The organism is Variovorax sp. ISS6 (assembly GCF_056523145.1).
The window spans coordinates 6,350,599-6,404,945 of sequence record NZ_JAWRZC010000001.1; the positions used below are offsets into that span (position 1 = coordinate 6,350,599).

The window sequence follows — 54,347 nt, forward strand, 5'->3', positions numbered from 1 at the left end:
TGCGCACGTCCTCCAGGCTCAGGCCCAGCGCCGCGAGCTTGGCCGGATCGACCTGGATGCGCACCGCGGGCTTCTGCGCGCCGCCGATGTTGACCAGGCCCACGCCCGAGATCTGCGAGATCTGCTGCGCGAGGATGTTGTCGGCGTAGTCGTTGACCTCGGTCAGCGGCAGCGTCTTGGACTGCACCGACAGGATCAGGATCGGCGAGTCGGCCGGATTCACCTTGCGGAAGGTCGGCGGGCTCGGCAGGTTGGCCGGCAGCTGGCCGGTGGAGGCGTTGATGGCCGCCTGCACGTCGAGCGCGGCGGCGTCGATGCTGCGGTCGAGGTCGAACTGCAGCGTGATCTGGGTGCTGCCCAGGCCGCTGGTCGAGGTCATCTGCGTCAGCCCCGCGATCAGCGAGAACTGGCGCTCCAGCGGCTGCGCCACGTTCGAGGCCATGGTCTCGGGACTGGCGCCCGGCAGGTTGGCCGAGACCTGGATGGTCGGGAAGTCGACCTGCGGCAGCGGCGCCACCGGCAGCAGCGGAAACACCGCGGCGCCGACCAGCAGGATGGCCAGCGCGAGCAGCGTGGTGCCGATCGGGCGCTTGATGAAGGCGGCGGAAATGCTCAATTGCGCACCCCGCTCGCGTTGTTGCCGCCGGCCGCGGTCCTGTTCTCGGCCACCGTGGCGCCGGGCCGCAGCTTGTACTGGCCGTCGACCACCACGCGCTGGCCGGCGGCCACGCCCTGGTCGAGCACGGCCGTGCCGTCGGCGATCTGCACCACATGCACCGGCACCGAGCTGGCCTTGTTCTCGGCATCGACGGCCCAGACGTAGGTGCCGTCCTGGCTGCGCTGCACCGCGGCGGCCGGCACGGTCAGCGCGCCGGCGCGGCGGTCGAGCTGCAGCCGCACGTTGACGTACTGGCCGGGCCACATGGTGTGCTGCGGATTGGCGAAGCTGCCCTTGAGCTGCACCGTGCCGTTGGTGGTGTCGATCTGGTTGTTGAGCAGGATCAGCTTGCCCGTGCCCAGCTGCTGCGTGCCGGCGCGGTCGTAGGCCACCACCGCGAGCGGCGCGGCGCCCTTCTGTTGCAGCCGGTTGATGTCCTGCACCGCGTCCTCGGGCAGCGTGAACTGCACCGCGATCGGGTCGATCTGGTTGATGACCACCAGCCCGCCGGTGTCGGCCGCATGGACGATGTTGCCGGGGTCGACCAGCCGCGCGCCCACGCGGCCGTCGATCGGCGCGTCGATGCGCGTGAAGCTCAGCTGCACCTGGGCGTACTGCACCTGCGCGGCATCGGTCTGCACCGTGGCCTCGAGCTGGCCGACCAGCGCCTTCTGGGTGTCGAGCTGCTGCTTCGTGGCCGCGTCCTGCGCGATCAGCGTGGTGTAGCGCGCGAGGTCGGCGCGCGCATTCCCGAGCTGCGCCTGGTCGCGCGCCTGGGTGGCGCGGGCCTGCGCGAGCTGGGCCTGCAGGGTGCGCGGATCGAGCTGCGCGAGCATCTGGCCGGCCTTCACGTCCTGGCCCTCGACGAAGCCGACCTTGTCGAGCTGGCCGTCGATGCGCGCCTTGACGGTGACGGTGGCCATCGAGGCCACGGTGCCGATGCCGCTGCGGTAGACCTGCACGTCCTGCGCCCGCACCGGCGCGGTGGTCACCAGCACCGGCGGCACCCTGGCCTCGGGCGTGGCGGCCGAGGCCTTGCGGCCCAGGGTCCAGGCGCCGCCGCCGAGCACGGCGACGAGGGCGGCGACGGCGAACCAGGCGGCGCTGCGTCGCGCGCGGGGAACGGCGTCGTCGCTGGCGGGGCCGGTGTGGGAAGGGGCTGGATTCGTCATGGCATCAGGTTCCGGAAGTCGTTGCGGCGGCGGTGGTGGCGGCATCGGCGGCATCGGCATGCCAGCCGCCCCCGGTGGCCGCGATCAGCGCCACGCTGGCGGCGAGCTGGCGCGCCAGCAGTTGCGCGGCCGTGCGCTGGTTGGTCAGCGAGAGCTGCTGCGCGGTCACCACGCTCAGGTAGGTGGCGGTGCCGGCGCGGTACTGGGCCAGCGCGAGGCGCTCGGCTGTCTGCGCGGCCTGCACGGCCTGCGCCTGCAACTGCGATTCGTGGTCGAGCACGCGCAGGGTGGCGAGGTTGTCCTCGACCTGCTGGAAGCCGCCGAGCACGGTCTGCTTGTAGAGCGCGACCGAGGCGTCGTAGGCGGCCACGGCCTGCTCGCTGTGGGCCTTGCGCAGGCCGCCGTCGAACACGGTCTGCGCGAGCACCGCGCCCAGCGACCAGACGCGGCTCGGCGTGTCGAACAGCGAAGCCAGCCTGCCGGCGCTGAAGCCGCCGCTCGCGCTCAGCACGATCTGCGGGAAGTACGCGGCCTTGGCCACGCCGATCTGCGCATTGGCGGCCTGCACGCGGCGCTCGGCCGCGGCGATGTCGGGGCGGCGCTCGAGCAGTTCCGAAGGCAGGCCCGCGGGCGCGAGCGGCAGTCGGACGCCGAGCGTGCCGGCATTGGCGAGCGCGGGGTTCTCGCTGGCCGGCAGCGCGGCCAGCGAGAAGCGTGCCGGCGCCTGGCCCGTCAGCACCGCGATCGCATGCTCGAGCTGGGCGCGCTGCGCCTCGAGATCCACGCCCTGCGCCTGCGCGGTGCGCAGCTGGCTCTCGGCCAGTGCCACGTCGGAGCGCAGCACGGTGCCGGCCGCGTACTGGTGCTGCGTGAGCTCGAGCGCGCGCGCATAGGCGGCGGTGGTGGTGGCATAGAGCGCGCGCTGCAGGTCGATGGCGCGCAGCTGCAGGTAGTCCTGCGCCAGCGTGGTCTGGATGCTCAGGCGCGCGCCCGCGAGATCGTCGGCGCTGGCCTGCGTGCCGGCATCGCCGGCCTCGACCGAGCGGCGCACCGCGCCCCAGACGTCAGGCTCCCAGCTCGCGGCGAGGCCCAGGGTGTCGGTGGTGCGGCGCTCGATGCTCCCGGTGCTGTTGGTCTGCGCGCGGTTGGCGCCGGCGTTCAGGCCGAGGGTGGGATAGAAGCCGGCGCGCGCGGCCGAGGCCAGCGCGCGCGCCTCGCGGTACTGGGCCTCGGCCTGGCGGATGTTCTGGTTGGCGGCATTGGCCTGCACCACCAGCGCGTTGAGCGTGGTGTCGCCGAAGGCTTCCCACCAGGGGTGCGAGGGATCGATGGCCCGCGGCGTGGCGGTCTTCCACGGGCCGTCTTCCTTGTAGGCCGCGGGCAGTTCCATCGCCGGCCGCACGTAGTCGGGGCCGACCGCGCAGCCCGCGAGCAGCAGCGCGGCCAGCGCGGCCGCGGCGGGCGCGCGCAGGGCGCGGCGCGGGAGGTCGGAGAAGGGGGGAGCGGCGAAGCGAGCCATGGTGCGGCCACTCTAGGACCCGCCTTCCAACCGCTCGCTGTCGACTTCCTGACAAAGCTGTCAGTTGGCGCGCGCTAAGAAATCTTTACCGCCGCCGCGTCGGCTTCGGGACCGCCCGCGGCATTGAAGAAGCCGAAGTCTTCAACAACGCATTCTCAGGAGCGACCCATGAAACTCGCAGCGATTGCCGCGGCCCTTGCCGCGGCGGCCAGTCTCAGTGCCTGCGTGGTGGCACCGGTGGGGCCGGTGCACGGCGCGGCCGTGTATGCCGCGCCGATCGAACCGCCGGTGGGCGTGGCCATCGTCGGCCCGACCTACGTCTCGCCCGGCCCCGGCTGGGGCTGGCGCTACCACCCGCACTACGGCTGGGGCTGGTACAACCCGCACGCGGGCTGGCACCGCGGCTGGCGCTGAGGCGCAAGGCGGCGCCGGCCGCGTTCAGCGCGGCGCGTCGCCCTTGCGGTACTCGGCCGTCAGCTCGTCGAGCTTCTGCTTGAGCGCCGGGTCGAGCTGGTACTCGGCCGCCGCGAGCGTCGCGTCGAGCTGCTCGGGCCGGCTCGCGCCGAGCAGCGGCGCGGTGATCAGCGGGTTCGCCATCACCCAGGCCACGGCCAGCGTCGCGAGCGGCACGCCCGCCTCGTCGGCCAGCGCATGCAGCTGCGTCACGGTGTTGAAGCTGCGCTCGTTCCAGTAGCGGTCCTGGTACATGTTGCCGGCCGTGCCGAGCGTGAAGCGCGTGTTCGCCTCGGGGCTGGCGCCGGGCTTGTACTTGCCGGTGAGCAGGCCGCCGGCCAGCGGGTTGTAGGGGATCACGCCCAGCCCTTCCTCGCTCGCGAGCGGCAGCAGCTCGCGCTCGATCTCGCGGAACAGCAGGCTGTAGCGCGGCTGCACCGAGACGAAGCGCGTGAGCCGCAGCAGGTCGGCCTTGCCGAGCGCGCGCGCGAGCCGGTAGGCCAGGAAGTTCGACACGCCCACATAGCGCGCGCGGCCCGACTTCACGATGGTGTCGAGCGCCTCGATGCTTTCCTCGAGCGGCGTCTCGCGGTCGTCCATGTGCAGCTGATAGAGATCGACGTGATCGGTCTTCAGCCGCTTGAGCGAGAGGTCGATGGCATCGAGCAGGTGCTTGCGCGAAGCGCCCTGGTCCCAGGGATTGGGACCGACTTTGTTGACCGCCTTGGTCGCGACCACGAAGCGCCGGCGGCCCGCGGGGCCCTGCTTCTCGAGCCAGTTGCCGATGATCTCCTCGGTGCGGCCCGTGGTCTCGACCGTGCCGCCCAGCGGGTAGACGTCGGCGGTGTCGAGGAAGTTGATGCCGCCCTCGGCGGCCTTGTCGAGGATGCGGTGCGACACGGCCTCGTCGGTCTGCAGGCCGAAGGTCATGGTGCCGAGCGCGAGCCGCGAGACGGTCAGGCCGGTGCGGCCCAGGCGGGTGGTGGGAATGCTCATGGTGGATGGTTCCTGTGAAACGGCCGAACCGCGCAGGCGCGCGTGGCTGCACGACCATCATAGGCAGGCCGCCCGAGGCCTGCACGTCAGGGTGCAATCACCGTGACGCGCGCCGTCATGTAGGGATGCACCGAGCAGGCATAGTCGTAGACGCCGGGCTTGTCGAAGCTCTGCGTGAAGTCCTGGCCCGGCAGCATCAGGTCCATGCCCGCGGGGCCGCCCTTCCTGAACACCACGCCATGGGGCGCGCCGTCGTCGTTCTTCCAGCGCACGGGCTGGCCCACCTTCACGGTGATCTGCGCCGGCTCGAAGGCGAAGTTGCGGATCGCCACGTGCGCCGAGCCGCCCGCATGCCCGGCCGGCGCGCCGCGCTGCACCGCCACCTTGCGCGGCGCACTGCCGACCGCCACGGTGTGCGACGGCCCCCCGGCCAGATCGATCACGCTGACGTCGTTCGAGCCCTCGTTGCTGACCCACAGCTTCCCGCCGTCGGCCGAGATGTCGAGCCAGTGCGGCTGCTTGCCCACGGCGATGCTGCGGCCCGGCGTGCGCGTCGCGGGGTCGAACAGCATCACCTCGCCCGGCCCCTGCACCACGACCACGCCGCTCGCCATGCCCGCGAAGTGCTGCGCGATGTGGGGCGACACGCCCGTGGGAATCGGTGCCAGCCACTGGTTGGTGGCCGCATCCAGCACCTGCACCGCGGGCACGCCCGCGAGCGTCAGGTAGAGCGCCTTGCCGTCGGGGCCGAACTCGAGGTCGCGCGGCGGCTTGTCGAGCGCAATCTCCGAGACCGTCTTGCGCGTCGCCAGGTCGAGCACCACGAGCGCGAAATGGCCCGGCGCCTGCGAGGCCACGTAGGCCTGACGGCCATCGGGGCGCACGGCGATGGTGTGCGGCTTGGGCACGGCCACGCTCGCGGCCACGGCATGGGTCGCGGTGTCGATGAAGGCCACGCGGTCGTCGCCGTTGACGGCCACCAGCACCCAGCGGCCATCGGCCGTGGTGGCGAGGCCCTGCGGTCCCTGGCCGACCTCGATGGTGTGCGTCACGCGGTCGGTCGCGGCGTCGATCTCGCTCACCGCCGAGGCGCTGGAGCCGCTGACGAACACGCGCTGGCCGTTCGGGGAGATCACGATGCCGTCGGGCCCCGCGGCCACCGGCACGGTGGCGAGCACGCGCTCGCTGCCGGTGTCGATCACGCTGAGCGTGCTGTCCTTGAAGTTGCCGACGTAGGCCTTGGGGCCGGCGGCCAGCGCCGGGAAGGCCAGGGCGCCGGAGGCCGCGAGAACGGCGAGCAGGCGTGCGAATCCTGGAAAGGCGGTCATGGGGAAAGACTCCTGAAAGAAGAGAGGAAGAGAATCGGCACAGGGCATGACGCGCGGTGCCCTTCGTCTATTCCCCGAAATTTTTTCGCGCAGGGCTGGAATAAAACGCGCGCCCGCCGCGTCATGCCCCCAAAGCACGTCCCTTGACCGACCGCACCCGCCAGTTCGAAGCCGCCGCCCTGCCGCATCTCGATGCGGCCTGGAATCTCGCGCGCTGGCTGCTGCGCGACGACCGCCTGGCCGAGGACGCGGTGCAGGAGGCCTACCTGCGGGCCTTCCGTTTCTTCGACGGGCTGCGCGGCGAGAACGCGCGGCCCTGGCTGCTGGGCATCGTGCGCAACGCGTGCTACGACTGGATGCGGCAGAACCGGCAGCTGGCCGACCAGGTGGAGTTCGACGAGCTGCGCGACAGCGAGTCGGCCGACGCGACGACGCCGGAGGCCGGCGATCCCGCGCGGCTGTGGGAGCGGCGCGTGCAGGGCGAGCGCGTCAATGCAGCGATCGACGCCCTGCCCGCGGTCTACCGCGAAGCGATCGTGCTGCGCGAACTGGAGGAACTGCGCTATGAAGACATCGCACGCATCGCCGGCGTGCCGCTGGGCACCGTGATGTCGCGGCTGTCGCGCGCGCGGGCCCTGCTGCGCGAGAGCCTGCGCGACGAGCGCCCGGGCCCGACGCGGGAAAGGACACGGCATGCCAATTCCTGACGACGAGCTGGGAGCGCTGATGCGACAGCACGCCACGCGCCATGCGCCGCCTGCCGGCCTGGCCGAGCGCATCGCGCTGTCGGTGCGCGCCGAGGCCGGCGCACCCGCAACGCCGGCGCCGCGCCGTCACGGCTGGTGGCAGGGCCTGCTCGGGTTCGGAACCGGCGCGGCCGCGGCCTGGGGCCTGGCGCTGGTGCTGCTGGCATCGCCGGCGCCCGTGGAGCTGCTGGGCGCGCAGGTCACGGCCAACCACGTGCGCTCGCTGATGGCCTCGCACCTGGCCGACGTGGCCTCCACCGACCAGCACACGGTCAAGCCCTGGTTCGCCGGCAAGCTCGACTTCTCGCCACCGGTGGTGGACCTCGCCGCCGAGGGCTTCGCGCTGACGGGCGGGCGGCTCGACTACCTCGACGGCCGCACGGTGGCGGCGCTGGTCTATCGCTCGGGCCCGCACGTCATCAATGTCTTCGTCTGGCCCGCGGCCGATGCGAAGCCGCAGGCCCCGGCCTTCTCGACCCGGCAGGGCTACCAGCTCGCGCACTGGACCCAGTGCGGCATGCAGGCCTGGGCCGTGTCGGACCTCAACGCGGCCGAGCTGCGCCACTTCGCGGCGCTGCTGCACGCGAGGACGGCGGTGCGCCCTTAGCGGCTGGAGACGGGATCGGGCAGCCGATCCCGTCTTCGTTGCGGCACACCGCGCGCGGTCGTGGTCGGCGCGCGGGACTGCGTTTAAGCTCGGCGCCGATCCACGCGTTTCCCGAATGAGCCCCTCCCCCTCCCAAGCCATCACGCATTCCGCCTCCGGGTTCCGGACCTTGCTGCGCATCGTTGGCCGCGTCGCGGCCTCGCTGGTGCTGCTGCTGTCGACGGGCTGGGCCTGCCTCGCGCTCTGGTACCAGTTGCCCGTGGGCGAGACGGGCAAGGTCGCCGCCGCCGTGCTCTGGAGCGGCTTCGGCCTCGCGGCCCTGGTACTGCTGTGGCGCGGCCGGGCCGCGCGCGCCCTGCTGTCCTACGCGGTCGGCTTCGCGCTGCTGCTGGGCTGGTGGAACACCATCGTGCCGCTGCAGCAGCGCGACTGGGCCGACGACGTCGCGCGCCAGCTGGTGGCGCGCGTCGACGGCAACGTGGTCACGCTCGAGAACGTGCGCAACTTCGACTGGCGCAGCGACACCGACTACACGCCGCGCTGGGAAACGCGCCGCTACGACCTCGAGCGCCTGCGCTCGGTCGACGTCTCGGTCTCGTACTGGATGGGCCCGGCGATCGCGCACACGCTGGTGTCCTTCGGCTTCGACGACGGCCGCTTCCTCACCTTCTCGATCGAGATCCGCAAGGAGCGCGGCGAGAGCTTCTCGTCGATCGGCGGCTTCTTCCGGCGCTTCGAGCTGAGCCTGGTCGCGGCCGAGGAGCGCGACGTGTTGCGCGTGCGCACCAACGTGCGCGGCGAGGACGTCCACATGTACCGCGTGCGGCTGCCACAGGCCGAGATGCGCTCGCTGTTCCTGGCCTATCTCGACCAGAGCGCCGCGCTGCTGCGCGCGCCGAGCTTCTACAACACGCTCACGGCCAACTGCACCACCATCGTCTACGACCTCGCCAGGCGCATCGTGCCGGGCCTGCCGATGGACTGGCGGCTGCTGGCCTCGGGCTACCTGCCCGACTACCTGTACGACGTGGGCGGGCTGGCGCCGGGCTACAGCCTCGATGCGCTGCGCGCGGACGGACGCATCACGCAGCGCGCGATCGCGAGCGATGCCACTCCGGGCGTCGATTTCTCGCGCGCGATCCGGCAGGGGCTGCCGGGCGCCGAGGCCCCGTGACGATGCGCGCGCGTCTCTCCGGCCTGGCGGCCCTGCTGTGCGCCGCCGCGCTGCTCGCGGGCTGCGCGGGCGTGAAGGTGGGCTCGATCTCGCCCGCCGAATACCTCGCGCAGCGCCGCGGCGACGTGCTCACCACGGGCCGGCTCAGCACCTCGGCCGAGGAGGTGCTGCGCGTGATCGGCTCCGATGCCGAGCTGTGCGGCAAGGACGGCCCGGCCTGCCGCAGCGCACTGGCCGACTCGCCGGGCCTGAGCGACGAGCAGCGGCTGTCGGCGCTGTCGGAGGTGTGGCTGCAGGTGGCGATCGCGGCCGAGAAGAGCGGCAGCGCGACGCCGCCGGGCTCGAGCGCCGACACCGCCGCCATCGAGGCCTGGCTCGAGAGCGCGCGCCATGCCTATGCCTACCTGTTCTTCACCGCGCGCAAGCCGCGCGACCGTGCCTTCGAGGACCGGCAGACGCAGGTGCGCGACTACTACAACTACGCGGTGCAGCAGGCCATCACGGGCCTGTACCGCGGCGCGCGGCGCAACGGCGCGGCCCAACCGCAGGTGCCGCGCGTGGGCGACTGGCGCATCGAGGCCGACGTGTCGGGCCTGCGCCTGCCCGCCGACGCGCCGCTGCCCGACGAGCTGATCCCCGCCGCCTCGCTGACCTTCTCGGGCCTGCGCAACACCTACCGGCGCGACGGCTTCGGCGCCGAGCTGGTGGCGGCCGACAGCCAGCGCACCGACGAGAAGGCGCCCGCGCGCGATACCGCCGAACCGCGCCCGCCCTACCGCGAGATGCCCTTCCCCGCCGTCACCGCGCTGCTGCTGTTCGAGGGCGGCAACCTCGCCGAGGTGCTGGCCACGCGCAGGCTGCGCATCGCGGCCTACGACCCTTACCGCACGGCCAACGTGCAGCTGGCCGGGCAGGAGGTGCCGCTGGCCGCCAACTTCACCTCGGGCTACGGCCTGTGGCTGGCCCGCTCCGACTTCGCGCTGCAGGCGCTGCGCAGCCTGTTCGGCGGCCGCGACGGACTCACGCAGCCGCGCATCTACCTGATGCAGCCCTACGACCCGGAGCGCCGCACGGTCATCATGCTGCACGGCCTCGCGAGCAGCCCCGAGGCCTGGATCAACGTGGCCAACGAGGTGCTCGGCGACGAGACCCTGCGCCGCCGCTACCAGATCTGGCAGGTCTACTACCCGACCAATGCGCCGCTGCCGCTCAACAACTTCGCGATCCGCGAGGCCGTGACGCAGACGCTGCAGCACTTCGATCCCACGGGCCAGGCCCCGGCCTCGAAGGACATCACGCTGATCGGCCACAGCATGGGCGGCGTGCTGTCGCGGCTGATGGTGTCGTCGTCGCAGGACAAGCTCTGGGACGCGCTGCTGGCCAGCTACCCGATGCCGGGCGCGCAGCAGCGGCGCATCGAGGAGAAGCTCGCGCCCTACCTGCGCTTCGAGCCGCTGCCGCAGGTCAGCGACGCGATCTTCATCGCCTCGCCGCACCGCGGCACCGACTTCGCCAACAACCGCATCTCGCGCTGGGTCGCCAACCTGATCACGCTGCCGGTGGCGATGCTGGGGCAGTTGAGCGACATCTCGCGCGAGCTGATCCGCATCGCGCCGGGCCGGCAGGACGCGGGGCCGCTGCGCATTCCCAACAGCATCGACAACCTCAGCGACCGCGATCCCTTCGTGCGGCTCTCCTCGGGCCTGCCGATGAATCCGCGCGTGCGCTTCCACTCGATCATCGGCAACGACACGCCGGGCCTGGCGCAGGCCCTGTCGAGCGACGGCATCGTGCCCTATGCCAGCGCGCACCTCGACGGCGCGGCCTCGGAGCTGGTGATCCCGTCGGCGCACAGCGTGCAGGAGAACCCGCTCGCGATCCTCGAGATCCGGCGCATCCTGCGCGAGCAGCTGCAGCCGCGCTAGGACTTCAGCCTTCGCAGGCCGCCACGCGCGGCCGCCGCGCATCGGCGCGCGCGCTCGCCACGGCCCAGCAGAAGACGCCCATGCCCGCGAGCGCGAGCAGCGCGCCGACCCAGCCGGTCGAGGTCCAGCCCAGGCCGGCGGCGATCGCCACGCCGCCGAGCCAGGCGCCGAGCGCATTGGCCATGTTGAAGGCCGAGTGGTTGAGCGCGGCCGCCAGGGTCTGCGCGTCGCCGGCCACGTCCATCAGCCGGATCTGCAGCGCCGGGCCGATGGCCACGGTGGTGCCGATCAGGAACACGTTGAAGCCCGCGGTGTAGATGTTGTGGGCCGAGAAGACGAACAGCGCCAGCACCAGCGCCGCATAGGCCATCAGGCCGCCGATGGTGCGCATCAGCGACTTGTCGGCCAGCCGCGCGCCGACCAGGTTGCCGACCACCATGCCGAGCCCGAACAGCGCGAGCACGAAGGGCACGCCGCCCAGCGGCATGCCGGCCACCTCGATCAGCGTGGGCTTGATGTAGCTGAACACCGAGAACATGCCGCCGAAGCCGATGGCGCCGATGCCCAGCGTGAACCAGACCTGCTTGCGCTTGAGCGCGCCGAGTTCGCGCCAGGGGCTGGCGCCCGCGGGCGCGGCGAGGTCGGGGATGTCGCGGCGCAGCAGCACCACGGCGATGAGCGCAATCACGCCCACGAACACGAAGGCCGCGCGCCAGCCGAACAGCTGGCCGAGCCAGGCCGCGATCGGCACGCCGACCAGCGTGGCGCCCGTGAGCCCCAGCATCACCAGCCCCACGGCGCGCGCGCGGCGCCCGGGCGGCGCGAGCGTGGCGGCCACCAGCGCGGCCACGCCGAAGTAGGTGCCGTGCGGCAGCCCGGTGGCGAAGCGCAGCAGGTTCAGCGAGGTGTAGCCGGGCGCCATCGCGCTCGCGAAGTTGCCGGCCGCGAACACGGCCATCAGCGCGATCAGCAAGGCGCGGCGGCGCCAGCCGGCCGCGAGCACCGCGAGCACGGGCGCGCCGATGACCACGCCCAGCGCATAGGCGCTGATCACGTGGCCTGCCTGCGGGATGCTGACGGCGATGTCGTTCGCGACCTCGGGCAAGAGGCCCATGATCACGAACTCGCCGGTGCCGATGGCGAAGCCGCCGACGCCGAGCGCGAGCACGGCGCGCAGGAACCGGGCCGACGAGACGGGCGGGATGGCGGGGGTGTCCGCGCCTTCGAGGGCGGATGGTGGGGCGTTCAAGGCCGGAGCTCCTGGGGGGAATGCCCGGCGAGCGCGGGCAAAGCCCGATTTTAGGGTAAACCCTTAACGCACGCTGATGAGGTCTTGCGCCCCGCTCGATACCTTTTTGCCCCTGCCGCTCAACGGCGCAGGAAGCGCGGCGCGCGGCGTTCGGCCATGGCCTGCACGCCCTCCTTGAAGTCCTCGCTCGCGAACTGCACGCACTGCAGCTCGCGCTCGTGCCGGTTCGCCGCGGCCACCGCCTCGGCCAGGCCGCGCCGCAGGGTCGCGCGCGTCGATTCCACCGCGAGCGGGGCCGACAGCGCGATCTCGGCCGCGAGCGCCAGCGCGCTGGTGCGCACTTCATCGGCCGGCACCAGCTGGTCGATCAGCCCGATGCGCAGCGCCTCCTCGCCGCCGATGCGGCGCCCGGTGTAGAACAGCAGCGCGGCCTGCTGCGCGCCGACCAGGCGCGGCAAGGTCAGGCTCAGGCCGAAGCCCGGATGGAAACCGAGGCGGTTGAAGTTGGCGCTGAAGCGCGCCTCGGCGCAGCCCACGCGGAAGTCGGCCGCCAGCGCGAGGCCGAGCCCGGCGCCGATGGCCGGGCCATGCACCGCGGCCACCAGCGGCTTGGCGTTGCCGAACAGGCGCATGGCCTGCTCGTAGAGCGGCGCGGGATCGCGCGCATCGTCCTTGCCGCTGAAGTCGGCGCCCGCGCTGAAGGCCCTGCCTTCGGCGGCCAGCACGACGACGCGGCAATCGGGATCGGCATCGAGCTGCGCGAGCCGGTCGGCCAGTTCACGCAGCAGCGGCACGTCGAGGTAGTTGAACGGCGCGCGCCGCAGCTCGAGCAGCGCCACGTGCCCATGGCCCGATTCCACCGAAGCGACCGCGCTCATTGCACCTCCAGCTTCGCGATGTCGACGTAGCCTTTCCACTTCTCGCGCTCCTGGCGCTCGAAGCTCGCGAGCTCGGCCAGGCTGACCTTCGCGGGCGCGAAGGCGAAGCCCTCGAGCCGCGCGCGGATCGGGTCGGTGGTCACGGCCTCGTTGATCCACTGGTTGAGCTGCTGCTGCAGCGCCGCCGGCGTGGCGGCCGGCACCGCGATGCCGAGGAAGCCGCCGCGGATGCTGAAGCCCGGATAGCTCTCGGCGATCAGCGGCAGCTCGGGATAGCGCTTGAGCCGCGCGTCGCTGTGCACCGCGAGCGCGCGCAACTGGCCCGAGGCCACGAAGGCATCGCCGGCCACGGTGTCGGTGAACACCACCTGGATCTGGCCCGCGATCAGCTCCGACATCGCCTGGCTCACCTGCTTGTACGGAATCGCCGCGAGCTCGATGCCGGCTTCGTGCGCGAACAGCGCGGCCGTGACCTTGGAGGTGGCGTTGAAGTGGCCGTAGTTGATCGTGCCCGGCGCCTTCTTCGCGGCGGCGACGAAGTCCTGCAGCGTCCTGTAGGGCGCGTCAGGCCGCACCAGCATGTAGGTGGAGCCGGGCCCGAAGGAGCCGACCAGCCGGAAGTCGCGCCCGGGGTCGTAGGGCAGCTTGCGGAACAGGCTGGGATTGGCCAGGTGCGTGGAGGTGGTGGCCAGCAGCAGCACAGAGCCGTCGGCCGGCGCATTGCGCACCGCCTCCACGCCGATGATGCCGTTGCCGCCGGGGCGGTTGTCGACCACCACCGCGCGGCCGGTCTTGCGCGTGAGGAACTCGGCCAGCATGCGCGCCGAGATGTCGCCCGAGCCGCCGGGGCCGAAGGGCACGACGATCTGGATCGGCTTGTGGTTGTCCGCCGCCATCGCGGCCGCGAACGGCAAGGCCGCGAGCGCGGCGAGGCACTGTCTTCTCTGCATGTCGTCTCCTGTTGTTGGTGTCGTTGGAAGCGCGCGCTCAGCCCGGGGCCTTCGCGCCAAGCGCCTCGTTGTGCTCGCCCACGCCGGGCGCGCGATGCCGCACCCGCGGCCGCTCGCCATCGAAGGACAGCGGCAGCCCGACGATGCGCAGCTCCTCGCCGGGAATGGTCTGGAAGATGCCGATGGCCTCGGTCTGCGGCTGCGCGAGCACCTGCGCGAAGTCCTGGATCGGCGCGCAGGGAATGCCCAGGGCCTCGAGCGCCTCGAGCCACTGCTGCGTCGAGCGCGTGCGGAACACCGCCTCGAGCGCGGGGATCAGCAGCGCCTTGTGCTGCACGCGCAGCGCATTGCTCGCGAAGCGCTCGTCGCGCGTCCATTCCTCGCGGCCGGCCGCGCGCGCGAGCTTGGCGAACAGCCGGTCGTTGGCCGCGGCCACCACGATCTCGCCGTCCCCGGTCGGCAGCGCCTGGAACACCACCACGTTGGGATTGCCGCTGCGGTGCCGCTCGGGCTGCTTCCCGGTGGCATGGAAGCCGGCCATCATCACCTGCAGCCAGCCCAGCGCGGTCTCGAACAGCGAGGTGTCGACCACGCAGCCCTGCCCGGTCGAAGCGCGGCGCAGCAATGCCGCGATGCAGCCCAGCGCGGCCCAGACGCCGGTGCCGAGGTCGAGCACCTGCATGCCCACGCGCGCCGACGGCCCGCTCTCTGCGCCGTTGATGCTGAAGATGCCCGCGAAGGCCTGCACCATCGGCTCGTAGCCCGGCGCGAGGCGCATCGGCCCCTTGTGGCCGAAGGCCCAGAGCGAGCAGTACACCAGCCGCGGGTTGAGCGCGCGCAGCGCTTCGGCGCCGAGCCCCAGTTCCTCGAGCGAGCCGGGCCGCATGTTCTGCACGAACACGTCGGCCTCGGCCGCGCGCTCGCGCAGCCATTGCGCCTGCGCCGGGTCCTTGAGGTCGAGCGCGATGCTCTTCTTGCCGTGGTTCATGGCCTGGAAGGTGGTCGCGGTGCCGCGCCAGAACGGCGGGCCCCAGCCGCGCGCGTCGTCGCCCGTGCCGGGCCGCTCGATCTTCACCACCTCGGCGCCGAGCGAGGACAGGATCTCGCCGGCGTAGGGCCCGGCGATGTTCTGTCCGAGCTCGATGACCTTGATGCCGGCCAGCGGCAGCGCGGTGCTGCTGTTCGTGTCGTCCGTCATGGTTCAGCGTCCCGTGAAACGGGGCGCGCGCTTCTCGACGAAGTGCCGCACGCCCTCGCGAAAATCCTCGGTGTCGCGGCAGGCCGCGATCTCGCGATCGGCCACGCGCGTGGCCTGCCCGAGGGTCTGGTAGCGGGCCTCGACCAGCTGCCGCTTGATGATGCGCACCGCGCGCGGCGAACTCAGCTCGGCGATCTCGGTGGCGCGCGCGAGCACCGCATCGAGAAAGCCCTCGGCCGGCAGCAGGCTGGCCAGCCCGATGCGATCGGCCTCCTCGGCCTGCAGGGTGCGGCCGGTCAGCAGCAGGTCGGCCGCATGCATCGGCCCGATCAGCCGCGGCAGCAGCCAGGCCGTGCCGTGCTCGGCCACCAGGCCGCGGCGCGCATAGGGCAGCGTGAGCTTCGCGCCGGTCGCCACGTAGCGCAGGTCGGCATGCAGCGCGATGCACAGGCCCACGCCCGCGGCCGCGCCGTTGATCGCGGCGATCAGCGGCTTGGCGAGCGCGCCGAGGTAGCCGTAGCGCTGCGCCGCGTCGTCGTCGGAATCGGCCTGCGGCACGGGCGGCCGGCCCGGGTCGGACAGCACCGCCATGTCCATGCCGGCGCAGAAGGCGCGGCCGGCGCCGCTGAGCACGATGGCGCGCACCGCGTCGTCGGCTTCGGCATGCGCGATGGCCGCGCGCAGCTCGGCCTCGAGCGTGGGCGTCCAGGCATTGAGCCGGTCGGGCCGGTCGAAGGTGATCGAGGCCACGCGGCCGATCGCCGCGTACCTCAGTTGCGTGAAATCCAAGCGTGTCTCCTGGTCCGTTGCGCCCTGCGATGGGCATGCGGCCAGTATTCCGGCGGGCCCCGGCGGCGACAACCTTAGAATTTCGGAGAACGAAATCATGGCTACGCCCCGCCCTTCCACCGCCGGCTCGACGCGCGCCCGCACGCAGGCCACCGGCACCTTCGTGCGCAGCACGCCCGGCAGCCATTCGCTCGAACGCGGCCTCGCGCTGCTGCGCGCCTTCCGGCATGGCGTGGACGTGCTGACCAACGCCGAGCTGGCCGACCGCGCGCAGCTGCCGCGGCCCACGGTCAGCCGGCTCACGCGTTCGCTGGTGGACGCGGGTTTTCTCGCCTACGACCTCGAGCAGCGCGGCTACCGCCTCACGGCCGCCTGCCTGAGCCTCGCGCTGTCCTTCCGCAGTTCGGAGGCCACGCTGGCGCGCGCACTGCCGCTGATGCGCGCGCTAGCCGAGGGCCGGCGCGTCAACGTCGGCCTCGCGGTGGCCGACCAGCTCGAGATGGTCTACCTGGAATCGGTGCGACTGAGCCGGCTCGGGATCTTCCGGCGCATCCTCTCGGGCTCGCGGATCCCGATCGCGAGCACCTCGCTGGGCTGCGCTTTCCTCGCAGGCATGCAGCCTGGGGAGCGCAAGGCCCTGCTGGGCCGGCTGCGGCAGGCGCACGGCGCCGAATGGCGCGTGCTGCAGCCGCGGGTGGAGGCCGCGCTCGACGCGGTGCGCGAGCACCGCTTCTGCCACGCGAACTGGGCCGCTGGCATGACCGCGGTGGCGCTGCCGCTGCGCGCGCCCTCGGGCAGTCTCTATGCGATGAACGTGAGCTTCCCCACCGCGGAGGAAGTGTCGACGGACGCCATCGAGGCGCACGCGCAACTGCTGCTGCGCCTCGCGGCCGACCTGCGCCGCGACTGGGCGCGCTGAGGCGTCAGATCGCCACCAGCTGGCGCACGCCCTGCGCCTCCATGTCCTTGCCGAGGCCGCGCGCGATCACCTCGCCGCGCTCCATCACGAGGTAGTCGTCGGCCAGCTCCTGCGCGAAGTCGTAGTACTGCTCGCACAGCACGATCGCCATGTCGCCGCGGTCGGCCAGCATGCGGATCACGCGGCCGATGTCCTTGATGATGCTCGGCTGGATGCCCTCGGTGGGCTCGTCGAGGATCAGCAGCTTCGGCTTGGGCGCGAGCGCGCGCGCGATCGCGAGCTGCTGCTGCTGGCCGCCCGAGAGGTCGCCGCCGCGGCGCCCGATCATCTGCTTGAGCACCGGGAACAGCTCGAACAGCTCGGCCGGGATCGGCGTGCCGCCGCGCTTGTAGGCCAGGCCCATGCGCAGGTTCTCCTCGACCGTGAGGCGCGCGAAGATCTCGCGGCCCTGCGGCACGAAGCCGATGCCCGCGCGCGCACGGTCGTAGGGCGTGGCCTTGTGGATCGGCCGGCCCTCGAGCTCGATGCTGCCGCTCTTGATCGGCACCAGGCCCATCAGCGACTTCAGCAGCGTGGTCTTGCCCACGCCGTTGCGGCCCAGCAGCACCGTGACCTTGCCCAGCGTGGCCTCGAAGCTCACGTCGCGCAGGATGTGCGAGCCGCCGTAGTACTGGTGGATGTTCTTGACTGTCAGCATGGCGTGGTTTCCTCAGCGGCCCAGGTAGACCTCGATCACGCGCTCGTCGGCCTGCACCTCGTCGAGCGAGCCCTGCGCGAGCACCGAGCCGTCGCACAGCACGGTCACGATCTCGGAGATGGTGCGGATGAAGCTCATGTCGTGCTCCACCACCATCAGCGAATGCTTGCCCTTGAGCGTGAGGAACAGCTCGGCCGTGCGCGCCGTCTCCTCGTCGGTCATGCCGGCCACGGGCTCGTCGAGCAGCAGCAGCTTCGGGTCCTGCATCAGCAGCATGCCGATCTCGAGCCACTGCTTCTGGCCATGGCTCAGGTTGCCCGCCATGCGCGACACGCTGGCCGCGAGGTGGATGGTCTCGAGCACCTCGGCGAGGCGGTCGCTTTGCGCCGAGTCGAGCCTGAACAGCATCGAGGCGCGCACGCCCTTGTCGGTCTTGAGCGCGAGCTCGAGGTTCTCGAACACCGTGAGGTGCTCGAACACGGTCGGCTTCTGGAACTTGCGGCCGATGCCCAGCTGCGCGATCTCGGCCTCCTTGTGGCGCAGCAGGTCGATGGTGCTGCCGAAGAACACCGTGCCCTCGTCGGGCCGGGTCTTGCCGGTGATGATGTCCATCATCGTGGTCTTGCCCGCGCCATTGGGGCCGATGATGCAGCGCAGCTCGCCCGGCGCGATGTCGAGCGACAGCTTGTTGATCGCCTTGAAGCCGTCGAAGCTCACGCTCACGTCTTCCAGGTAGAGGATGCGGCCGTGGGTCACGTCGACCTCGCCGGGCGTCGCGATGCGGCTGAAGCCCGCCGTGCGGCCGCCCGATTCGGTGGCGCCGGTGTCGTGCGGATGGCCCTTGGCGCGTGCGGCGCGCTCGGCGCCGGCTTCCATCAGGTCGGGCGTCATGCGCGGGCTCCCTTCGGTTCGGCATGCAACGGCGCGGCGATCGCTTCCGGCTCCATGCCCTGTTCCGTTGCCAGCGAGCGCTGGGCCTCGGCGCGCGCCGGCGATGACGCAACGGGCGCCGCCTTCTCGCGCGACAGCCACTGGCGCACCAGCCCCACGATGCCGTTCGGCAGGAACAAGGTGACCGCGATGAACAGCGCGCCGAGGAAGTACAGCCAGTACTCGGGATAGGCCACCGTCAGCCAGCTCTTCGCGCCGTTGACGATGAAGGCGCCGATGATCGGCCCGATCAGGGTCGCACGCCCGCCCACCGCGGCCCAGATCGCGATCTCGATCGAGTTGGCCGCGCTCATCTCGCTCGGGTTGATGATGCCGACCTGCGGCACGTAGAGCGCGCCGGCCACGCCGCACATCACGGCCGAGATGACCCAGATGCTGAGCTTGTAGGGCAGCGGGTTGTAGCCCGAGAACATCACGCGCGACTCGGCGTCGCGGATGGCCTGCAGCACGCGGCCGAACTTGCTCGCGATCAGCCACTTGGCGAACAGGAAGAAGGCCAGCAAGGTGACGCCGGTGAGCGCGAAGATGGTCATGCGCATCTCCTGCGTGGCGATCGGGATGCCGAGGATGCGCTTGAAGTCGGTGAAGCCGTTGTTGCCGCCGAAGCCGGTCTCGTTGCGGAAGAACAGCAGCATGGCCGCGAAGGTCAGGGCCTGCGTGATGATCGAGAAATACACGCCCTTGATGCGCGAGCGGAAGGCGAAGAAGCCGAACACGAAGGCGATCAGGCCCGGCACCGCGACGATCAGCACCAAGGTGGCAATGAAGCTGTCGCTGAAGGTCCAGTGCCAGGGCAGCGTCTTCCAGTCGAGGAACACCATGAAGTCGGGCAGGTCGCTCTTGTAGTTGCCGTCGCGGCCGATCTGGCGCATGAGGTACATGCCCATCATGTAGCCGCCGAGCGCGAAGAACAGGCCATGGCCCAGCGAGAGGATGCCGGTGTAGCCCCAGATCAGGTCCATGGCCAGCGCGCAGATCGCGTAGCACATGATCTTGCCGACCAGCGCCACCGCGTAGTCGCTCATGTGCAGCGGGCTGTCGACCGGCACCCACATGTTGAGCATCGGCGCCACCGCGCACACCACGATCAGCGCGACGAAGAAGGCCGTCCAGCCCTTGCCGCTCAGCAGCGGCCCCTTGGTTGGCAACGTGACCTTGCTCATGCTTCCGCGCTCCGGCCCTTCATCGCGAAGATGCCCTGCGGCCGCTTCTGGATGAAGATGATGATGAAAACGAGCACCGCGATCTTCGCGAGCACCGCGCCCGCCCAGCCTTCGATGAACTTGTTGAGGATGCCCAGCCCCAGCGCCGCGTAGACGGTGCCCGCGAGCTGGCCGACGCCGCCCATCACGACCACCATGAAGCTGTCGACGATGTAGCTCTGGCCCAGGTCGGGGCCGACGTTGCCGATCTGGCTCAGCGCGCAGCCCGCGAGGCCGGCGATGCCCGAGCCCAGTGCGAAGGCGTAGGTGTCGATGCGCGCGGTGTTCACGCCCATGCACGAGGCGATCGGGCGGTTCTGCGTGACGCCGCGCACGAACAGGCCCAGCCGCGTGCGGCCGATCAGCCAGCCCATGGCCAGCAGCACCAGCACCGCGAAGACGATGATGCACAGGCGGTTCCACGGCAGCGTGACGTTCGACAGCAGCGACAGGCCGCCGCTCATCCAGGCCGGGTTCTCCACGCCCACGTTCTGCGCGCCGAACAGCGAACGCACCAGCTGCTGCAGCATCAGGCTGATGCCCCAGGTGGCCAGCAGGGTCTCGAGCGGGCGTCCGTAGAGGAAGCGGATCACGCCGCGCTCGAGCACCGCGCCCACCAGCGCCGAGGCCAGGAACGAGACCGGGATCGCCGCCACCAGGTACCAGCCGAAGGCGGCCTCGGGCAGGTGCTTCTGGAAGATGCCCTGCATCACGTAGGTGGCGTAGGCGCCGATCATCATCAGCTCGCCATGCGCCATGTTGATGACGCCCATCAGGCCGTAGGTGATGGCCAGGCCCAGCGCGGCCAGCAGCAGCACCGAGCCCAGGCTGACGCCGCTGAACACCGCATTGAGGCGATCGCCCCAGACCAGCGAGCCGTCGATGCTGGCGATGGAGGCCATGATCGCGGCCTTCACGTCGGCCTCGGTCTCGTCGGCCAGGCGCTGGTTGAGCAGCAGCTTGGTGTCGGGGCTGCGGCTCTCGCCGAGTTCGCGCGCGGCCACGAGGCGCTTGGCCTTGTCGGCGCCGCCGAGCATGCTGGCGGCGCGCACCAGTTCGAGCTGCGCCTTGATCTTCGGGTGGGTCTCGGCGGCCAGCGCCTTCTCGACCAGCGGCAGCCGCGATTCGTCGGGCTCCTTGAACAGCGCCTGCGCGGCCTCGGCGCGCACCGCGTCGTCCTTGCTGGTGAGCTTGAGCGCGGCCTGCGCGGCATCGAGCGCGCCGCGCATCAGGTTGTTGTTGACCACGTCCTCGGCCGTGTCGGGCACCTTGAGCTCGGCGCCGGTCACGGGGTCGTAGCCCTTGTCGTCCTTCATCACGAAGACCTTGTCTTCGGTGTACTTGACCGCGTCGTCCGACATCGCCTGGATGAAGTCGGCGGTCTTCTCGTCGGCGCTGGTGACGGCCTTGTTGAGCGCCGCGATGCGGGCTTCGGAATCGCCGGCGGCGATGGCCCGGGCTTCGTCGGCGGTCAGCGCCTGGGCGGCCGTTGCCATGAACAGCATGGCGGCGAATGCGCAGTGGAGGGTTCGTCGAAGCATCTTGAAGCGGAAGTAGGAAAGGCCCTCCCCCGGGCGGGGGAGGGAGGAACGCAGTTACATCGACTTGCCGGCCGGGTAGTCGGGCTTCTTGTCGTTGCCTTCGATGTACGGGCTCCACGGCTTGGCCTTGACCGGGCCCGGCGTCTTCCACACCACGTTGAACTGGCCGTCGGCCTTGATCTCGCCGATGAACACGCTCTTGTGCAGGTGGTGGTTCTTCTCGTCCATCTTCGAGACGATGCCCGAGGGCGCGGTGAAGGTCTGGCCGGCCATGGCGGCGATCACCTTGTCGGTGTCGGTCGACTTGGCCTTCTCGACCGCCTGCTTCCACATGTGGATGCCGATCCAGGTGGCTTCCATCGGGTCGTTGGTCAGCGGCTTGTCCTTGTGGCCGGCGATGTTCTTGGCCTTGGCGTAGTCGCTCCACTGCTTGATGAAGGCCGTGTTGGTCGGGTTCTTGATCGACATGAAGTAATTCCATGCGGCCAGGTGGCCGACCAGCGGCTTGGTGTCCACGCCGCGCAGTTCTTCCTCGCCGACCGAGAAGGCCACCACCGGCACGTCCTTGGCCTTCAGGCCGGCGTTGCCGAGTTCCTTGTAGAAGGGCACGTTGGAGTCGCCGTTGATGGTCGACACCACGGCCGTCTTGCCGCCGGCCGAGAACTTCTTGATGTCGGCGACGATGGTCTGGTAGTCGCTGTGGCCGAAGGGCGTGTACTTCTCGTCGATGTCGGTGTCCTTCACGCCCTTGCTCTTGAGGTAGGCGCGCAGGATCTTGTTGGTGGTGCGCGGGTAGACGTAGTCGGTGCCCAGCAGCACCCAGCGCTTGGCGGCGCCGCCTTCCTTGCTCATCAGGTAGTCGACGGCCGGAATCGCCTGCTGGTTGGGCGCGGCGCCCGTGTAGAACACGTTCTTCGAGAGCTCTTCACCCTCGTACTGCACCGGGTAGAACAGCAGGCCGTTCATTTCCTCGACCACCGGCAGCACCGACTTGCGCGACACCGAGGTCCAGCAGCCGAAGATCACCGAGACCTTGTCCTGGCCGAGCAGCTGCTTGGTCTTCTCGGCGAACAGCGGCCAGTTCGAGGCCGGGTCGACCACCACGGGCTCGAGCTTCTTGCCGAGCACGCCGCCCTTGGCGTTGATGTCGTCGATGGCCATCAGCACCGTGTCCTTCAACACGGTTTCCGAGATGGCCATCGTGCCCGACAGCGAGTGCAGCACGCCGACCTTGATGGTGTCGGCGGCGAATGCGGGCACAGCGGAGATGCTGGCCAGCGCGACGGCGGCGGTGAGCGCCTTGAGGGTGAAACGACGTTGCATGTGGACTCCTGCTCCGGTGGGTTGAACCTGTTCGCCGGCGCGGTGCCGAGCGATGGGAGGGAGTCTGCGGAATGCACCAGGAAGGAGAAATACGCCGGGTGGCGTACACGGAGGTACTCAGGCCGCGTCAACGGCACTACGGTGCCGGGTACTTGCGCGCGTTCGCGACCATCTTGCTGCGCGCGGCCTCGACGGGATCGATGCCGAGCTGGTCGGCCAATTGCAGCAGGTAGAGCAGCACGTCGGCGATCTCGGTGCCGACCTCGGCGCGCTTGTCGGCCGGCAGCTCGCGGCTCTGGGCCTCGGTGAGCCACTGGAAATGCTCGAGCAGCTCGGCGGCCTCGACCGAGAGCGCCGCGGCGAGGTTCTTGGGGGAGTGGAAGGGTTCCCAGTGGCGCTCGCGGGCGAAGTCGCGCAGGGCGAGCGTGAGCGATTGGAGGTCGTGGGTCATGGCGGCTCTTGGGGACACAAACATGAAAAGCCCATTCTGGGTAATAAAATGCCCAAAATGGGTAAATCGCCGATGCCGAAGCAGCTCGAAGCACCCGTCGGACTCGCCGACGCCCTGTTCACGACCACCCAGCAGCGCGTGCTGGGCTGCCTTTTCGGCCAGCCGGACCGGAGCTTCTTCTTCACCGAATTGATCAAGCTTACCGGCGCGGGCTCGGGCGCCGTGCAGCGCGAACTCAAGCAACTGACCGACAGCGGGCTGCTCACGATGTCGCGCGTGGGCAATCAGAAGCACTACCAGGCCAATGCGCAATCGCCGATCCACGAGGAACTGAGCAGCATCGTGCGCAAGACCTTCGGGCTCGCGGGCCCGCTGCGCGAGGCGCTGCAGCCCGTGGCCGACAGGATCGAGGCCGCGTTCGTGTACGGCTCCGTGGCCAAGAAGAGCGACACGGCCGCGAGCGACATCGACCTGCTGCTGATCAGTGACGAACTTGCCTATCCGGATCTCTTTCTCGCGCTCGATGCCGTCTCCGCACGGCTCGGCCGTACAGTGAACCCGACCCTGTTCACGAGGAAGGAACTGATGCGAAAGCTCAAGGACGGCGAATCCTTCGCCACGCGCGTGATGGCTCAGCCCAAGCTCTGGGTGCTCGGCGACGCGCATGCCCTCCCCGCTTGACAACCTCTGCGGCCCTTCGAGGCCGCTCGCGGCCGAGGCGCCCGATGCGCGCGAGTTCGCGGGCTTGTTGCGTTCGGGCCATGCCCGCCTGAAGGATGCGCAGGTCGCGCAGCTCTCGCTCGAGGGCCGCTTCGACCTCGTCTACAACGCGGCCCACGCCCTGTGCCTCGCCGCCTTGCGCTGGCATGGCTACCGCTCGGGCAACCGCTTCATCGTCTTCCAGGTGCTGCCCCACACGCTGTCGCTGGGCCCCGAGGTCTGGCGCGTGCTGGCCAAGGGCCACGAGATCCGCAACCTCGGCGAGTACGAGGGCGACCTGAACGTGGACGAGCGCATCGTCCGCGACATGATCGTGGCCTGCCAGCAGGTGGCAGCGAAGCTGTCGGCGCTGCCCGCGCCCGGCGGGGGCTGATGCTGTCGGGTGCCGGCGCAGTCGAGCGCCGAACCGGTCAGCCCTTCGCCGCCGCGTTGAACTGCGCCGCCACGAACGCCCACACCATGCGCGTGGCATCCGGCCCGGCCGGATCGCTGAACAGGCCGCGCGCGGCGCCGCCGCTCCAGGCATGGCCGAGCTGGGCGATCTCGCACAGCACGACGAGCGCGCGGCCGCGGCGCCGGTAGTCGGTCAGGCGCATCGGCAGGCGTTTCCCGCGCTTCACGGCACGCACGGGGCCGGCCACGGCGCCGACGGCGGCGGCCCAGACCTCGGCGCTGTGGCGCGCATTGCTCGGCGCCACCACCGCGTCGCCATCGCCGTGCAGCACCAGCATCGGCGGCAGGGTCGCGAACACGGCCGCCGCGCCCATCGCCTTGCCGACCGCGGTGACGGGCATCGGCGGCACGTTGCGGCCGCGCATCGCGCCGATGGCCGTGGCGGAGGAACGCGCGGCGCCCGGCGCCACGCCCGAGTGCATGGCGACGGCACGAAAGCGCGCCGGGTAGCGCGTGGCCAGCAGCGCCGCCATGCTGGCACCGGCCGAGAGGCCGGCCACGGCCACGCGCTCGCGGTCGGCCGGATAGAGCATGCAGACCTGGTCGACGGCCGCCATCAGCGTGGCGGCCTCGGCGTCGGCCTTGCCCGAGCGGCGCTCGTACCAGTTCCAGCAGCCCTGCGGATGGGCGATGCGGTCCTGCTCGGGGTAGAGCACCAGGAAGCGGTGCCGCACCGCGAGCGCGTTCATGCGCGTGGAGATCGCGAAGTCGCGCCCGGTCTGGCCGCAGCCGTGCAGCATCACCATCAGCGGCAGGCGCTCGCCGGGCGCGAGCTGCAGCTCGGCGGGGCGGAACAGGTGGTAGCGGCGCGCGCCGGCCGGCCCCAGCGCCATGCCCGAGAGCCAGTCGCCGCGGCCCGGCGGCGGCTTCATCTGCTTCGCCGCGGCGCGCGTGACCTGGCCGGCCACGCGCTTGCTGTTGCGCAGCGTGAGCTTGGTGAGCGCCTTCAGGTTGCGCTCGTAGGCGCGGGCGAAGACGGAAGCGGTGGAACGGCGGGCCATGGCGCAGTGTGACGCATGGCGCCGCGACGGGACAGCGATCGACCGCTGCCCCTGGGAGATCAGTAGACCTCGGGAACGATCATGTTGGCCGGGACGGGCTGGCGCAGGTAATCGGCATGGCGCACGCGGGCCGGCAGCTCCACCGGCGCATGCGGCACCATCTCGTAGGGCAGCTGGCCCAGCAGGTGGCTGATGCAGTTCAGGCGCGCCTTCTTCTTGTCGACCGCCTGCACCACCCACCACGGCGCCTCGGGGATGTGGGTGCGTTCCAGCATCGTTTCCTTGGCCTTGGTGTATTCCTCCCAGCGGCGGCGGCTCTCGAGGTCCATCGGGCTGAGCTTCCACTGCTTGAGCGGGTCGTGGATGCGGCCGAGGAAGCGCATGTGCTGCTCGTCGTCGGTGATGGAGAACCAGTACTTGATGAGCTTGATGCCCGAGCGCACGAGCATCTTCTCGAACTCGGGCACGGTGCGGAAGAACTCCTCGTACTCGTCGTCGGTGCAGAAGCCCATCACGCGCTCGACGCCGGCGCGGTTGTACCAGCTGCGGTCGAACAGCACCATCTCGCCGGCGGCCGGCAGGTGCGCCACGTAGCGCTGGAAGTACCACTGGGTGCGTTCGCGGTCGTTGGGCGCCGGCAGCGCGGCCACGCGGGCCACGCGCGGGTTCAGCCGCTGGGTGATGCGCTTGATGACGCCGCCCTTGCCGGCCGCGTCGCGGCCCTCGAACAGGATCACGACCTTCTGCTTGCTGTGCTGGACCCAGTCCTGCAGCTTCACCAGTTCGCCCTGCAGGCGGAACAGCTCCTTGAAATAGGCCTGGCGGGCCGCCTTGTCGGACGCGCCGTTCGTGCCGGCGGGCTCGCCGTCGAGGCCGTCGACGTTGCGGTCCTCGATCTCCAGCTCGAGCTCCTCGTCGTAGCTGTCGATGAGGTCTCGGGCGATGCGCTGCATCAGTTCTTCGTGGTCGGGAAGGGCGCTCGTCGGCATGGTGAAGGGGCAAGAGTGGCGGGATCGGGGAAAACCATGCTGCATGGACCAGATGACGCCGGCGTGACGGTTTCGCGGCCGAAACCTGTAGGCCGACACGCCGTTGTCACACGGCGCGAACACCATTTCTCCCACTACAACACTTCAGAACGCTTCCATGAACACGCTCGCCGCCCCGAATACGGACATGCCGGCCGCGCCGGCAGGGTCCGCAGCCCACCGCCCGAAGCTCGACGCCCGGCCCGGTCCGGTCGCCCTGATCACCTTCGTCGGCCTGCTGGCCGTCGGCCTGCTCTACACGGCCTGGAGCCTGGTGAGCGACGTGTCCGACTCCGGCGCGCCCATGACCACCTGGGTGCCCTACATCCTGCTGGGCGTGGCGCTGCTGATCGCGCTGGGCTTCGAGTTCGTCAACGGCTTCCACGACACCGCCAACGCGGTGGCGACGGTGATCTACACCCACTCGCTGCCGCCGAACTTCGCGGTCGTGTGGTCGGGCTTCTTCAATTTCCTGGGCGTGCTGGTCTCCAGCGGCGCGGTGGCCTTCGGCATCATCGCGCTGCTGCCGGTGGAGCTGATCCTGCAGGTGGGCTCGGGCGCGGGCTTCGCGATGGTGTTCGCGCTGCTGATCGCCGCCATCATCTGGAACCTCGGCACCTGGTGGCTGGGGCTGCCGGCCTCCTCGTCGCACACGCTGATCGGCTCGATCATCGGCGTGGGCGTGGCCAACGCGCTGATGCACGGCCGCGACGGCACCAGCGGCGTGGACTGGGCGCAAGCCACCAAGGTCGGCTATTCGCTGCTGCTGTCGCCGCTGGTGGGCTTCGGCTGCGCCGCGCTGCTGCTGCTGGCGCTGCGCGCCTTCGTCAAGAACCGCGCCCTCTATGAAGAACCCAAGGGCAGCGAGCCGCCGCCGTGGTGGATCCGCGGCCTGCTGATCCTGACCTGCACCGGCGTCTCGTTCGCGCACGGTTCCAACGACGGCCAGAAGGGCATGGGCCTGATCATGCTGATCCTGGTGGGCACGGTGCCGATGGCCTATGCGCTCAACCGCGCCATGCCGGCCGACCAGACGGTGAAGTTCGTGGCCGTGGCCGAGGTGGCGCAGGGCGCGATGCAACGCAGCCTGCCGACCTCGCTGCCCGCGCTGCAGCCGGCGGCCGCGCGCGACTCGCTCGCGACCTACGTGCGCACCCGCGAGTTCAACGACACGGTGGTGCCGGCGCTGGCCTCGGTCACCGGCAGCATCGCGCAGCAGGTGAGGCAGCACGGCTCGCTGGCCCGCCTGCCGGCCGACGCGGTGGCCAACGTGCGCAACGACATGTACCTGACCTCCGAGGCGATCCGCCACCTCGACAAGAGCGGCGCCGCGCGCTTCGACGCCGACACCAAGGCCCGCGTCGGCGCGCTGCGCCAGGAACTCGACGACGCCACCCGCTTCATCCCGCTGTGGGTGAAGGTGGCGGTGGCGATCGCGCTGGGCCTCGGCACCATGATCGGCTGGAAGCGCATCGTGGTGACCGTGGGCGAGAAGATCGGCAAGACCCACCTGAGCTATGCCCAGGGCGCCTCGGCCGAGGTGGTGGCGATGGTGACCATCGGCGCGGCCGACATGTACGGCCTGCCGGTCTCGACCACGCACGTACTGTCCTCGGGCGTGGCCGGCACCATGACCGCGAGCGGCTCGGGCCTGCAGATGTCGACGCTGCGCAACCTCGCGCTGGCCTGGGTGCTGACGCTGCCGGCGGCGATGCTGCTGTCGGGCGTGCTGTACTGGCTGTTCACGCACCTGTTCTGAAGCATCGCGCACCTTGCCGGCACTCCATGACCTGGCCGCCAATTCGTATGGCGGCGACGAAGCCGGGCTGATCTGCGGCTACCTGTTCGACCCGGGCGCGTCGGGCCCCGACGCCTCGCGCGAGATCGATTCGAGCCAGGCCGCGGCCTGGCTCGATGCGCTGCCGCCCGACGAAGAGCTGGCGGGCGCGCCCTTCGAGGGCCCCTACGCCTGGCTGCACTTCAACCTGAGCCATGCCCAGGCCGAGCGCTGGCTGCGGCGCCACGCGCGGCTGTCGGACACCTTCTACGAGACGCTGCACGAGGGCCTGCCCTCCACGCGCATCGAGCGCGCCGACGATGCGCTGATCGCGGTCATCAACGACGTGCACTTCGATTTCAGCTTCGAGCCCTCGGACATCTCGACGCTGTGGATCGCGGTCGGCGCGCGGCTGGTCGTGACCGCGCGCAGCAAGCCGCTGCGCTCGGTCGACGCGCTGCGCACCGCGGTCAAGGCCGGCGACGCGCCGGGCTCGAGCACCGAGCTGCTCGAGCACCTGCTGCGCGCGCAGGCCGACGTGCTGGTGAAGATCGTGCGCGGCGTGACCGGCCGCGTCGACCGCATCGAGGACGAACTGCTGGCCGGCCGGCTCGACCACAAGCGCGCGCGCCTGGGCCTGATGCGCCGGCTGCTGGTGCGGCTGCAGCGCCTGCTGGCGCCCGAGCCGGCGGCGCTGTTCCGGCTGCTGCAGCGCCCGCCGGGCTGGATGGCCGAGGACGACACGCAGGAGCTGCGCGGCGCGACCGAGGAGTTCTCGGTGGTGCTGCGCGACATGCAGGCGCTGCAGGAACGCATCAAGCTGCTGCAGGAGGAGATCGCCGCCAACGTCAACGAGGACAACAACCGCAGCCTGTTCGTGCTGACGGTGGTCACGGTGCTGGCGCTGCCGATCAACATCCTGGCCGGCCTGTTCGGCATGAACGTCGGCGGCATCCCGCTGGCCGAGCACAAGCACGGCTTCTGGATCGTGGTGGCGATCGTCGCCACCTTCACCGCGGTGGCCGCCTGGGCCGCTTTCAGGAAGAAGCGCTGAGCCGCTCCACCGCTGCGGTTAATGCTATTTATCTAGTAGCAAATACGAGCACCCATGCGACCGTGTCGACAGGCCGGAGCGCCTAGAATCGACCGGTGTCCTCCATTCTCAATGCCGACCTGCACTGCCACTCCGTGGTGTCCGACGGCACACTGACGCCCGAAGAACTCGCCGTGCGCGCCGCCAGCAATGGCGTCGACCTGTGGGCGCTGACCGACCACGACGAGATCGGCGGCCAGCACCGCGCCGCCGCGGCCGCGCGCGAGAACGGCATGCGCTACCTCACCGGCACCGAGATCTCGGTCACCTTCGCGGGCGAGACCGTGCACATCGTCGGCCTGGGCTTCGACCCCGACGACGCCGCCATGACCCAGGGCCTGTACGACACCCGCGGCGGCCGCGGCAAGCGCGCGCAGGAAATGTCCGAGGGGCTGGCCAAGGTCGGCATCCAGGGCGCCTACGAGGGCGCGCTCAAGTTCGTCGGCAACCCCGAGCTGATCTCGCGCACCCACTTCGCGCGCTTCCTGGTCGAGCAGGGCCACTGCCGCGACACGCCCGAGGTGTTCCGCAAGTACCTCACCGAGGGCAAGCCCGGCTACGTGCCGCACCGCTGGGCCACGCTGAGGGACGCGGTGCACTGGATCACCTCGGCCAAGGGCCTGGCCGTGATCGCGCACCCGGGCCGCTACAAGTTCAGCGCCAACGAGGAGTACGCGCTGTTCCTCGAGTTCAAGGCGCACGGCGGACAGGCCATCGAGGTCGTCACCGGCAGCCACACCCCGGCCGAATACGTCGAGTACGCCGACAAGGCGCTCGAGTTCGGTTTCGCCGCCTCGCGCGGCAGCGATTTCCACAGCCCCGACGAAAGCCACTGCGACCTCGGCAAGCTGCCGCCGCTGCACGCTTCGCTCACGCCGGTATGGGAACTGCTCGGCCACCGAATCCAGACCTAGCGTGAGCCAACAGCCCGGGACCGCGACCGAGAGCGCCGCAACCCAAGCGCTGGCCCTGGCCCGCGCCGCGGCCCAGGCCGCCTCCAGCCGCGAGTCCGAACGCATCCTGGCCGGCATCGGCCTCGTCGTGCTGGCCGTGGCCTGCTTCGCCACGCTCGACACCGCCACCAAGATCTCGACCGCGAGCGTGCCGATCCTGATGGGCGTGTGGTTCCGCTATGCCTTCCAGGCCGTGGCCACCACCGCCGTGCTGCTGCCGCTGCGCGGCACCGCGCTGCTGCGCACCGCCCATCCGCGCTATCAGGCGCTGCGCGGGGCGCTGCTGCTGGGCTCGAGCCTGTTCGCCTTCATGAGCCTGCGCTACATGCCGCTGGCCGAGTTCACCTCGATCGTGCTGATCGCGCCGCTGGTGATCACGCTGCTGGCGGCCACCACGCTCAAGGAGCAGGTCTCGCCGCTGCGCTGGACGCTGGTGGCGGGCGGCTTCGCCGGGACGCTGGTCATCCTGCGGCCCGGCGGCGGCGCCTTCAGCTGGGCCATCCTGCTGCCGATCGGCCTGGTGATGACCAACGCCTGGTTCCAGGTGCTCACGAGCAAGCTCGCGCAGACCGAGAACCCGCTGACCATGCACTTCTACACCGGCTGGGTCGGCACGCTGCTGGCCTCTCTGGCCGTGCCCTTCGCCTGGACCGCGCTGCCCTCGTGGCACTGGTGGGCGCTGCTGTGCCTCATGGGCCTGATGGGCACGGTGGGGCACTTCATGCTGATCCTCGCCTACCAGCGCGCGCCAGCCTCCACCCTCACGCCCTACCTCTATGCGCAGATCGCCTTCGCGATGCTCGGCGGCTGGCTGATGTTCTCCCACGTGCCCGATGTCGTGTCGCTGGTCGGCATGGCGATGATCGCCGTCTGCGGCGCGGCCGGTGCCTGGCTCACCGTGCGCGAGCGCCGCGTGCCGATCGAACCGGCGGAATCCTGATCAGGAGCGTTTTTCATGGCCCAGTACTTCGAAGTCCACCCCGAGAACCCCCAGCAGCGCCTGCTCAAGCAGGCCGTGGCGCTGCTGCAGCGCGGCGAGATCGTCGCCGTGCCCACCGACTCCAGCTACGCGCTGGCCTGCCACCTCGACGACAAGGACGCGGTCGACCAGCTGCGCCGCATCCGCCAGGTCGACGACAAGCATCACCTGACCCTGATCTGCCGCGACCTCAGCGAGCTCGCGAACTACGCGCGCGTGGACAACAAGCAGTACCGCCTGCTGAAGGCCGCCACGCCCGGCCCCTACACCTTCCTGCTCGAAGCCACCAAGGAAGTGCCGCGGCGCGTGAGCCATCCGCAGCGCAAGACCATCGGCCTGCGCGTGCCCGACCACAAGGTGCTGCTCGAGCTGCTGGCGCTGCATGGCGCGCCGCTTTTGGCCACCACGCTGATCGCACCCGGCGAGACCGAGGCGCTCAACGACGCCGAGGTCATCCGCGAGCGCTTCGAGAAGCAGATCGCGGGCGTGATCGACGCCGGCGCCTGCCCCTCCCAGCCGACCACCGTGGTCGACCTCACGCCCATGGGCAGCGGCGACGATCCGGTGGTGGTGCGCCAGGGGCGCGGGGCGCTCTCCGTGCTGGGGCTGTGATGCAGCCTTCGTTTTCCCCTTGTTCCGTCTGACACAATCTCGCAGTGGATATCTCCAATCTGATACAGACGGTCCTGATCTATGCGCTGCCCGTGATCTTCGCGATCACCGTGCACGAAGCCGCGCACGGCTACGTGGCGCGCTACCTCGGCGACAACACGGCGGCGGTCATGGGCCGCGTCACGCTCAATCCGATGAAGCACATCGACCCCATCGGGACCATCCTGATGCCGCTGATGCTCTACTTCGCGACCTCGGGCGCCTTCCTGTTCGGCTATGCCAAGCCGGTGCCGGTCAATTTCGGCCGGCTGCGCCATCCCAAGCGCGACATGGTCTGGGTGGCCCTGGCCGGTCCGGCCTCGAACTTCATCCAGGCGATCCTCTGGGCCGTGGTCTGGGCGGTGCTCGTCGGCGTGGGCGTGCAAGAGCCCTTCTTCGTCAAGATGGCGCAGGGCGGCGTGCTGGTCAACCTCGTGATGTGGGCCTTCAACCTCTTCCCGCTGCCACCGCTCGACGGCGGCCGCGTGCTGGCCGGGCTGCTGCCCAACGGTCCGGCGCAGAATTTCCTCGCTCGCATCGAGCCCTACGGTTTCTTCATCGTGATGGGCCTGGTGCTCGCCGGCATCGTCAGCAGGTTCTGGCTGATGCCGCTGATGAGCGTGGGCTACGAGGTGCTCGATCTGCTGATCGGGCCGCTGCAGGCCCTGTTGCGTTGATGTTGCGTTAGTTTCCAGTTCCGACCATGGCTTCGTCCTCCCCTTCCCCGCTGCGCGTCCTCACCGGCATCACGCCCTCCGGCACGCCCCATCTCGGCAACTACGTCGGCTCGATCCGCCATTCGGTGCGCCAGAGCGTCGCGCCCGGCGTCGAGAGCTACTTCTTCCTGGCCGACTACCACGCCCTCATCAAGGTGCAGGAGCCCGCGAAGATCCAGCGCTCCACCCTGGAGATCGCCGCCAGCTGGCTGGCCTGCGGGCTCGATCCCGAGCGCGTCACCTTCTACCGCCAGTCCGACATTCCCGAGATCCCCGAGCTCACCTGGTTCCTGACCTGCGTCACCGGCAAGGGCGTGCTCAACCGCGCCCATGCCTACAAGGCCCAGGTCGACAAGAACACGGCCAAGGGCGAGGACGTCGATGCCGACGTCACGGCGGGCCTGTTCATGTACCCGGTGCTGATGGGCGCGGACATCCTGATGTTCAACGCCCACAAGGTGCCCGTGGGCCGCGACCAGGTGCAGCACATCGAGATGGCGCGCGATATGGCGCAGCGCTTCAACCACCTCTACGGCGACCACTTCACGCTGCCGGACGCCGAGATCGACGAGGCCGTCGCCACCCTGCCCGGCCTCGACGGCCGCAAGATGAGCAAGAGCTACAACAACACGATCCCGTTGTTCACGCCGCGCGCCCAGCTGCAGAAGCAGATCGCGAGCATCGTGACCGACTCGCGCGCGCCCGGCGAGCCCAAGGAGACCGAGGGCTCGGCGCTGTTCCAGATCTACCAGGCCTTCGCGAGCGCCGACGAAACGGAAGCGCTGCGCAAGTCCTACGCCGAGGGCATCGCCTGGGGCGACGCCAAGCAGGTGCTGTTCGAGCGCATCGACCGCGAGGTGGCGCCGCTGCGCGAGCGCTACGAGGCGCTGATGGCCGACCCGGCGCAGATCGAGCGCACGCTGCTGGCCGGCGCCGACAAGGCGCGCGCGCTGTCGCGCCCGTTCATGACGCGGCTGCGCCACGCGGTCGGCCTGCGCAACCTGGCCGACGCGGGCGACGGCGCCAAGGCGCGCAAGGGCGGCAAGGGGGCCGGCAAGGCCGGCTTCAAGCAGTACCGCGAACGCGACGGGATGTTCTATTTCAAGCTGCTCGACGCGAGCGGCGAAACCCTGCTGCAGAGCCGAGCATTCGCCTCGCCGCAGGAGGCCGGCCGTACCATCGCGGCGCTGCAGGAGCAGCGCGGCGCGGCCTTGGCGACTTATGCGGATCGGCTCGAGCCGATCGCCACGGATGAAGGATTGCGCGCCGCGAGCGAGGCGCTGGAGGCACTGTCGGAGGCCACCGCCACCACCAAGGGCGGCTGATCCGGCAACCGCCACCGGCCCATCCGCCGGTGGACGAGAAGAGAGAAGACGGTGCGATCACAAAGGAAGAAAACATGAGCATATATGTCATCGACGACCACCCCCTGATGCGCGACGCGATCGTGATGGTCCTGCGGCGCCTTCGTCCGGCCGAGAACATCGTCGAGCTCGAACGGCTCGACAAGCTCGCGAGTTCCGTCGCGCAGCGCGGAGCGCCCACGCTCTTCTGTCTCGACCTGAAGCTGCCCGACACCAACGGCGTTTCGGGCGTGATCGCCGTCAAGCAGGTCTATCCCAACGTGCCGATCGCCGTCTATTCGGCGGCGCCCTCGGCCGACATGGAAGACGCCTGCATCGAGGCCGGTGCCGACACCTACATCGAGAAGTCGGCCAGCTCGGCCGAGCTGGCGGCGGCCCTGCGCGGCCTGCTGATGGCCGGCTCGGAAGAAACCGACGAGCCGCCGCTGGCCAGCAACAGCAAGCTGTCGAAGCGCCAGACCCAGCTGATCGCGATGCTCGACAAGGGCATGAGCAACCGCGACATCGCCACCGACCTCGAGATCAGCGAGCACACGGTGAAGGTGCACCTGTGGCGCCTGTTCCGCCGCCTCGGCGTGAAGAGCCGCACGCAGGCGCTGCATTACGCGCGCACGAACGGGTTGCTGTCGGGCTGAGGCCGGCCGCTGCGTCGTGAAGGAGCCGCGCCGTGTGCGCGGCTTTTTCTTTGGGGGCGGAGGCTCTCAGCCCACCGCCGCGCTCACCCGCGCCTGCGCCACCGCCTCGTCCGCATCGTGCAGCGCCACGCGAAACACGCTGCCGCTGCCCAGGCGCGAGCGAACGCTGACCGGGTGGCCCAGCACGTGCGACAGGCGCGCGACGATCGCCAGGCCGAGGCCGAAGCCGTCGGAGGTGCCGGCATGGTCGGCCACCTTGTAGAACTCGAGGAACACGTCGCGCAGGTGCTCGGGCGCGATGCCGATGCCGGTGTCCCAGACCTCCACGCGCATGCCCTCCCGCGTGCGGCGCGAGGCCAGCAGCACGCCGCCCTCGGGCGTGTACTTGATCGCATTGGCCAGCAGGTTGCCGATCATGCGGCGCACGCGGATCGGGTCGGTGAGGAAGCTGCCCTCGGTCACGTGGACGCGGAAGTCGAGGCCCTTGCTCTCGGCCACGGGGCGGTACTGCAGCTCGAGGTCCTGCAGCAGCTCGGCGATGTCCACGCGCTCGATGTGCAGCCGCACCTGGCCCGAGTCGATGCGCGCGAGGTCGAACATGGAGTCGAACAGCGCATTGACCGCATGGGTGGCGCGCACGATCTTCGGCGCCAGCTCGAGCACCAGCTCGGGCTCGTTGCGCAGCCAGTCGGCGTACAGCGACAGCGCCAGCACCGGCTGGCGCATGTCGTGCGCGGCGCTCGCGAGGAAGCGGTTCTTCATCGCCACGGCCGCCACCGCCGCCTGCCGCTGCTGGGTCAGCGACTTGATCAGGATGTGGTTGTGGAACAGCAGCTCCAGGCTGTTGCGCGCGGTCTCGTGGATGTGGTGGCCGGCGCGCAGCAGCAGGTACCAGTGCAGCGTGGGCAGGATCGGCAGCAGGAAGCCGTACTGGAACTGCGGATGCTCGAGGTTGATGACCACCAGCCGCACCAGCACCGAGCCGAGCACGGTGGCGAACAGCGTGTTGACGAAGCGCTTGAGCAGCGGCGGGTGCAGCGCCAGCCCGTTGAGCGGCGAGGTCGCGACGCCCGCGATCACCAGCCAGCTGATGAACTGGTTGACCTGCGGCACGCGCTCGAAGAACAGCAGCACCGACAGGCCCCAGACGAAGGCGCTGGCGGTCCAGACGAAGGCATAGCGGTCGGCGTACTGCTGCTGCGCCAGCGCGCTGCGCCCGACGTAGCGCACCGCGTACACGCGCGCGGCCCAGGCCCGGCAGGCCATCGAGATCAGGCCGGCGGTGAGCCAGGTCAGCACCTCCCAGCGCGGCAGCGCCGACCAGTTGAGCGCCGCCATGCCGACCATCAAGGTGCCCGACACGAGGTAGGAACCGCGCGCCGAGCGCATCAGGCTGCGGATCAGCTCGCCGCGCACCCAGGCCTCGGCCTCGTCGGCGGAGGCCGGCACGGGCGTGAGGTTGGTGATCGAGGCGGCGGTCGCCATCAGGCAGCGCCTTTTCTTCGGTAGCGGGCCAAAACCATGGATGAGGGTGCGGGTGGAGTCGGCGGCCGGAACGGCGTTCCGGCCAGTCCGGCGATCTTACCGGGCTGTAGTCCGGTGTTTCACGCCGTAACAAGCTCCGCGTCCGCCGCCACGATCCGATGTGGCTAGAAGGCTCTTTCCTGCACCGTCGCGTGCGGATGCAGCGGATGCGTCAGCGTGTCCGCGATCAGCCGCAGCGCGTCGTCGCACTCCTCGCGCGACATCGGCCCGCCGAGGCAGATGCGCACCGCGTCGGGCGGATCGCCGTCGGTCGAGAAGGCCGCGCTGGCGACCACGCCCACGTTGCGCGTGCGCAGGAAGGAGGCGAACTCGACCGGGCTCCAGCCCGGCGTGAGCGGCAGCCAGGCATGGAAGCCCTCGGGATGGGCCTGCAGCCCATGGCCGCCGAGATGGCGCGCGGCCAGCAGCTGGCGCGCGGCCGATTCGGCGCGCACCGCCTGCAGCATGGCGTCGGCCGTGCCGTCCTCGACCCACATCGTGGTCAGCGCATTGGTGACCGGCGAGGCCATCACCGTGGTGGCGCGCAGGGCACCCGCGAGCCGCTGCGACTGGCGCGCGGTCGGCGCGCAGACATAGGCGCTGCGCAGCCCCGCGCCGAAGCACTTGGAGAAGCCGGTGACGTAGTAGGTCAGCGCGGGCGCCAGCGTGGCGAGCGTGGGCGGCATCTGGCGCGGCAGCATGCCGTAGGCATCGTCCTCGATGATCGGCACGGCGTAGCGCAGCGCCACGTCGGCCAGCGCCTCGCGCCGCGCGCGGCTCACGGTGCCGGTGGTGGGGTTGAGCAGGGTCGGGTTGCAGTACAGCGCCTTGGGCTTCAGGGTCTTGCAGGCGTGCTCGAAGGCATCGGCGATCGGGCCGTCGTCGTCGAGCTGCAGCGCATGCAGCTGCACGCCGAGCTGGGCCGCGATGGCCTTGATGCCCGGATAGGTCAGCGATTCCACGCACACCAGCTCGCCGGGCCGCGCGAGCTGCGAGATCAGCGCGGTCAGCACGCCGTGGATGCCGGGGCACACGAGGATGCGGTCGACGCCGGCCTCGGGCACGTGCGGGCGCAGCCACTGCATCGCGGCCTCGCGGTCGTGCACCGTGCCGCCGAAGTCCTGGTAGCGCAGCAGGTCGTAGAGGTCGGCCTGCGCGAAGGCCTGCGCGGCGCCCTCGTGCATGCGCGCCACCAGGTGCTCGTCGCGCGGCTCGGGCGGCATGTTCATCGTCATCTCGGCGCCGCTGCCGCCGCGCAGCCGCAGGCTCGGGCTGCCGGTGCGGATGAAGGTGCCGGTGCCCGCGCGCGAGTCGATCAGCCCGCGCTTGCGCGCCTCGGCGTAGCCGCGCGCCACGGTCGTGTAGTTGAGCTGCAGGTCCGCCGCCAGCTCGCGCAGCGTGGGCAGCCGGTCGCGCGCGCCGAGCCGGCCGGTGCGGATGTCGTCGGCGATCAGGTCGGCCAGCAGCAGGTAGGCCGGCTTGGCGCTGGCGCGCAGCTGCTTGCGCCAGTGCAGCGTGACGGGGGCGATCGGGGCGGTGTCGGTGGCGGCCACTTGATTGCATCCATTGATTGCATCGGGGGACCGATCAACCCGCAGGAAACGTGCCCGTCCCCTGGGGGTTCCCAGGGCCGGCGATGCCTCGAACGGGTGCGATCAGCCCCATTGATCGGGTGCATTGATCGCACGCCGAACGCTTCGCCACGGTGCGGCCCGGCCCGCCGCGAAGGCCGCGCGACGCGTCCGCGACACCCGCGCGGAAATTTTTTCGCGCCCGCATGCGGCACCGCTGCGCCTTGATCGCAACTTGATTGCATCGCGGGCCCCGCGCCCTGGCACATGGCATGCGAAGAAGAAGGCGCGCAGACGCTGCTGCGTTCCTCTCCTTCATCCCTTTCACCGGAGTACCCCATGCCCACCGTGACCCGTCCCCGCAACGAAAAAGGCGAGTTCCTCGTCGACTACGAAGAGAAGGTGTTCGAAGACGTGAAGGCCGAGCCCGGCGAGAAGGCGCTCGTGACCTTCCACACCGTGGCCTTCGAAGGCTCGATCGGCTTCGTCAACCTGCTGCAGGCCACCCGCCTCAAGCGCAAGGGCTTCGAGACCTCGATCCTGCTCTACGGCCCCGGCGTCACGCTGGGCGTGCAGCGCGGCTTCCCGACGCTGGGCGACGAGGCCTTCCCGGGCCACCAGAACTTCAACAAGCAGATCGCCACCTTCATCGCCGAGGGCGGCAAGGTCTACGCCTGCCGCTTCGCGCTGCAGGCGCTCTACGGCCATGGCGAGGGCGCGCTGATCGAGGGCATCAAGCCGATCAACCCGCTCGACGTGCTCGACCTGATCCTGCTGCACCGCAAGGCCAACGCCTTCATCCTCGACACCTGGACGCTGTAAGCGATGGCCACCGCACCCCGCATCGTCCGCGCCGCGGCGATCCAGATCGCGCCGGACTTCGACCGTCCCGACGGCACGCTCGATCGGGTGTGCAGCGCGATCGACGAAGCCGCTTCGAAGGGCGCGCAGCTCGCGGTCTTCCCCGAGACCTTCGTGCCCTACTACCCCTACTTCAGCTTCGTGCTGCCGCCGGTGCTGCAGGGCGCGCCGCACCTGCTGCTGGCCGAGCGCGCGGTGGTGGTGCCCGGCCCGGTCACGCAGGCCGTGGCCGAGCGGGCGCGCGCCCGCGGCGTGGTGGTGGTGCTCGGCGTGAACGAGCGCGACCACGGCAGCCTCTACAACACGCAACTGGTGTTCGACGCCGACGGCACGCTCGCACTCAAGCGCCGCAAGATCACGCCGACCTACCACGAGCGCATGGTCTGGGGCCAGGGCGACGGCGCCGGGCTCAAGGTGGTCGACACCGCCATCGGCCGCGTCGGCGCGCTGGCCTGCTGGGAGCACTACAACCCGCTGGCGCGCTACAGCCTGATGGCGCAGCACGAGGAGATCCACTGCGCGCAGTTCCCGGGCTCGCTGGTGGGCCCGATCTTCGCCGAGCAGATGGAGGTGACGATCCGCCACCACGCGCTCGAGTCGGGCTGCTTCGTGGTCAACGCCACCGGCTGGCTCAGCGACGAGCAGATCCGCAGCGTCACGCCCGACCCGAACCTGCAGAAGGCGCTGCGCGGCGGCTGCCACACGGCCATCGTCTCGCCCGAGGGGCGGCATCTCGCGCCGCCGCTCACCGAGGGCGAGGGCATGGTGATCGCCAACCTCGACATGGCGCTGATCGCCAAGCGCAAGCGAATGATGGATTCGGTGGGCCACTACGCGCGCCCCGAGCTGCTCTCGCTCGCCATCGACGACCGGCCCGCGGCCACCACCGTGCCGATGCACACCCTTTCTTCCCACCCACGGAGCCCCGACCATGACGACGACCGCCGCCCTCGCACCGAATCCCGCACCGAATCCCGCGCCGGTGGACAGCCGCCAGCTGATGACGGAGCTCCAGTCCTTCGGGTTGCGGCTGGTTGATCCCGGCGCGGGCGCCGCCAGCCGCCGCGGCGGCGCCGGCCCCTCGGACCACAAGGCCGTGCTGGTCGACGGCCACACGATCATGGTGCCGGTGCACACCGCGAGCGCCTGGCATTCGCCGTTCACGGCCGAGGCGCCGAACGCGCAGGGCGTGAGCCGCGTGATGCGCGGCAGCATCCCGATCGCGAACATCGCCTTTCCGCGCCAGCCGCGCTTCTATGCGATGCAGACCTTCGACGGCGTGCCCTATTCGCACATCGCCACCTTGCACGGCAGCGACGTGCTCGCCACCACCGTGCTGCAGACCTGCATCCGCTACGAGAGCCGGCGCAAGAGCTGCAAGTTCTGCGCGATCGGCCAGTCGCTCGCGGCCGGCCGCACCATCGCGCACAAGACGCCGCAGCAGCTCGCCGAGGTGGCGCGCGCGGCCGTGCTGCTCGACGGCGTGAAGCACATGGTGCTGACCACGGGCACGCCCAACGCCACCGACCGCGGCGCGGCGGTGCTCTGCGAGAGCGCCTTCGCGATCAAGGCCGCGGTCGACATCCCGATCCAGGGCCAGTGCGAGCCGCCCGACGACGACCGCTGGTTCCAGCGCATGAAGGCCGCGGGCATCGACACGCTGGGCATGCACCTGGAGGTGGTCACGCCCGAAGTGCGCGAACGCATCATGCCGGGCAAGGCCAGCGTGCCGGTGTCGCGCTACATGAGCGCCTTCGAGGCCGCGGTGGCGGTGTTCGGCCGCGGCCAGGTCAGCACCTACATCCTCGCGGGCCTCGGCGATTCGCGCGAGGCCATCCTCTCGGTCTGCGACGAGCTGCTCGCGCGCGGCGTCTACCCCTTCGTCGTCCCCTTCGTACCGATCAGCGGCACGCCGCTCGAGGACCATCCCGCGCCCACGCCCGAGTTCATGAAGTCGCTGCTCGAGCCGCTGGGCCGGCGCGTCGCGGCCGCCGGGCTGCGCTCGGCCGACATCAAGGCCGGCTGCGGCAAGTGCGGCGCGTGTTCTTCTCTGTCCGTCTACGAGGCCTGAGATGAAGACCGCCGAAGCCTGGAGCGAGCTGCCGCTGGCCTACGCGCCGGTCGAATACCTCGTGCGCGAGGCTTCCCAGCAATGGGAGCGCGACGAGGCGATGGCGCTGCGCCGCGCCGTGTTCTGCATCGAGCAGGGCATCTTCGCGCGCGACGACCGCGACGCGATCGACGACCATGCACTGCTGCTGGTCGCGATGTCGTGCAACGCCGGCATGCCCGAGCAGGTGGTGGGCACGGTGCGCATCCACCGCGGCAAGGCCGCGGGCGAATGGTGGGGCTCGCGGCTCGCGGTGCACCCGGCCTTCCGCAGCCAGGGCCACCTGGGCGCGACGCTGATCCGGCTCGCGGTGTCGCGCGCCCATGCGCTGGGCTGCACGCTGTTCCTCGCGCAGGTGCAGCAGCAGAACGAGCCGCTGTTCCGCAAGCTCGGCTGGACCACGCTCGGCGAATGCGAGGTGCAGGGCCGAGCGCATGCGCGCATGCGCGCCGACCTCGGCTTCTATCCGCCCTGCCACGATCCGGTCAGCGGCTTCGTCACGCGCGCGAAGGTGCCGCGATGAGCCGCGCCGCCGAGATCGCCGAAGCGCTGCGCGCCACGCGCGGCTTCGCCCACAAGCGCGACATCAGCGAGGTGGTGGCCGCGCTGGGCCGCTCGCTGCCCGGCGGCCACGCGGCGCTCGCGCAGGCCGTGCCCGTGGGCGACGACTGCGCCGCCATTCCCGACGGCCGCGGCGGCTACCTGCTGTTCGCGATCGAGGGCCTGGTCGAGGACTTCATCGTGCGCATGCCCTGGTTCGCGGGCTACTGCGGCGTGATGGTCAACGTGAGCGACATCTACGCGATGGGCGGGCGCCCGACCGCGGTGGTCGACGCGCTGTGGAGCAGCGGCATGAACCCGGCCGACCAGGTGCTCGGCGGCATGGCCGAGGCCGCGGCGCGCTATGGCGTGCCGATCGTCGGCGGCCACAGCAACAACCGCAGCGAGCGGCCGCAGCTCGCGGTCGCGATCCTCGGCCATGCGCGCCGGCTGATCACGAGCTTCGATGCGCGGCCCGGCGACCTGCTGGTGATGGCGGCCGACCTGCGCGGCGCCTACGAGGAGCCCTTCCCCTACTGGAACGCCTCGACGCGCGCGCCGGCCGCGCGGCTGCGCGCCGACCTCGAGCTGCTGCCCGCGCTGGCCGAGGCCGGCCTGTGCCGCGCCGGCAAGGACATCAGCATGGCCGGCGCGGTCGGCACCGCGATGATGCTGCTCGAATGCTCGGGCGTGGGCGCCTCGATCGAGCTCGATGCGCTGCCGAAGCCCGAGGGCGTGCCGCTGTTGCGCTGGCTGTCGTCGTTCCCGAGCTACGGCTTCGTGCTCGGCGTGGCGCCCGCGCAGCTCGCGCGCGTGCTCGCACGCTTCGCGGCGCGCGACATCGCCTGCGGCGTGATCGGCACCGTGGACGAGAGCCGCACCGTGCGCCTGCGCGCCGATGGCGAGGAGGCCCTGCTGTGGGACTTCGGCCGCGATGCCTTCATCCAGCCGCCGGCGCCGTCCGGCCTGCGCGAGGAGGCCCGCCATGGCTGACGACGACCTCGAGCGCCCGCTGCGCATCGGGCTGCTGACGCATTCGGTCAACCCGCGCGGCGGCGTGGTCCACACGCTGGAACTCGCGCGTGCGCTGCACGAGGCCGGCCATGCCGTCACCGTGTTCGCGCCGGCCGCGCCGGGCCAGCGCTTCTTCCGCGAACCGCCCTGCCGCGCCGAGCTCGTGCCGGTGCACGGCACGCCGGCCGACACGGTGGCGATGGTGCGCACGCGCATCGCGGCCTTCGTCGACCACCTGGGCGCGCTGCTCGAGCACGAGCGCTTCGACGTGCTCCACACCCACGACTCGATCGGCGGCAATGCGCTGGCACGGCTGCAGGACATGGGCCGCATCGAGGGCTTCGTGCGCACGGTCCATCACCTCGACGACTTCGCCGATGCGCAACTCGCGCACTGGCAGCAGCAGGCCTTCGTCCGCGCGCGGCAGGTGTTCTGCGTGAGCCGGCTGTGGTGCGAGCATCTCGCGCGGCAGCACGGGATCGCGGCGCAGGAGGTGGCGAACGGCATCGACACCGCGCGCTTCTCGCCGCGCATGCAGGCCGGCGACGCGGCGCTCGCGCGGCGACTCGGCATCCGTACCGGCGCGCCGGTGGTGCTGGCCGTCGGCGGCGTCGAGGAGCGCAAGAACACGCTGCGCCTGCTCGAGGCCTTCGCGCTGCTGCGGCAGCGCCCGGGCCAGGCCGATGCGCAACTGGTGATCGCGGGCGGCGCGAGCCTGCTCGACCACAGCGCCGCCATGCAGGCCTTCGCCGGCGCGCTCGCGCGCCTCGGGCTGGCCGAAGGCCCGGACCGCGCCGTGCGGCTCACCGGGCCGCTGGCCGACGAGGACATGCCCGCGCTCTATCGCCTGGCCGACGTGGTCGCGATGCCCTCGCTGCGCGAAGGCTTCGGGCTGGTGGTGCTCGAAGGCCTGGCGAGCGGCCGGCCCGTGGTGGCCTCGCGCATCGCGCCCTTCACCGACTACCTCGCGCCCGAGGACGTGAGCTGGGCCGACCCGCTCGATGCCGGCTCGATCGCGCAGGCCCTGGCCGAGGCGCTCGCGCGCCGCGACGACGCGCGCATCGCGCGATCGGCGGCCCGGCTCGCGCGGCACTTCAGCTGGGCCGAGAGCGCGCAGCGGCACGTCGCCCTCTACCGCGAAGGCCTGCGCCGCCCCCACGCCATCGAGACGAGGACCGCCCCATGCCCGTGATGCATTTCCAGGTGCGCTGGCCCGATGCCAGCGAATCGCGCTGCTACTCGCCCTCGCTGGTGGTGCGCGACTTCCTCGCGCCCGGCGAACGCTATGCGCTCGACGATTTCCTGCGGCGCACGCGCGAGGCGCTCGGCATCGCCTCCGAACGCGTGCGCGCGAAGTACGGCTTCGCCTGTTCGCAGGCGATGGACCAGCTCGCCGAGATCGAGCGCATCGCCGCGCGCTTCGAGCCCGCCGCCGAAGTCACCGTGCTGGCCTTCGACTGACCTCCCCCTTGCGCCCCCATCGAGAAAGAGAGACCCCATGTCCCACCCCACCCATCCCGAGCATCCCTACGGCGGCCGCAGCCACTACAGCGTGGCGATCGTCGGCGGCGGCCAGGCCGGCCTGTCGCTGAGCCACTGCCTGCAGCAGCGCGGCATCGACCACCTCGTGATCGAGAAGCGCAGCCTGGTCCACAGCTGGCGCACGCAGCGCTGGGATTCGTTCTGCCTGGTCACGCCCAACTGGCAATGCCAGCTGCCGGGCTGGCCCTACCAGGGCGACGATCCGCACGGCTTCATGGTCAAGGACCAGATCAACGACTGGCTCGCGGGCTTCGTGGCGCAGGTGAAGCCGCCCGCGCTCGAGGGCGTGACGGTGCAGCGCGTGGTGCACGTGCCGCAAAGCGGCGAGCGCGGCCGCTACGAGGTGCAGACCGACGCCGGCCTCTACACCGCCGACCAGGTGGTGGTGGCCTCGGGCGGCTACCACAAGCCGATCGTGCCGCGGCTGGCCGAGAAGCTGCCGGCCTCGGTGGCGCAGTACCACTCGGCGCAGTACCGCAACCCCGCGCAACTGCCCGAGGGCGCGGTGCTGGTGGTGGGCTGCGGCCAGTCGGGCGCGCAGATCGCCGAGGACCTGCACCTGGCCGGCCGCAAGGTCTACCTGGCCACGGGCGACGCACCGCGCTGCGCGCGCTTCTACCGCGGCCGCGAGGTGGTCGACTGGCTGGCCGACATGCAGTACTACGACATGCCGGTCACCGCCCATCCGCTGCGCGAGGGCGTGCGCGACAACACCAACCACTACGTGACCGGCCGCGACGGCGGGCGCGACATCGACCTGCGGCGCTTCGCGCGCGAGGGCATGGAACTGTTCGGCCTGCTGACCGACCTGGACCAGGGCGTGCTGCAGTTCCAGCCCAACCTGCGCGAGCACCTCGACCATGCCGACCGCATCTACAACGGCATCAACGCCTCGATCGACAAGTTCATCGCCGCCAACGGCATCGAGGCGCCGCCGCCCTCGGTCTACGCGCCCGTGTGGGAGCCGGCCGAGGAACGCACCCGGCTCGATCTCGCGGCCGCGGGCATCACCAGCGTGCTGTGGTGCATCGGCTTCTCGCCCGACTTCGCCTGGGTCGACGCACCGGTGTTCAACGGCCGCGGCCACCCGGTGCACCAGCGTGGCGTCACGCGCGAGCCGGGCCTGTACTTCCTCGGGCTGCCGTGGCTGCACACCTGGGGCTCGGGACGTTTCTCGGGCGTGGCGCGCGACGCGGAGTTCCTTGCCGAGGCGATCGCCGCACGGCGCGCCGAACTGCGCGCGGAACCCGAGGTCGCGCCGCCCCGGCTGCAGGCGGCCTGAGCGCACGGGCTTCAGCCCATCGCGTAGCGCACGATCAGGAACGCGCCCGAGCACAGCACCGCGAGCGCGACCACGCGCAGGAACTGCTCGCGCGACAGCCGCAGCGTGATGCGCCGGCCCAGCGCGGTGCCCAGCAGCATCGCGGGCAGCAGCAGCACGGCCAGCGCGAGGATTGAGACCTCGGCATACACGCCCGCTGCCAGGAACAGCAGCGCGCGCGTGAGCGTGCTGAGGCCGATCAGCGTGGACTGGGTGACGCGCACGCGTTCCTTTTCGTCGATGCGGCCCGCGAGATAGATCGCATAGATGAAGCCGCCGCTGCCGAACATGGCCGAGAAGATGCCGCCGACGAAGCCGAAGGGCACGGCCGCGCGCGCCGAGAGCCGCGCGACCGGCCGCCAGCCGCTGAGCGCATACAGCGCATAGGCGACCGCGAAGATGCCCAGCGCCAGCAGCATCGCCTGCGGCCGTCCCAGCAGCAGCAGCGCGGCGCCCACGAGGCTGCCGAACGCCATCAGCGGCACCAGCCGGCGCAGCTCGGCGCGGTCGGCCGCGCCGGCATCGCGGCTCACGTTGACCACGGCCGCGACGAAGTCGAGCAGCGCCAGCAGCGGCACGACCGTGGCCACCGGCACGAACTGCGCAAGCACCGGCCCGGCGACCAGCGCGGTGCCGAAGCCGGCGATGCCGAAGATCACGTAGGCCGCGACGATGCCGGCGCAGATGGCCAGCAGCTGCAGCGGCGTGAAGGGCAGCAGGTGCTGCAGGGACGACGACAAGGTCATGGGACGCGAATCTAGGCGCTGGCGCCGCGCCAATGCCGAATGCGGCGCGCGGCGATCTCGAAATCAGATCGCTGGCGCGAACGCGGCCTGCAGAGACTCGCGCAGCGCGAGCGCATGCCGCGGCCCGCCCTCGCGCCACAGCACCAGCACGCCGCTGCGGCAGCCCTCGCCGTCGAGCGGCAGCGCGCGCACGCCCGCGGGCGCCAGCGCGGCCATCGAGGCCGGCACGATCGCGAGGCCGAAGCCGGCCTGCACCAGCGCGAGCTGCGACCACTTGCGCGAGCGCACCTGCGCGCCCGGCCAGCGCGTGCGCGGCGGGCAGCAGCACCACCAGCGGCTCGTCGAACAGCGGCGCATGGCCCACGCCCGGATGGCGGCGCAGCACCGGCGCGCGCGCGAGGCCGATGTCGGCGCGGCCCTCGGCGATGTCGAGCGCCTGGTGCTCGGACGAGGCCTGCGCGACCTCGATCGCCACGCCCGGACAGCGCAGCGCATGCGAGCGCAGCGCGCCGAGCAGCACCGGCGACAGCGGCACCGAGCTCGAATGCAGCAGCTGCACCGTGCCCTCGATGCCGCGCTGCGCCTGGCGCGCGCCCAGCGCGGCGGCATCGAGCGCGCGCAGGATCTGGCGCGCGTCGGCATACAGCGAACGGCCGGCCGGCGTCATCTCGAGCTGGCGCGTGCCGCGCTCGAGCAGCGGCACCTGCAGCTGCGTTTCCATCTCCTTGACCTGCCGGCTCAGCGCCGACTGCGCGATGTAGAGACGTTCCGCCGCGAGGCTGAAGCTGCCGGCATCGACGATGTCGACGAAGTAGCGCAACTGCTTGTGGGTGAGCATGAAGTCCTCCGCTGGCGTCGCCGTGCCTCAGGCCACCACGCCCGCGAGCGAATCGGCCACGTCGATCGCGCGCGGCAGCGCGGCGCGCACCGCCTCGATGAAGTGCCGCAGCTTGGCCGACTGGAAGCGCGTCTGCGGATAAACGAGGTACACCGGCAGCGGCGGCGCCTGCCATTGCGGCACCAGCCGCAGCAGCCGGCCGCGCGCGATGTCGTCGTTGAGCAGCCAGGCCGAGCCCATGCAGGCGCCGAGCCCCAGCACGGCCGCGTTGCGCAGCGCGTAGAGGCCGTCGGTGCTCAGGCGCGGGCGGATCGGCACCCGGCATTCCTCGCCGGTCGTCACGTGCGAGAGCCGCAGCTCGGTGCGGTAGAAGGTGCGCAGCGCCAGCCAGGGCAGCGCCGCGAGCTCGGAGGCATGCGCGATCGGCGGCCGGCCTTCCATCAGCGCCGGCGCGGCGGCCACGATGCGCGGGATCTCCGAGAGCTTGAGCGCCACCACCGAGGGGTCGTCGATCTCGCCGACCTGGATCGCGCAGTCGATGTTCTCGGTGATGAAGTCGGGACGCCGGTCGTGCAGCAGCCATTCGACGTCCACGCGCGGGTTCTCGCGCAGGTAGCGGTACAGCGGATGCATCAGCAGGTCCTGCCCGAGCGCATGCGGCGCGATCACGCGCAGCGTGCCCTCGGCCGCGCGGCCGGCGCCGCGCAGCTCGTCCTCGAACGCGGCCCAGTCGGCCAGCAGTTCCTTCGCGCGCGCGAAGCAGCGTTCGCCGTCCTCGGTGAGCTTCATGCCGTGGGTGGAGCGCCGCAGCAGGCGCAGCCCGAGCGAGCGCTCGAGCGCCTGCAGGCGCCGGCTCACGGTGGGCTGGCTCATGCCGAGCTGGGCCGCGGCGGCCGACAGGCTGCCGGCCTCGACGATGCGGACGAAGGTCTGCATGAGCTCGACGCGGTCGGCCGGGGCGGCGGCCGGGAGAACGGCGGGCGTTTCGGGAGCGGAATTCGATGCCATCGCGGGATTCTGCGCCTTGTATGCGTCAAACGTATATGCGTTGTTCACTGCCGAGGGCTACCGTTCGAGCGCTCCGCCCTGCAAACTCCGCGCACTTTCCGCCGAATCCAAGGGTAAATACCATGTCTTCCATTCAAGCAGCGCATGCGGGCACCAAGCCGCTGGCGCCGGCCGCCCCGGCCCTGCCCGCCTCGCTGGTGCTGCTGCTCGCCAGCGGCGCCGGCTTCGCGGTGGCCGCCCTCTATTACAGCCAGCCGATGCTGGGCGTGCTCGCGGCCGACATCGGCGCGCCGACGCGCACGGTCGGCTTCGTGCCCACGCTGACCCAGCTCGGCTATGCGCTGGGCATCCTGTTCCTGGCGCCGCTGGGCGACCGCTACGACCGGCGCCGCATCATCCTCGCCAAGGCGGCCGTGCTGTGCGTGGCGCTGCTGCTCGCGGGCGCCTCGCCCTCGATCGGCATGCTGCTGGCCGCGAGCCTGGCGATCGGGCTGGCCGCCACCATGGCGCAGGACATCGTGCCCGCCGCCGCCACCCTGGCGCCCGAGGCCAGCCGCGGCAAGACCGTGGGCACGGTAATGACCGGGCTGCTGTTCGGCATCCTGCTGTCGCGCGTGGTCAGCGGCTTCGTGGCCGAGCACTTCGGCTGGCGCACGATGTTCGTGGCCGCCGCCGCCAGCATCGCGCTGATCGGCGCCGCCGCCTGGCGCGGGCTGCCGCGCTTCAAGGCCACCACGCACCTGGCCTACGGCGCGCTGCTGCGCTCGCTGGCCACGCTGTGGCAACGCCATGGCGCGCTGCGCCGCGCGGCCTGGGCGCAGGGGCTGATCTCGATCGGCTTCAGCGCCTTCTGGTCCACGCTGGCCGTGATGCTGCACGGCGAGCCCTTCCACCTCGGCAGCACCGCGGCCGGCGCCTTCGGCCTGGCCGGCGCGGCCGGCGCGCTGGCCGCGCCGCTCGCGGGCCGGCTGGCCGACCGCCGCGGCCCGGAACTGGTGACGCGGCTGGGCGCCGCGCTGGTGGTGGTCTCGTTCGCGGTGATGGCACTCGCGCCGCTGATGGCGCCCGGCGCGCAGCTCGCGGTGATCGTGGTGGCGGTGATCGGCTTCGACCTCGGCGTGCAGGCCACGCTGATCGCGCACCAGACCATCGTCTACGGCATCGAGCCCGGCGCGCGCAGCCGGCTCAACGCGGTGCTGTTCACGGCGATGTTCATCGGCATGGCGATCGGCTCCGCGGTGGGTGCGCTGGCGCTCGCGCAATGGGGCTGGGCCGCGGTGACGGCGCTGGCGATCGCCTCCTCGGCCGCGGCGCTGGCCGTGCGGCTGTGGCCGATGTCGGGCCGCGCCTGACAGCCGGCCACGGCGCTCAGGCCGGCGCCGCCGCCACCGGCATCGAGAAACCCTTGCGCAGCAGCGCCGCCGCGAGCCGGGCGCAGACCACGCGGTCCGGCGCGCCGAGCACCACGGCCAGCAGGCGCCGGCCCTCGTGCGCCGCGGTGGCGATCTGGTGCGCGCCCGTCGCGGGCGAGAAGGCTGCGGCCAGGCCGTCGACGCCGCGCACCGTGCCCAGCAGCAGGTTGACGTTGGGCAGCGCCTGCTCCCAGGGGTCGAGCCGGGTCTTGCCGGCGATGGCGGCGAGCGCCGGATGGTCGCGCATCAGCCGCGCCGCCAGCCGCAGCACGTCGACCGCGTTGCTGCGCGCGCTCTCGTCCTGGCCCGCGGGACAGGCGAAGCGGGTGTCGCGCAGGCCCCAGGCCACGGCCTGGCGGTTCATGGCCTCGACGAAGGCCTCGGTGGTGCCGCTGTGCCAGGCGGCGAGCGCGAAGGCCGCGCTGTCGGACGAGGCGATCAGCACGGCCTCGAGCAGGCGCTGCACCGACAGCCGCACCATGGCCTCGGCGCCGACCGCGATCGGCGTGCGCTCGGCGCGCCGGTCACGCTGCTCGGCGACCAGCTTGCGCTCCACCAGCATCGCGGTCGCGAGCTTGGCGAGCCCGGCCGGCGGATAGCTGCCGGCGGCGGGCTCGTGGCCCAGCAGCCGGTCGGCCGCGAGGTCGTAGAGCGCCCAGCTCGCGGCCGGCGGCAGGGCCGGCGCGGCCTGGTCGCGCGCTGCCTCGGCGGGCGCGGACGACAGCACCCGCGCGGCTTTCCAGTCGAGCCCCGCGGCCTGCTCGAGGTCCGGCGGCAGCTGGTCTGCTGCGACGATGCGGTACGGCGGGGCGGGGGGAAAGGGCTTCAATCGGCGGAGTCCGGCGTGGGGTCGGCGGCGTGGTGCGTGCCGCCGGCATTGTCCGTTGCCGACGCGCGCCGCGTCAGACGGCGAGGGCCTGCTCCACGTCCTGCGTCTTGCGGCGCGCGAGCGCGAGGTTCGACTTCGACTTGTCGAGCACCAGGTAGACGAACAGGCCTTCGTGCTTCTGCAGCGGGCGGATGATGTGGTACTGGCGGCCGAGCGTGATCAGGATGTCCTCGATCGTGTCGTTCAGGCCGAGCGCGCGCATGGTCTTGTTCTTGGCGCGCACCACCTCGGTATTGCCCGCGGCCGCCACTTCGAGGTCCACGCCCGAGCCGACCTGGCCCAGGATCATGCCGCTGCCGGAGTCGACCAGCGCCGCGCACAGGGCGCCGTCGATCGTCATCAGTTCGTCCATGGATTGCTTGATATTTGCCATCGCTGTCTTTCGTAGTCCATCGCCCTGAGGATCGGCCGCCACCCGGGCGAGTGATGAGCGGCGGCCGGTTGGTAACAGTGAAGGGAGGACCCGTGCCTCAGGCACGCTGCAGCGCCAGCGTCGCCTGCTTGGCGAAGTACAGGACCTGGCCGATGACCGCGTCCTTGCCCGCGACCACGCTCACGATCAGGTCGGCCTCGTCGTGGCGCGCCTGCAGCATCAGGATGTGGCCCAGCGCGGACTCGATCGCGACGTTCTCGCACCGGCCCAGGCCGCTCTCCTCGCCGGCCACCGCGCCGAGCGCGGCCAGCGAACTCGCGATGGCCGACAGGCGCGCGACCTGCGCGGTGTTCTCCACGCGCGCGGCCAGCTCGAGGCCGTCCTCGGTCGAGATCACGACGGCCTTCACGCCCTTGATCTCGCGCATGAGCGTGTCGACGGCGGACTCGGCGGCGTCCTTGAGGCGGGGCGGGATGTTCATGTCGGAAGAGAAAGGAAAGAAAGGGGCGGCGCTCAGGCCTCGAGCTGGATCAGCAGCAGCTCGAGCAGCTGCACCACCTGCTGCGGATCGGTCACGTTGGCCGGCAGCACCGGGCACAGCACGCCCTTGTCCTGCATGCGCTGGGCATAGGCGTCGAGGCCGGGTTCGGGATGGGTCTCGGTGCGGCCCACCGCGACCACGCAGGCGGTCTGCGCGATGAGTTCGGCGAAGCCGTCGAGGTAGACCTCGAGGTCGGCCAGCGGATCGGGGCGGCTGTTGTCGACCAGGATCACGAGGCCGAGCGCGCCGCGCGCGAGGATGCGCCACATGAAGTCGAAGCGCATCTGGCCGGGCGTGCCGTAAAGGCGCAGCTTCTCGCCGTTGTCGAGCGTGAGCTCGCCGTAGTCCAGGCCGACGGTGGTGGTGGCCTTGGCGACCGAGGTGTCGCTGTTGCGCACCTCGGTGCGCACCGGCGCGATCTCGCTCACGGCCGCGATGGCGGTGGTCTTGCCGGCGCCCATGGTGCCGGTGAAAAGGATCTTGTGCTCCACGCTCAGTCGGAATCGGTGGGGGTCATGGGGGCGAATCGCGGCGCATCAGGCACGCGATCCCGAGGACAGCAGCCCGAGGCGGCTGCGGATGCGCGCGAGCAGGCCGGGCTGCACCTCGCGCGCCGGGGGCGTCGCCTCGGCGGCGGGGTGGACCTGCGAATCGGGCCAGATCGACTCGGGCGCGCGCGCGGCGCCGCCGCCGCTGGCCGCCACGAAGCCGGCGCGCTCGAGCGCGGCGATGAACTCGGCGCATTCCTGCGCGCTGGCGTTCGAGCGCTGCTGCAGCGCCGCCAGCGTGGCCGGGCGGCTCGCGAGCAGGGTCGCGAGCTTCATGCGCACGGCCGAGTCGAGCAGCGCGACCGAGGGCCAGCGCAGCAGGCGGTATTCCTCGCCGCGCGCGCCGCGTTCGGCCGATGCCGCCAGGCCCAGATCGCGTGCATGGACCACCATCGCGCCGAGCCGGTTGAGCATGGCCTCGAGCGCATCGGCATGCAGCGGCAGCCGCAGGAAGGGGCCGCGCGGCGGCGGCGTGTCGCCGACCGTCAGCAACGGCACCGGCGGCAGCGGCGAATCGGCCGCCTCGGCCGACAGCGCCGCGGCCCGGTCGCCCACCACGCGCAGGTCGGCACCCTCGACCTGCCAGGCCCAGTGCTGGTGGGTGCGGTGGTCGAGCAGCCGCACCAGCGACTTGAAAAGCAGTTCGTCGCGGGCCGGCAGCCCTTCGATGCTGAAGCTCAGCAGCGGCCGGCGGTCGCGGGTCGAGGCGCTGGAACCGGTCATGGGCGGCCCGCGGGTGGCTGGGCGGCACTCGCCCAAGATCGCACCAAATTGGGGCGTTTTTGCAGTCCAAATGGCAATTCAAGCGCTTCCATCGATGAAACATCCCCGGGAAGCCTCGCGGCCCGCCTTTGATTGAATGCCTAAGTGTTAACCAGTGTTACTCGCCAAAAATATAACACTCGTTGCAATTAAACACACTAGATTACAAAACCCGACTAAGTCCTACGGGAATCGGTGGAAACGGAAACGAGGCGCCCGACAGCGGGCGGCGGATGCTCAGGACCGCAGGCTGGTCCAGAGAAAGGCCAGGGTCGCCAGCGCCATGACCGCGGTCGCGGCCCAGCCCAGCACCCGCCAGTGCAGCGGCAGCACCAGTTCGCCCATGAGGCGGCGGCTGCCGGCGGCCCACATCACGCCGACCATGATCGGCACCGACATCAGCGAATTGATCACCGCCGCCCACACGAGCGCTTTCATGGGATCGACGCCGCACAGGCTGATGCCGATGCCGCAGACCATGGCGGCCGCGAGGATGCCGTAGAAGGCCGGCGCGGCGCCCACCGGCTGCTCGAGCCCGCGGCGCACGCGCAGGAACTCGGCGCAGGCATAGGCGGCCGAACCGCCGAGCACCGGCAGCGCCAGCAGGCCGGTGCCGACGATCCCCAGCGCGAACAGCGCGAAGGCCGCGCTGCCGGCCACCGGACGCAGCGCCTCGGCCGCCTGCGCGGTCGAGCTCACGTCGGTCTGGCCATGGGCATGCAGGGTGGCGGCCGAGGCCACGATCATCGAGAAGGCGATCGCGTTGGAGAAGCCCATGCCGACCCAGGTGTCGAGCCGCAGCCGGCGCAGTTGCGCGCGGGCCTGCGCGGGGTGGGTCCGCAACGCGTGGTCCTGCGGAACGCGCTCGATCTCCTCCACCTCCTGCGCCGCCTGCCAGAAGAACAGGTAGGGGCTGATCGTGGTACCGAGGATCGCGACCACCATCTTGATGCTCTCGGCATCCCAGTGCATGCGCGGCACCAGCGCGCCCGCGAGCGCGGCCTTCCAGTCGACGTGCGCCACCAGCGCCACGCCCACGTAGGCCAGCAGCGAGAGCGTGAGCCACTTGAGCACGCGCACGTAGCGGTGGTAGGGCAGCCAGGCCTGCAGCGCCAGCGACAGCAGTCCGAAGCCCAGCGCATAGAGCGCCTCGGGCCCGCCAAGGCCCAGCCGCGCGACCTCGGCCATGGCACCGATGTCGGCCGCGAGGTTCACCACATTGGCGACCAGCAGCAGCAGGACCGCGAGCAGCACGACCGGGCGCGGCCACAGGGTGGCGAAGGCCGAGGTGAGGCCGCGGCCCGTGGTGCGGCCGATGCGCGCGCTCGCGAGCTGGATGCCCACCATCAACGGATAGGTCAGCAGCAGGGTCCAGCCCATGCCGTAGCCGAACTGCGCGCCGGCCTGGGTGTAGGTGGCGATGCCGCTGGGATCGTCGTCGGCGGCGCCCGTGATGAGGCCGGGGCCGAGGCGGTTCAGGAAGCCGCGCCTGGCGGGTGGCTGTGCGCCTTCACTGGCGGTCTCTTCGTCCTGCGCGTTCGGCCTCGGCATGTGGATGGCTCGGTGGCTCCGGGGACATCGACCGTAGTGCGCGGTGCCGCGGGCTCCTGTAGGACGCTGCTGCAACTTGGCTGCGTCTGCACGCCGAAGGCGCGCCGCGCCCGTGAATATTGGACGGCCCCAGGCTCGAGGAACCGCTGCAAGCCAGCGGGTGCCGAAGCGACCTCTACCAACGCCGAAAGACCGTCGAAGCCAGTATCGATCGCCAAACTTAAGCCGGCCTGAATGAATGGACGATCGCTCAGGAAGCCCGCTGCGAACGCACCGCGGTGGCGATGGCCTTGTCGAGCAGCTCGAGGCCGAGGTCGATCTCGCTGTCGCTGATGGTGAGCGGCGGCGCGATGCGGAACACGCCGCCCATCGAGGGCAGCTTCACGATGTTCATGCTCAGGCCCAGCTTCATGCATTCGCGCGTGACCGCTTCGCCGAGCTCGAAGGCCGGCTCGCGCGTGTCGCGGCTCTTGACCACTTCGAGGCCGAGCAGCAGGCCGCGACCGCGCACGTCGCCGATGCATTCGTGGCGCGACTGCAGTTGGCGCAGCCCCTGCTGCAGCCGTTCGCCCGCGACGCGCGCGCGCTCGACCAGCCCGTCGCGCTCCACCACCTCGAGCACCTTCAGGCCGACCGCCGCGGGCAGCGGGTCGGAGACGTGCGTGGTGTAGAACAGGAAGCCGCGCGCATGGGCCTCGTCCTCGATCGCGGCCGTGGTCACCATCGCCGCCAGCGGCAGGCCCGCTCCCAGCGTCTTCGACAAGGTCAGGATGTCGGGCGCCACGCCGTCGCGGTCGCACGCGAACATCAGGCCGGTGCGGCCCACGCCGGTCTGCGCCTCGTCCACGATCAGCAGCATGCCGCGCTCCTCGCACTTCTTCTTGAGCGCCGCCATGTAGCCCGGCGGCAGCTCGAGGATGCCGCCGCTGCTGAGGATGGGCTCGGCGATGAAGGCCGCGAGCGCGCCGGTCGACTGGCGGTCGATCTGCTCGAAGCCGTCGTCGAGTTCGCGACGCCAGTCGAGCTCGCCCTCCTTCGTCGCGAAGCGCGGCCGGTAGGCATTGGGCGCCGGGATCGCGAACGAGCCGGCCGCCGCCGGG

Annotated in this window: 56 protein-coding genes and 1 pseudogene (2 of these 57 only partly in view); 26 read left to right on the plus strand and 31 right to left on the minus strand. The window is 70.9% G+C overall.

Annotated features, from left to right (window positions below):
• The 3 genes in view from AC1HIL_RS29235 to AC1HIL_RS29245 are tightly spaced (at most 4 nt apart) and all read right to left on the minus strand, a layout consistent with a single transcriptional unit that may run on beyond the window.
• Nucleotides 1–616, minus strand: partial view of an efflux RND transporter permease subunit gene (locus AC1HIL_RS29235; RefSeq protein WP_413762572.1) — the start only. Its footprint begins 2,555 nt before the window's first position; only the first 616 of its 3,171 coding nucleotides appear in the window; it begins with the start codon at nt 614–616; the stop codon falls past the left edge of the window.
• Complete coding sequence (locus AC1HIL_RS29240) at nt 613–1,830, minus strand: efflux RND transporter periplasmic adaptor subunit (RefSeq protein WP_479670635.1); 1,218 nt, start codon at nt 1,828–1,830, stop codon at nt 613–615. The genes AC1HIL_RS29235 and AC1HIL_RS29240 overlap by 4 nt, the downstream gene beginning before the upstream one ends.
• A 4-nt stretch (nt 1,831–1,834) precedes the next feature.
• Nucleotides 1,835–3,349, minus strand: a complete 1,515-nt coding sequence (locus tag AC1HIL_RS29245) for an efflux transporter outer membrane subunit (protein WP_422096111.1) — start codon at nt 3,347–3,349, stop codon at nt 1,835–1,837.
• A 168-nt stretch (nt 3,350–3,517) separates the two neighbouring features.
• On the opposite strand from AC1HIL_RS29245, the gene AC1HIL_RS29250 reads away from it, so the two are divergent.
• Nucleotides 3,518–3,763, plus strand: coding sequence for a hypothetical protein (locus AC1HIL_RS29250; RefSeq protein ID WP_057594398.1), 246 nt, complete (start codon nt 3,518–3,520; stop codon nt 3,761–3,763).
• Nucleotides 3,764–3,787: 24 nt separating this feature from the next.
• Here AC1HIL_RS29250 and AC1HIL_RS29255 read toward each other — a convergent pair whose 3' ends face one another.
• Nucleotides 3,788–4,798, minus strand: coding sequence for an aldo/keto reductase (locus AC1HIL_RS29255; RefSeq protein WP_057594399.1), 1,011 nt, complete (start codon nt 4,796–4,798; stop codon nt 3,788–3,790).
• Nucleotides 4,799–4,884: 86 nt separating this feature from the next.
• Nucleotides 4,885–6,126: a YVTN family beta-propeller repeat protein gene (locus AC1HIL_RS29260; RefSeq protein WP_479670636.1), complete on the minus strand. Its 1,242-nt coding sequence runs from the start codon at nt 6,124–6,126 to the stop codon at nt 4,885–4,887.
• A gap of 143 nt (nt 6,127–6,269) precedes the next feature.
• Between AC1HIL_RS29260 and AC1HIL_RS29265 the strand changes: the two genes are divergently transcribed.
• The 4 genes from AC1HIL_RS29265 to AC1HIL_RS29280 all read left to right on the plus strand — a co-directional run bounded on the left by AC1HIL_RS29265 (nt 6,270) and on the right by AC1HIL_RS29280 (nt 10,578).
• Entirely contained in the window at nt 6,270–6,833 is a 564-nt protein-coding gene (locus tag AC1HIL_RS29265; RefSeq protein ID WP_479670637.1) for a sigma-70 family RNA polymerase sigma factor, read from the plus strand.
• Nucleotides 6,820–7,479: an anti-sigma factor family protein gene (locus tag AC1HIL_RS29270; protein WP_479670638.1), complete on the plus strand. Its 660-nt coding sequence runs from the start codon at nt 6,820–6,822 to the stop codon at nt 7,477–7,479. The genes AC1HIL_RS29265 and AC1HIL_RS29270 overlap by 14 nt, the downstream gene beginning before the upstream one ends.
• Before the next feature lie 115 nt (nt 7,480–7,594).
• Nucleotides 7,595–8,653 (plus strand): Lnb N-terminal periplasmic domain-containing protein, encoded by a 1,059-nt coding sequence (locus tag AC1HIL_RS29275; RefSeq protein WP_479670639.1) that lies wholly within the window; start codon nt 7,595–7,597, stop codon nt 8,651–8,653.
• A 2-nt stretch (nt 8,654–8,655) separates the two neighbouring features.
• Nucleotides 8,656–10,578 carry an esterase/lipase family protein gene (locus tag AC1HIL_RS29280; RefSeq protein WP_413762565.1) on the plus strand — a complete coding sequence of 641 codons (1,923 nt, stop codon included), beginning with the start codon at nt 8,656–8,658 and terminating at the stop codon, nt 10,576–10,578.
• A gap of 4 nt (nt 10,579–10,582) precedes the next feature.
• Here AC1HIL_RS29280 and AC1HIL_RS29285 read toward each other — a convergent pair whose 3' ends face one another.
• From AC1HIL_RS29285 to AC1HIL_RS29305, 5 genes are all read right to left on the minus strand, one after another.
• The gene (locus AC1HIL_RS29285) at nt 10,583–11,827 is read right to left on the minus strand and encodes an MFS transporter (RefSeq protein ID WP_082321706.1); all 1,245 of its coding nucleotides are present in this window, start codon (nt 11,825–11,827) and stop codon (nt 10,583–10,585) included.
• A 119-nt stretch (nt 11,828–11,946) separates the two neighbouring features.
• Nucleotides 11,947–12,705: an enoyl-CoA hydratase/isomerase family protein gene (locus tag AC1HIL_RS29290; RefSeq protein WP_479670640.1), complete on the minus strand. Its 759-nt coding sequence runs from the start codon at nt 12,703–12,705 to the stop codon at nt 11,947–11,949.
• On the minus strand, nt 12,702–13,655 hold the full coding sequence (locus AC1HIL_RS29295) for a Bug family tripartite tricarboxylate transporter substrate binding protein (protein ID WP_057594405.1): 954 nt from the start codon (nt 13,653–13,655) through the stop codon (nt 12,702–12,704). Before AC1HIL_RS29295 ends, AC1HIL_RS29290 begins: the two co-directional genes overlap by 4 nt.
• 37 nt (nt 13,656–13,692) lie before the next feature.
• Nucleotides 13,693–14,853: a CaiB/BaiF CoA transferase family protein gene (locus tag AC1HIL_RS29300; RefSeq protein WP_413762563.1), complete on the minus strand. Its 1,161-nt coding sequence runs from the start codon at nt 14,851–14,853 to the stop codon at nt 13,693–13,695.
• A 3-nt stretch (nt 14,854–14,856) separates the two neighbouring features.
• Entirely contained in the window at nt 14,857–15,642 is a 786-nt protein-coding gene (locus AC1HIL_RS29305; protein ID WP_479670641.1) for an enoyl-CoA hydratase-related protein, read from the minus strand.
• Between the two features lie 97 nt (nt 15,643–15,739).
• Here AC1HIL_RS29305 and AC1HIL_RS29310 point away from each other — a divergent pair, with 97 nt between their 5' ends.
• Nucleotides 15,740–16,561, plus strand: a complete 822-nt coding sequence (locus AC1HIL_RS29310; protein WP_479670642.1) for an IclR family transcriptional regulator — start codon at nt 15,740–15,742, stop codon at nt 16,559–16,561.
• Between the two features lie 4 nt (nt 16,562–16,565).
• Here AC1HIL_RS29310 and urtE read toward each other — a convergent pair whose 3' ends face one another.
• The 6 genes from urtE to AC1HIL_RS29340 form a co-directional block, all read right to left on the minus strand.
• A complete protein-coding gene (urtE, locus tag AC1HIL_RS29315) occupies nt 16,566–17,258 on the minus strand; it encodes an urea ABC transporter ATP-binding subunit UrtE (RefSeq protein WP_057594408.1) in 693 nt (230 codons plus the stop codon).
• A gap of 12 nt (nt 17,259–17,270) precedes the next feature.
• Nucleotides 17,271–18,149 (minus strand): urea ABC transporter ATP-binding protein UrtD, encoded by an 879-nt coding sequence (gene urtD, locus AC1HIL_RS29320; RefSeq protein ID WP_208507805.1) that lies wholly within the window; start codon nt 18,147–18,149, stop codon nt 17,271–17,273.
• Complete coding sequence (gene urtC, locus AC1HIL_RS29325; RefSeq protein WP_479670643.1) at nt 18,146–19,372, minus strand: urea ABC transporter permease subunit UrtC; 1,227 nt, start codon at nt 19,370–19,372, stop codon at nt 18,146–18,148. Before urtC ends, urtD begins: the two co-directional genes overlap by 4 nt.
• Nucleotides 19,369–20,916 carry an urea ABC transporter permease subunit UrtB gene (urtB, locus tag AC1HIL_RS29330; RefSeq protein ID WP_479670644.1) on the minus strand — a complete coding sequence of 516 codons (1,548 nt, stop codon included), beginning with the start codon at nt 20,914–20,916 and terminating at the stop codon, nt 19,369–19,371. Before urtB ends, urtC begins: the two co-directional genes overlap by 4 nt.
• 90 nt (nt 20,917–21,006) lie before the next feature.
• The gene (urtA, locus tag AC1HIL_RS29335; protein WP_057594412.1) at nt 21,007–22,275 is read right to left on the minus strand and encodes an urea ABC transporter substrate-binding protein; all 1,269 of its coding nucleotides are present in this window, start codon (nt 22,273–22,275) and stop codon (nt 21,007–21,009) included.
• A 136-nt stretch (nt 22,276–22,411) separates the two neighbouring features.
• Nucleotides 22,412–22,726 (minus strand): nucleotide pyrophosphohydrolase, encoded by a 315-nt coding sequence (locus tag AC1HIL_RS29340; protein ID WP_057594413.1) that lies wholly within the window; start codon nt 22,724–22,726, stop codon nt 22,412–22,414.
• Nucleotides 22,727–22,783: 57 nt separating this feature from the next.
• Between AC1HIL_RS29340 and AC1HIL_RS29345 the strand changes: the two genes are divergently transcribed.
• Nucleotides 22,784–23,407 (plus strand): transcriptional regulator, encoded by a 624-nt coding sequence (locus AC1HIL_RS29345; protein ID WP_177239239.1) that lies wholly within the window; start codon nt 22,784–22,786, stop codon nt 23,405–23,407.
• Nucleotides 23,391–23,819, plus strand: coding sequence for a hypothetical protein (locus tag AC1HIL_RS29350; protein WP_479670645.1), 429 nt, complete (start codon nt 23,391–23,393; stop codon nt 23,817–23,819). Before AC1HIL_RS29345 ends, AC1HIL_RS29350 begins: the two co-directional genes overlap by 17 nt.
• Before the next feature lie 37 nt (nt 23,820–23,856).
• Here the strand turns inward: AC1HIL_RS29350 and AC1HIL_RS29355 are convergent, their stop codons facing one another.
• Together AC1HIL_RS29355 and ppk2 are read right to left on the minus strand one after the other, a co-directional pair.
• Nucleotides 23,857–24,900, minus strand: coding sequence for an extracellular catalytic domain type 1 short-chain-length polyhydroxyalkanoate depolymerase (locus AC1HIL_RS29355; protein WP_479670646.1), 1,044 nt, complete (start codon nt 24,898–24,900; stop codon nt 23,857–23,859).
• 59 nt (nt 24,901–24,959) lie between these two features.
• Complete coding sequence (ppk2, locus tag AC1HIL_RS29360) at nt 24,960–25,889, minus strand: polyphosphate kinase 2 (RefSeq protein WP_479670647.1); 930 nt, start codon at nt 25,887–25,889, stop codon at nt 24,960–24,962.
• 157 nt (nt 25,890–26,046) lie between these two features.
• Here ppk2 and AC1HIL_RS29365 point away from each other — a divergent pair, with 157 nt between their 5' ends.
• The 8 genes from AC1HIL_RS29365 (at nt 26,047) to AC1HIL_RS29400 (ending at nt 34,096) form a co-directional block, all read left to right on the plus strand.
• Nucleotides 26,047–27,687, plus strand: coding sequence for an inorganic phosphate transporter (locus AC1HIL_RS29365; RefSeq protein ID WP_057594417.1), 1,641 nt, complete (start codon nt 26,047–26,049; stop codon nt 27,685–27,687).
• A gap of 13 nt (nt 27,688–27,700) precedes the next feature.
• Complete coding sequence (locus AC1HIL_RS29370; protein ID WP_261210713.1) at nt 27,701–28,759, plus strand: transporter; 1,059 nt, start codon at nt 27,701–27,703, stop codon at nt 28,757–28,759.
• A 95-nt stretch (nt 28,760–28,854) separates the two neighbouring features.
• Nucleotides 28,855–29,712, plus strand: a complete 858-nt coding sequence (locus AC1HIL_RS29375; RefSeq protein ID WP_479670648.1) for a 3',5'-nucleoside bisphosphate phosphatase — start codon at nt 28,855–28,857, stop codon at nt 29,710–29,712.
• Nucleotide 29,713: 1 nt separating this feature from the next.
• Nucleotides 29,714–30,691, plus strand: a complete 978-nt coding sequence (locus AC1HIL_RS29380) for a DMT family transporter (RefSeq protein ID WP_261210712.1) — start codon at nt 29,714–29,716, stop codon at nt 30,689–30,691.
• Nucleotides 30,692–30,706: 15 nt separating this feature from the next.
• Nucleotides 30,707–31,342, plus strand: a complete 636-nt coding sequence (locus AC1HIL_RS29385) for an L-threonylcarbamoyladenylate synthase (protein WP_057594421.1) — start codon at nt 30,707–30,709, stop codon at nt 31,340–31,342.
• 44 nt (nt 31,343–31,386) lie between these two features.
• Nucleotides 31,387–32,058, plus strand: a complete 672-nt coding sequence (locus AC1HIL_RS29390) for a site-2 protease family protein (protein ID WP_057594422.1) — start codon at nt 31,387–31,389, stop codon at nt 32,056–32,058.
• Between the two features lie 26 nt (nt 32,059–32,084).
• On the plus strand, nt 32,085–33,422 hold the full coding sequence (locus tag AC1HIL_RS29395) for a tryptophan--tRNA ligase (RefSeq protein ID WP_057594423.1): 1,338 nt from the start codon (nt 32,085–32,087) through the stop codon (nt 33,420–33,422).
• Between the two features lie 74 nt (nt 33,423–33,496).
• Nucleotides 33,497–34,096, plus strand: coding sequence for a response regulator transcription factor (locus tag AC1HIL_RS29400; protein WP_057594424.1), 600 nt, complete (start codon nt 33,497–33,499; stop codon nt 34,094–34,096).
• Between the two features lie 66 nt (nt 34,097–34,162).
• Here the strand turns inward: AC1HIL_RS29400 and shkS are convergent, their stop codons facing one another.
• A complete protein-coding gene (shkS, locus tag AC1HIL_RS29405; protein ID WP_479670649.1) occupies nt 34,163–35,581 on the minus strand; it encodes a surface-behavior sensor histidine kinase ShkS in 1,419 nt (472 codons plus the stop codon).
• 164 nt (nt 35,582–35,745) lie between these two features.
• Nucleotides 35,746–37,149 (minus strand): aminotransferase-like domain-containing protein, encoded by a 1,404-nt coding sequence (locus AC1HIL_RS29410; RefSeq protein ID WP_057594437.1) that lies wholly within the window; start codon nt 37,147–37,149, stop codon nt 35,746–35,748.
• Nucleotides 37,150–37,530: 381 nt separating this feature from the next.
• On the opposite strand from AC1HIL_RS29410, the gene AC1HIL_RS29415 reads away from it, so the two are divergent.
• From AC1HIL_RS29415 to AC1HIL_RS29450, 8 genes are read left to right on the plus strand one after another with little or no spacing between them, the layout of a single operon-like run.
• Nucleotides 37,531–38,013 (plus strand): MSMEG_0572/Sll0783 family nitrogen starvation response protein, encoded by a 483-nt coding sequence (locus tag AC1HIL_RS29415; RefSeq protein WP_093340760.1) that lies wholly within the window; start codon nt 37,531–37,533, stop codon nt 38,011–38,013.
• A gap of 3 nt (nt 38,014–38,016) precedes the next feature.
• Entirely contained in the window at nt 38,017–39,090 is a 1,074-nt protein-coding gene (locus AC1HIL_RS29420) for a Nit6803 family nitrilase (protein WP_422096094.1), read from the plus strand.
• The gene (locus AC1HIL_RS29425; protein WP_296728973.1) at nt 39,053–40,123 is read left to right on the plus strand and encodes an MSMEG_0568 family radical SAM protein; all 1,071 of its coding nucleotides are present in this window, start codon (nt 39,053–39,055) and stop codon (nt 40,121–40,123) included. The genes AC1HIL_RS29420 and AC1HIL_RS29425 overlap by 38 nt, the downstream gene beginning before the upstream one ends.
• Nucleotide 40,124: 1 nt before the next feature.
• Nucleotides 40,125–40,685: an MSMEG_0567/Sll0786 family nitrogen starvation N-acetyltransferase gene (locus AC1HIL_RS29430; RefSeq protein WP_479670650.1), complete on the plus strand. Its 561-nt coding sequence runs from the start codon at nt 40,125–40,127 to the stop codon at nt 40,683–40,685.
• On the plus strand, nt 40,682–41,695 hold the full coding sequence (locus tag AC1HIL_RS29435; protein WP_479670651.1) for a sll0787 family AIR synthase-like protein: 1,014 nt from the start codon (nt 40,682–40,684) through the stop codon (nt 41,693–41,695). Before AC1HIL_RS29430 ends, AC1HIL_RS29435 begins: the two co-directional genes overlap by 4 nt.
• The gene (locus AC1HIL_RS29440) at nt 41,688–42,908 is read left to right on the plus strand and encodes an MSMEG_0565 family glycosyltransferase (RefSeq protein WP_479670652.1); all 1,221 of its coding nucleotides are present in this window, start codon (nt 41,688–41,690) and stop codon (nt 42,906–42,908) included. The genes AC1HIL_RS29435 and AC1HIL_RS29440 overlap by 8 nt, the downstream gene beginning before the upstream one ends.
• Complete coding sequence (locus tag AC1HIL_RS29445) at nt 42,899–43,177, plus strand: MSMEG_0570 family nitrogen starvation response protein (RefSeq protein ID WP_057594432.1); 279 nt, start codon at nt 42,899–42,901, stop codon at nt 43,175–43,177. Before AC1HIL_RS29440 ends, AC1HIL_RS29445 begins: the two co-directional genes overlap by 10 nt.
• A gap of 37 nt (nt 43,178–43,214) precedes the next feature.
• Complete coding sequence (locus AC1HIL_RS29450; RefSeq protein ID WP_057598965.1) at nt 43,215–44,540, plus strand: MSMEG_0569 family flavin-dependent oxidoreductase; 1,326 nt, start codon at nt 43,215–43,217, stop codon at nt 44,538–44,540.
• An 11-nt stretch (nt 44,541–44,551) separates the two neighbouring features.
• Here AC1HIL_RS29450 and AC1HIL_RS29455 read toward each other — a convergent pair whose 3' ends face one another.
• Nucleotides 44,552–45,325 carry a sulfite exporter TauE/SafE family protein gene (locus tag AC1HIL_RS29455; RefSeq protein WP_422096090.1) on the minus strand — a complete coding sequence of 258 codons (774 nt, stop codon included), beginning with the start codon at nt 45,323–45,325 and terminating at the stop codon, nt 44,552–44,554.
• A 63-nt stretch (nt 45,326–45,388) separates the two neighbouring features.
• Nucleotides 45,389–45,682 carry a LysR substrate-binding domain-containing protein gene (locus tag AC1HIL_RS29460; protein WP_479670653.1) on the minus strand — a complete coding sequence of 98 codons (294 nt, stop codon included), beginning with the start codon at nt 45,680–45,682 and terminating at the stop codon, nt 45,389–45,391.
• Nucleotides 45,683–45,729: 47 nt separating this feature from the next.
• Here AC1HIL_RS29460 and AC1HIL_RS29465 point away from each other — a divergent pair, with 47 nt between their 5' ends.
• A complete protein-coding gene (locus AC1HIL_RS29465) occupies nt 45,730–46,086 on the plus strand; it encodes a hypothetical protein (protein ID WP_479670654.1) in 357 nt (118 codons plus the stop codon).
• Here AC1HIL_RS29465 and AC1HIL_RS29470 read toward each other — a convergent pair.
• Both AC1HIL_RS29470 and AC1HIL_RS29475 read right to left on the minus strand, forming a co-directional pair.
• Nucleotides 46,035–46,163, minus strand: a pseudogene (locus AC1HIL_RS29470) (helix-turn-helix domain-containing protein); the annotation flags it as partial. The gene AC1HIL_RS29465 and the pseudogene AC1HIL_RS29470 sit on opposite strands and share 52 nt — an antisense overlap.
• Nucleotides 46,164–46,190: 27 nt before the next feature.
• On the minus strand, nt 46,191–47,171 hold the full coding sequence (locus tag AC1HIL_RS29475; RefSeq protein ID WP_057597783.1) for a LysR family transcriptional regulator: 981 nt from the start codon (nt 47,169–47,171) through the stop codon (nt 46,191–46,193).
• Between the two features lie 122 nt (nt 47,172–47,293).
• On the opposite strand from AC1HIL_RS29475, the gene AC1HIL_RS29480 reads away from it, so the two are divergent.
• Complete coding sequence (locus AC1HIL_RS29480) at nt 47,294–48,523, plus strand: MFS transporter (RefSeq protein WP_057597784.1); 1,230 nt, start codon at nt 47,294–47,296, stop codon at nt 48,521–48,523.
• 16 nt (nt 48,524–48,539) lie between these two features.
• Here the strand turns inward: AC1HIL_RS29480 and AC1HIL_RS29485 are convergent, their stop codons facing one another.
• From AC1HIL_RS29485 to AC1HIL_RS29515, 7 genes are all read right to left on the minus strand, one after another.
• A complete protein-coding gene (locus AC1HIL_RS29485; protein WP_261210702.1) occupies nt 48,540–49,412 on the minus strand; it encodes a D-alanyl-D-alanine carboxypeptidase family protein in 873 nt (290 codons plus the stop codon).
• A 73-nt stretch (nt 49,413–49,485) separates the two neighbouring features.
• Nucleotides 49,486–49,845 carry a hypothetical protein gene (locus AC1HIL_RS29490; RefSeq protein WP_057595890.1) on the minus strand — a complete coding sequence of 120 codons (360 nt, stop codon included), beginning with the start codon at nt 49,843–49,845 and terminating at the stop codon, nt 49,486–49,488.
• 97 nt (nt 49,846–49,942) lie between these two features.
• Complete coding sequence (locus AC1HIL_RS29495; protein WP_057595891.1) at nt 49,943–50,326, minus strand: roadblock/LC7 domain-containing protein; 384 nt, start codon at nt 50,324–50,326, stop codon at nt 49,943–49,945.
• Nucleotides 50,327–50,358: 32 nt separating this feature from the next.
• Entirely contained in the window at nt 50,359–50,877 is a 519-nt protein-coding gene (locus AC1HIL_RS29500) for a GTP-binding protein (RefSeq protein WP_082321702.1), read from the minus strand.
• A gap of 45 nt (nt 50,878–50,922) precedes the next feature.
• Nucleotides 50,923–51,657 carry a hypothetical protein gene (locus tag AC1HIL_RS29505; RefSeq protein ID WP_479670655.1) on the minus strand — a complete coding sequence of 245 codons (735 nt, stop codon included), beginning with the start codon at nt 51,655–51,657 and terminating at the stop codon, nt 50,923–50,925.
• 276 nt (nt 51,658–51,933) lie between these two features.
• Nucleotides 51,934–53,247 (minus strand): Nramp family divalent metal transporter, encoded by a 1,314-nt coding sequence (locus tag AC1HIL_RS29510; RefSeq protein ID WP_479670656.1) that lies wholly within the window; start codon nt 53,245–53,247, stop codon nt 51,934–51,936.
• 250 nt (nt 53,248–53,497) lie between these two features.
• Nucleotides 53,498–54,347: the 3' portion of an aspartate aminotransferase family protein gene (locus AC1HIL_RS29515; protein WP_057594755.1), read on the minus strand. It continues 473 nt past the right edge of the window; the window shows 850 of its 1,323 coding nt (coding positions 474–1,323); the start codon falls outside the window, past its right edge; it ends in the stop codon at nt 53,498–53,500.

What these genes read in the sequence shown, in the direction of transcription:
- AC1HIL_RS29240 (WP_479670635.1), bottom strand. Translation starts at nt 1,830, where the DNA reads ATGACGAATCCAGCCCCTTCCCACACCGGCCCCGCCAGCGACGACGCC.
- AC1HIL_RS29245 (WP_422096111.1), bottom strand. Translation starts at nt 3,349, where the DNA reads ATGGCTCGCTTCGCCGCTCCCCCCTTCTCCGACCTCCCGCGCCGCGCC.
- AC1HIL_RS29250 (WP_057594398.1), top strand. Translation starts at nt 3,518, where the DNA reads ATGAAACTCGCAGCGATTGCCGCGGCCCTTGCCGCGGCGGCCAGTCTC.
- AC1HIL_RS29255 (WP_057594399.1), bottom strand. Translation starts at nt 4,798, where the DNA reads ATGAGCATTCCCACCACCCGCCTGGGCCGCACCGGCCTGACCGTCTCG.
- AC1HIL_RS29260 (WP_479670636.1), bottom strand. Translation starts at nt 6,126, where the DNA reads ATGACCGCCTTTCCAGGATTCGCACGCCTGCTCGCCGTTCTCGCGGCC.
- AC1HIL_RS29270 (WP_479670638.1), top strand. Translation starts at nt 6,820, where the DNA reads ATGCCAATTCCTGACGACGAGCTGGGAGCGCTGATGCGACAGCACGCC.
- AC1HIL_RS29275 (WP_479670639.1), top strand. Translation starts at nt 7,595, where the DNA reads ATGAGCCCCTCCCCCTCCCAAGCCATCACGCATTCCGCCTCCGGGTTC.
- AC1HIL_RS29280 (WP_413762565.1), top strand. Translation starts at nt 8,656, where the DNA reads ATGCGCGCGCGTCTCTCCGGCCTGGCGGCCCTGCTGTGCGCCGCCGCG.
- AC1HIL_RS29290 (WP_479670640.1), bottom strand. Translation starts at nt 12,705, where the DNA reads ATGAGCGCGGTCGCTTCGGTGGAATCGGGCCATGGGCACGTGGCGCTG.
- AC1HIL_RS29295 (WP_057594405.1), bottom strand. Translation starts at nt 13,655, where the DNA reads ATGCAGAGAAGACAGTGCCTCGCCGCGCTCGCGGCCTTGCCGTTCGCG.
- AC1HIL_RS29300 (WP_413762563.1), bottom strand. Translation starts at nt 14,853, where the DNA reads ATGACGGACGACACGAACAGCAGCACCGCGCTGCCGCTGGCCGGCATC.
- AC1HIL_RS29310 (WP_479670642.1), top strand. Translation starts at nt 15,740, where the DNA reads ATGGCTACGCCCCGCCCTTCCACCGCCGGCTCGACGCGCGCCCGCACG.
- urtE (WP_057594408.1), bottom strand. Translation starts at nt 17,258, where the DNA reads ATGCTGACAGTCAAGAACATCCACCAGTACTACGGCGGCTCGCACATC.
- urtD (WP_208507805.1), bottom strand. Translation starts at nt 18,149, where the DNA reads ATGACGCCCGACCTGATGGAAGCCGGCGCCGAGCGCGCCGCACGCGCC.
- urtC (WP_479670643.1), bottom strand. Translation starts at nt 19,372, where the DNA reads ATGAGCAAGGTCACGTTGCCAACCAAGGGGCCGCTGCTGAGCGGCAAG.
- urtB (WP_479670644.1), bottom strand. Translation starts at nt 20,916, where the DNA reads ATGCTGTTCATGGCAACGGCCGCCCAGGCGCTGACCGCCGACGAAGCC.
- urtA (WP_057594412.1), bottom strand. Translation starts at nt 22,275, where the DNA reads ATGCAACGTCGTTTCACCCTCAAGGCGCTCACCGCCGCCGTCGCGCTG.
- AC1HIL_RS29340 (WP_057594413.1), bottom strand. Translation starts at nt 22,726, where the DNA reads ATGACCCACGACCTCCAATCGCTCACGCTCGCCCTGCGCGACTTCGCC.
- AC1HIL_RS29345 (WP_177239239.1), top strand. Translation starts at nt 22,784, where the DNA reads ATGGGTAAATCGCCGATGCCGAAGCAGCTCGAAGCACCCGTCGGACTC.
- AC1HIL_RS29350 (WP_479670645.1), top strand. Translation starts at nt 23,391, where the DNA reads ATGCCCTCCCCGCTTGACAACCTCTGCGGCCCTTCGAGGCCGCTCGCG.
- AC1HIL_RS29355 (WP_479670646.1), bottom strand. Translation starts at nt 24,900, where the DNA reads ATGGCCCGCCGTTCCACCGCTTCCGTCTTCGCCCGCGCCTACGAGCGC.
- ppk2 (WP_479670647.1), bottom strand. Translation starts at nt 25,889, where the DNA reads ATGCCGACGAGCGCCCTTCCCGACCACGAAGAACTGATGCAGCGCATC.
- AC1HIL_RS29365 (WP_057594417.1), top strand. Translation starts at nt 26,047, where the DNA reads ATGAACACGCTCGCCGCCCCGAATACGGACATGCCGGCCGCGCCGGCA.
- AC1HIL_RS29385 (WP_057594421.1), top strand. Translation starts at nt 30,707, where the DNA reads ATGGCCCAGTACTTCGAAGTCCACCCCGAGAACCCCCAGCAGCGCCTG.
- AC1HIL_RS29395 (WP_057594423.1), top strand. Translation starts at nt 32,085, where the DNA reads ATGGCTTCGTCCTCCCCTTCCCCGCTGCGCGTCCTCACCGGCATCACG.
- AC1HIL_RS29400 (WP_057594424.1), top strand. Translation starts at nt 33,497, where the DNA reads ATGAGCATATATGTCATCGACGACCACCCCCTGATGCGCGACGCGATC.
- shkS (WP_479670649.1), bottom strand. Translation starts at nt 35,581, where the DNA reads ATGGCGACCGCCGCCTCGATCACCAACCTCACGCCCGTGCCGGCCTCC.
- AC1HIL_RS29415 (WP_093340760.1), top strand. Translation starts at nt 37,531, where the DNA reads ATGCCCACCGTGACCCGTCCCCGCAACGAAAAAGGCGAGTTCCTCGTC.
- AC1HIL_RS29420 (WP_422096094.1), top strand. Translation starts at nt 38,017, where the DNA reads ATGGCCACCGCACCCCGCATCGTCCGCGCCGCGGCGATCCAGATCGCG.
- AC1HIL_RS29425 (WP_296728973.1), top strand. Translation starts at nt 39,053, where the DNA reads ATGACGGAGCTCCAGTCCTTCGGGTTGCGGCTGGTTGATCCCGGCGCG.
- AC1HIL_RS29430 (WP_479670650.1), top strand. Translation starts at nt 40,125, where the DNA reads ATGAAGACCGCCGAAGCCTGGAGCGAGCTGCCGCTGGCCTACGCGCCG.
- AC1HIL_RS29435 (WP_479670651.1), top strand. Translation starts at nt 40,682, where the DNA reads ATGAGCCGCGCCGCCGAGATCGCCGAAGCGCTGCGCGCCACGCGCGGC.
- AC1HIL_RS29440 (WP_479670652.1), top strand. Translation starts at nt 41,688, where the DNA reads ATGGCTGACGACGACCTCGAGCGCCCGCTGCGCATCGGGCTGCTGACG.
- AC1HIL_RS29445 (WP_057594432.1), top strand. Translation starts at nt 42,899, where the DNA reads ATGCCCGTGATGCATTTCCAGGTGCGCTGGCCCGATGCCAGCGAATCG.
- AC1HIL_RS29450 (WP_057598965.1), top strand. Translation starts at nt 43,215, where the DNA reads ATGTCCCACCCCACCCATCCCGAGCATCCCTACGGCGGCCGCAGCCAC.
- AC1HIL_RS29455 (WP_422096090.1), bottom strand. Translation starts at nt 45,325, where the DNA reads ATGACCTTGTCGTCGTCCCTGCAGCACCTGCTGCCCTTCACGCCGCTG.
- AC1HIL_RS29460 (WP_479670653.1), bottom strand. Translation starts at nt 45,682, where the DNA reads ATGCGCCGCTGTTCGACGAGCCGCTGGTGGTGCTGCTGCCCGCCGCGC.
- AC1HIL_RS29465 (WP_479670654.1), top strand. Translation starts at nt 45,730, where the DNA reads ATGTCGGCGCGGCCCTCGGCGATGTCGAGCGCCTGGTGCTCGGACGAG.
- AC1HIL_RS29475 (WP_057597783.1), bottom strand. Translation starts at nt 47,171, where the DNA reads ATGGCATCGAATTCCGCTCCCGAAACGCCCGCCGTTCTCCCGGCCGCC.
- AC1HIL_RS29480 (WP_057597784.1), top strand. Translation starts at nt 47,294, where the DNA reads ATGTCTTCCATTCAAGCAGCGCATGCGGGCACCAAGCCGCTGGCGCCG.
- AC1HIL_RS29490 (WP_057595890.1), bottom strand. Translation starts at nt 49,845, where the DNA reads ATGGCAAATATCAAGCAATCCATGGACGAACTGATGACGATCGACGGC.
- AC1HIL_RS29495 (WP_057595891.1), bottom strand. Translation starts at nt 50,326, where the DNA reads ATGAACATCCCGCCCCGCCTCAAGGACGCCGCCGAGTCCGCCGTCGAC.
- AC1HIL_RS29505 (WP_479670655.1), bottom strand. Translation starts at nt 51,657, where the DNA reads ATGACCGGTTCCAGCGCCTCGACCCGCGACCGCCGGCCGCTGCTGAGC.
- AC1HIL_RS29510 (WP_479670656.1), bottom strand. Translation starts at nt 53,247, where the DNA reads ATGCCGAGGCCGAACGCGCAGGACGAAGAGACCGCCAGTGAAGGCGCA.